At 67.9% G+C, this 54,566-nt stretch carries 58 protein-coding genes, 1 tRNA gene and 1 other RNA gene (2 of these 60 only partly in view); 33 read left to right on the top strand and 27 right to left on the bottom strand.

Annotation, left to right across the window (positions count from 1 at the left end):
* The 3 genes from L593_RS04830 to glmM form a co-directional block, all read right to left on the bottom strand.
* Positions 1-119: the 5' portion of a sugar phosphate nucleotidyltransferase gene (locus tag L593_RS04830; RefSeq protein WP_020445815.1), read on the bottom strand. Its footprint begins 1,054 nt before the window's first position; the window shows 119 of its 1,173 coding nt (coding positions 1-119); the start codon lies at positions 117-119; its stop codon lies beyond the left edge, outside the window.
* Positions 120-236: 117 nt separating this feature from the next.
* The gene (gene glmU / locus L593_RS04825; RefSeq protein ID WP_020445814.1) at positions 237-1,475 is read right to left on the bottom strand and encodes a bifunctional sugar-1-phosphate nucleotidylyltransferase/acetyltransferase; all 1,239 of its coding nucleotides are present in this window, start codon (positions 1,473-1,475) and stop codon (positions 237-239) included.
* An 81-nt stretch (positions 1,476-1,556) separates the two neighbouring features.
* Entirely contained in the window at positions 1,557-2,915 is a 1,359-nt protein-coding gene (glmM, locus tag L593_RS04820; RefSeq protein ID WP_020445813.1) for a phosphoglucosamine mutase, read from the bottom strand.
* 156 nt (positions 2,916-3,071) lie between these two features.
* Here glmM and L593_RS04815 point away from each other — a divergent pair, with 156 nt between their 5' ends.
* The 5 genes from L593_RS04815 to L593_RS04795 all read left to right on the top strand — a co-directional run bounded on the left by L593_RS04815 (position 3,072) and on the right by L593_RS04795 (position 6,818).
* The gene (locus L593_RS04815; protein WP_020445812.1) at positions 3,072-4,055 is read left to right on the top strand and encodes a GDP-mannose 4,6-dehydratase; all 984 of its coding nucleotides are present in this window, start codon (positions 3,072-3,074) and stop codon (positions 4,053-4,055) included.
* A gap of 137 nt (positions 4,056-4,192) precedes the next feature.
* Complete coding sequence (locus tag L593_RS04810) at positions 4,193-4,480, top strand: amphi-Trp domain-containing protein (protein ID WP_020445811.1); 288 nt, start codon at positions 4,193-4,195, stop codon at positions 4,478-4,480.
* Between the two features lie 115 nt (positions 4,481-4,595).
* The gene (locus L593_RS04805) at positions 4,596-5,471 is read left to right on the top strand and encodes a universal stress protein (RefSeq protein WP_020445810.1); all 876 of its coding nucleotides are present in this window, start codon (positions 4,596-4,598) and stop codon (positions 5,469-5,471) included.
* Positions 5,472-5,585: 114 nt separating this feature from the next.
* Positions 5,586-6,005: a DUF2267 domain-containing protein gene (locus tag L593_RS04800; RefSeq protein ID WP_020445809.1), complete on the top strand. Its 420-nt coding sequence runs from the start codon at positions 5,586-5,588 to the stop codon at positions 6,003-6,005.
* Positions 6,006-6,074: 69 nt separating this feature from the next.
* Positions 6,075-6,818: a nucleotidyltransferase family protein gene (locus L593_RS04795; RefSeq protein WP_020445808.1), complete on the top strand. Its 744-nt coding sequence runs from the start codon at positions 6,075-6,077 to the stop codon at positions 6,816-6,818.
* A 9-nt stretch (positions 6,819-6,827) separates the two neighbouring features.
* Here L593_RS04795 and aglM read toward each other — a convergent pair whose 3' ends face one another.
* Positions 6,828-8,156 carry a UDP-glucose 6-dehydrogenase AglM gene (gene aglM / locus L593_RS04790; protein WP_020445807.1) on the bottom strand — a complete coding sequence of 443 codons (1,329 nt, stop codon included), beginning with the start codon at positions 8,154-8,156 and terminating at the stop codon, positions 6,828-6,830.
* Positions 8,157-8,355: 199 nt separating this feature from the next.
* On the opposite strand from aglM, the gene L593_RS04785 reads away from it, so the two are divergent.
* Complete coding sequence (locus L593_RS04785) at positions 8,356-8,625, top strand: hypothetical protein (protein WP_020445806.1); 270 nt, start codon at positions 8,356-8,358, stop codon at positions 8,623-8,625.
* Between the two features lie 88 nt (positions 8,626-8,713).
* On the opposite strand, the gene L593_RS04780 is transcribed toward L593_RS04785, so the two are convergent.
* Both L593_RS04780 and L593_RS04775 read right to left on the bottom strand, forming a co-directional pair.
* Entirely contained in the window at positions 8,714-10,336 is a 1,623-nt protein-coding gene (locus tag L593_RS04780) for a class I adenylate-forming enzyme family protein (RefSeq protein WP_020445805.1), read from the bottom strand.
* Positions 10,337-10,444: 108 nt separating this feature from the next.
* Entirely contained in the window at positions 10,445-10,843 is a 399-nt protein-coding gene (locus L593_RS04775; RefSeq protein ID WP_020445804.1) for a secondary thiamine-phosphate synthase enzyme YjbQ, read from the bottom strand.
* 154 nt (positions 10,844-10,997) lie between these two features.
* Here L593_RS04775 and sdhC point away from each other — a divergent pair, with 154 nt between their 5' ends.
* From sdhC to L593_RS04755, 4 genes are read left to right on the top strand one after another with little or no spacing between them, the layout of a single operon-like run.
* Complete coding sequence (sdhC, locus tag L593_RS04770) at positions 10,998-11,405, top strand: succinate dehydrogenase, cytochrome b556 subunit (protein WP_020445803.1); 408 nt, start codon at positions 10,998-11,000, stop codon at positions 11,403-11,405.
* Positions 11,405-11,776: a succinate dehydrogenase hydrophobic membrane anchor subunit gene (locus L593_RS04765; protein WP_020445802.1), complete on the top strand. Its 372-nt coding sequence runs from the start codon at positions 11,405-11,407 to the stop codon at positions 11,774-11,776. Before sdhC ends, L593_RS04765 begins: the two co-directional genes overlap by 1 nt.
* The gene (locus L593_RS04760; RefSeq protein ID WP_020445801.1) at positions 11,773-12,657 is read left to right on the top strand and encodes a succinate dehydrogenase/fumarate reductase iron-sulfur subunit; all 885 of its coding nucleotides are present in this window, start codon (positions 11,773-11,775) and stop codon (positions 12,655-12,657) included. Before L593_RS04765 ends, L593_RS04760 begins: the two co-directional genes overlap by 4 nt.
* A gap of 4 nt (positions 12,658-12,661) precedes the next feature.
* Positions 12,662-14,500 carry an FAD-binding protein gene (locus tag L593_RS04755; protein WP_020445800.1) on the top strand — a complete coding sequence of 613 codons (1,839 nt, stop codon included), beginning with the start codon at positions 12,662-12,664 and terminating at the stop codon, positions 14,498-14,500.
* Positions 14,501-14,541: 41 nt separating this feature from the next.
* Here the strand turns inward: L593_RS04755 and L593_RS04750 are convergent, their stop codons facing one another.
* A complete protein-coding gene (locus L593_RS04750; protein ID WP_020445799.1) occupies positions 14,542-14,739 on the bottom strand; it encodes a XapX domain-containing protein in 198 nt (65 codons plus the stop codon).
* A 140-nt stretch (positions 14,740-14,879) separates the two neighbouring features.
* Between L593_RS04750 and L593_RS04745 the strand changes: the two genes are divergently transcribed.
* Complete coding sequence (locus L593_RS04745) at positions 14,880-15,413, top strand: hypothetical protein (protein ID WP_020445798.1); 534 nt, start codon at positions 14,880-14,882, stop codon at positions 15,411-15,413.
* Positions 15,414-15,485: 72 nt separating this feature from the next.
* Here L593_RS04745 and L593_RS04740 read toward each other — a convergent pair whose 3' ends face one another.
* Positions 15,486-16,877, bottom strand: coding sequence for a PAS domain-containing sensor histidine kinase (locus tag L593_RS04740; RefSeq protein ID WP_020445797.1), 1,392 nt, complete (start codon positions 16,875-16,877; stop codon positions 15,486-15,488).
* 237 nt (positions 16,878-17,114) lie between these two features.
* Here L593_RS04740 and L593_RS16510 point away from each other — a divergent pair, with 237 nt between their 5' ends.
* From L593_RS16510 to cruF, 3 genes are all read left to right on the top strand, one after another.
* The gene (locus tag L593_RS16510; RefSeq protein WP_020445796.1) at positions 17,115-18,824 is read left to right on the top strand and encodes an NAD(P)/FAD-dependent oxidoreductase; all 1,710 of its coding nucleotides are present in this window, start codon (positions 17,115-17,117) and stop codon (positions 18,822-18,824) included.
* 6 nt (positions 18,825-18,830) lie between these two features.
* On the top strand, positions 18,831-19,772 hold the full coding sequence (locus L593_RS04730) for a prenyltransferase (protein WP_020445795.1): 942 nt from the start codon (positions 18,831-18,833) through the stop codon (positions 19,770-19,772).
* Between the two features lie 88 nt (positions 19,773-19,860).
* Positions 19,861-20,715, top strand: a complete 855-nt coding sequence (gene cruF / locus L593_RS04725; RefSeq protein ID WP_020445794.1) for a bisanhydrobacterioruberin hydratase — start codon at positions 19,861-19,863, stop codon at positions 20,713-20,715.
* 39 nt (positions 20,716-20,754) lie between these two features.
* Here cruF and L593_RS04720 read toward each other — a convergent pair whose 3' ends face one another.
* The gene (locus L593_RS04720; RefSeq protein ID WP_020445793.1) at positions 20,755-21,717 is read right to left on the bottom strand and encodes a phytoene/squalene synthase family protein; all 963 of its coding nucleotides are present in this window, start codon (positions 21,715-21,717) and stop codon (positions 20,755-20,757) included.
* Positions 21,718-22,410: 693 nt separating this feature from the next.
* Here L593_RS04720 and L593_RS04715 point away from each other — a divergent pair.
* Both L593_RS04715 and L593_RS04710 read left to right on the top strand, forming a co-directional pair.
* A complete protein-coding gene (locus L593_RS04715; RefSeq protein WP_020445791.1) occupies positions 22,411-23,082 on the top strand; it encodes a hypothetical protein in 672 nt (223 codons plus the stop codon).
* A 25-nt stretch (positions 23,083-23,107) separates the two neighbouring features.
* Positions 23,108-23,181: transfer RNA gene (locus tag L593_RS04710), tRNA-Lys, on the top strand.
* A gap of 493 nt (positions 23,182-23,674) precedes the next feature.
* On the opposite strand, the gene L593_RS04705 is transcribed toward L593_RS04710, so the two are convergent.
* Complete coding sequence (locus tag L593_RS04705; protein WP_020445790.1) at positions 23,675-24,508, bottom strand: hypothetical protein; 834 nt, start codon at positions 24,506-24,508, stop codon at positions 23,675-23,677.
* A gap of 141 nt (positions 24,509-24,649) precedes the next feature.
* Positions 24,650-25,612 carry a mannonate dehydratase gene (locus L593_RS04700; RefSeq protein ID WP_020445789.1) on the bottom strand — a complete coding sequence of 321 codons (963 nt, stop codon included), beginning with the start codon at positions 25,610-25,612 and terminating at the stop codon, positions 24,650-24,652.
* A 272-nt stretch (positions 25,613-25,884) separates the two neighbouring features.
* On the opposite strand from L593_RS04700, the gene L593_RS04695 reads away from it, so the two are divergent.
* Positions 25,885-26,823 (top strand): hypothetical protein, encoded by a 939-nt coding sequence (locus L593_RS04695; protein ID WP_020445788.1) that lies wholly within the window; start codon positions 25,885-25,887, stop codon positions 26,821-26,823.
* A gap of 126 nt (positions 26,824-26,949) precedes the next feature.
* On the opposite strand, the gene L593_RS04690 is transcribed toward L593_RS04695, so the two are convergent.
* From L593_RS04690 to nadC, 3 genes are all read right to left on the bottom strand, one after another.
* Positions 26,950-27,345 (bottom strand): DUF5811 family protein, encoded by a 396-nt coding sequence (locus L593_RS04690; protein ID WP_020445787.1) that lies wholly within the window; start codon positions 27,343-27,345, stop codon positions 26,950-26,952.
* A gap of 223 nt (positions 27,346-27,568) precedes the next feature.
* Positions 27,569-28,045: a pyruvoyl-dependent arginine decarboxylase gene (locus tag L593_RS04685; protein ID WP_020445786.1), complete on the bottom strand. Its 477-nt coding sequence runs from the start codon at positions 28,043-28,045 to the stop codon at positions 27,569-27,571.
* A gap of 64 nt (positions 28,046-28,109) precedes the next feature.
* On the bottom strand, positions 28,110-28,958 hold the full coding sequence (gene nadC, locus L593_RS04680; protein WP_020445785.1) for a carboxylating nicotinate-nucleotide diphosphorylase: 849 nt from the start codon (positions 28,956-28,958) through the stop codon (positions 28,110-28,112).
* 378 nt (positions 28,959-29,336) lie between these two features.
* On the opposite strand from nadC, the gene L593_RS04675 reads away from it, so the two are divergent.
* A complete protein-coding gene (locus L593_RS04675) occupies positions 29,337-30,449 on the top strand; it encodes a hypothetical protein (protein WP_020445784.1) in 1,113 nt (370 codons plus the stop codon).
* Between the two features lie 26 nt (positions 30,450-30,475).
* Positions 30,476-30,898: a universal stress protein gene (locus L593_RS04670; RefSeq protein WP_020445783.1), complete on the top strand. Its 423-nt coding sequence runs from the start codon at positions 30,476-30,478 to the stop codon at positions 30,896-30,898.
* Positions 30,899-30,972: 74 nt separating this feature from the next.
* On the opposite strand, the gene L593_RS04665 is transcribed toward L593_RS04670, so the two are convergent.
* From L593_RS04665 to mct, 3 genes are all read right to left on the bottom strand, one after another.
* A complete protein-coding gene (locus L593_RS04665; protein ID WP_020445782.1) occupies positions 30,973-32,676 on the bottom strand; it encodes an L-aspartate oxidase in 1,704 nt (567 codons plus the stop codon).
* Between the two features lie 2 nt (positions 32,677-32,678).
* Positions 32,679-33,818 (bottom strand): quinolinate synthase NadA, encoded by a 1,140-nt coding sequence (gene nadA, locus L593_RS04660; RefSeq protein WP_020445781.1) that lies wholly within the window; start codon positions 33,816-33,818, stop codon positions 32,679-32,681.
* 153 nt (positions 33,819-33,971) lie between these two features.
* On the bottom strand, positions 33,972-35,171 hold the full coding sequence (gene mct / locus L593_RS04655; protein WP_020445780.1) for a succinyl-CoA:mesaconate CoA-transferase: 1,200 nt from the start codon (positions 35,169-35,171) through the stop codon (positions 33,972-33,974).
* Positions 35,172-35,331: 160 nt separating this feature from the next.
* Here mct and glmS point away from each other — a divergent pair, with 160 nt between their 5' ends.
* The 5 genes from glmS to citE are packed head-to-tail and all read left to right on the top strand — an operon-like array spanning position 35,332 to position 40,745.
* Positions 35,332-35,772, top strand: a complete 441-nt coding sequence (gene glmS / locus L593_RS04650) for a methylaspartate mutase subunit S (protein ID WP_020445779.1) — start codon at positions 35,332-35,334, stop codon at positions 35,770-35,772.
* A complete protein-coding gene (locus tag L593_RS04645; RefSeq protein WP_020445778.1) occupies positions 35,773-37,206 on the top strand; it encodes a methylaspartate mutase subunit E in 1,434 nt (477 codons plus the stop codon).
* The gene (locus L593_RS04640; protein ID WP_020445777.1) at positions 37,206-38,555 is read left to right on the top strand and encodes a methylaspartate ammonia-lyase; all 1,350 of its coding nucleotides are present in this window, start codon (positions 37,206-37,208) and stop codon (positions 38,553-38,555) included. Before L593_RS04645 ends, L593_RS04640 begins: the two co-directional genes overlap by 1 nt.
* Positions 38,548-39,630, top strand: a complete 1,083-nt coding sequence (mch, locus tag L593_RS04635; RefSeq protein WP_049893856.1) for a 2-methylfumaryl-CoA hydratase — start codon at positions 38,548-38,550, stop codon at positions 39,628-39,630. Before L593_RS04640 ends, mch begins: the two co-directional genes overlap by 8 nt.
* Positions 39,631-39,680: 50 nt before the next feature.
* Positions 39,681-40,745, top strand: coding sequence for an L-malyl-CoA/beta-methylmalyl-CoA lyase (gene citE, locus L593_RS04630; RefSeq protein WP_049894302.1), 1,065 nt, complete (start codon positions 39,681-39,683; stop codon positions 40,743-40,745).
* 66 nt (positions 40,746-40,811) lie between these two features.
* Here citE and L593_RS04625 read toward each other — a convergent pair whose 3' ends face one another.
* Both L593_RS04625 and L593_RS04620 read right to left on the bottom strand, forming a co-directional pair.
* The gene (locus L593_RS04625; protein WP_020445774.1) at positions 40,812-41,264 is read right to left on the bottom strand and encodes a YbhB/YbcL family Raf kinase inhibitor-like protein; all 453 of its coding nucleotides are present in this window, start codon (positions 41,262-41,264) and stop codon (positions 40,812-40,814) included.
* Positions 41,265-41,422: 158 nt separating this feature from the next.
* On the bottom strand, positions 41,423-41,944 hold the full coding sequence (locus tag L593_RS04620; RefSeq protein ID WP_020445773.1) for a universal stress protein: 522 nt from the start codon (positions 41,942-41,944) through the stop codon (positions 41,423-41,425).
* Positions 41,945-42,108: 164 nt separating this feature from the next.
* On the opposite strand from L593_RS04620, the gene L593_RS04615 reads away from it, so the two are divergent.
* Entirely contained in the window at positions 42,109-42,630 is a 522-nt protein-coding gene (locus tag L593_RS04615; protein ID WP_020445772.1) for a GNAT family N-acetyltransferase, read from the top strand.
* A 267-nt stretch (positions 42,631-42,897) separates the two neighbouring features.
* The gene (locus tag L593_RS04610; protein ID WP_020445771.1) at positions 42,898-43,869 is read left to right on the top strand and encodes an aldo/keto reductase; all 972 of its coding nucleotides are present in this window, start codon (positions 42,898-42,900) and stop codon (positions 43,867-43,869) included.
* A gap of 564 nt (positions 43,870-44,433) precedes the next feature.
* Here L593_RS04610 and ffs read toward each other — a convergent pair.
* Positions 44,434-44,745, bottom strand: an RNA gene (ffs, locus tag L593_RS15255) — signal recognition particle sRNA.
* A 112-nt stretch (positions 44,746-44,857) separates the two neighbouring features.
* On the bottom strand, positions 44,858-45,277 hold the full coding sequence (locus L593_RS04605; RefSeq protein ID WP_020445770.1) for a hypothetical protein: 420 nt from the start codon (positions 45,275-45,277) through the stop codon (positions 44,858-44,860).
* 160 nt (positions 45,278-45,437) lie between these two features.
* On the opposite strand from L593_RS04605, the gene L593_RS04600 reads away from it, so the two are divergent.
* Positions 45,438-45,821: a DUF5798 family protein gene (locus tag L593_RS04600; RefSeq protein ID WP_020445769.1), complete on the top strand. Its 384-nt coding sequence runs from the start codon at positions 45,438-45,440 to the stop codon at positions 45,819-45,821.
* A gap of 39 nt (positions 45,822-45,860) precedes the next feature.
* Here L593_RS04600 and L593_RS04595 read toward each other — a convergent pair whose 3' ends face one another.
* From L593_RS04595 to L593_RS04585, 4 genes are all read right to left on the bottom strand, one after another.
* Positions 45,861-46,376: a macro domain-containing protein gene (locus L593_RS04595; RefSeq protein WP_020445768.1), complete on the bottom strand. Its 516-nt coding sequence runs from the start codon at positions 46,374-46,376 to the stop codon at positions 45,861-45,863.
* Positions 46,377-46,496: 120 nt separating this feature from the next.
* Positions 46,497-47,246, bottom strand: a complete 750-nt coding sequence (locus L593_RS04590) for a glutamine amidotransferase (RefSeq protein ID WP_020445767.1) — start codon at positions 47,244-47,246, stop codon at positions 46,497-46,499.
* A 677-nt stretch (positions 47,247-47,923) separates the two neighbouring features.
* Positions 47,924-48,331 (bottom strand): hypothetical protein, encoded by a 408-nt coding sequence (locus L593_RS16260; RefSeq protein WP_236608601.1) that lies wholly within the window; start codon positions 48,329-48,331, stop codon positions 47,924-47,926.
* A 58-nt stretch (positions 48,332-48,389) separates the two neighbouring features.
* Positions 48,390-49,052: a helix-turn-helix domain-containing protein gene (locus tag L593_RS04585; RefSeq protein WP_020445766.1), complete on the bottom strand. Its 663-nt coding sequence runs from the start codon at positions 49,050-49,052 to the stop codon at positions 48,390-48,392.
* Between the two features lie 188 nt (positions 49,053-49,240).
* Between L593_RS04585 and L593_RS04580 the strand changes: the two genes are divergently transcribed.
* The 3 genes from L593_RS04580 (at position 49,241) to L593_RS04570 (ending at position 50,499) form a co-directional block, all read left to right on the top strand.
* Entirely contained in the window at positions 49,241-49,885 is a 645-nt protein-coding gene (locus tag L593_RS04580) for a helix-turn-helix domain-containing protein (RefSeq protein ID WP_049893853.1), read from the top strand.
* 82 nt (positions 49,886-49,967) lie between these two features.
* Entirely contained in the window at positions 49,968-50,324 is a 357-nt protein-coding gene (locus L593_RS04575) for a HalOD1 output domain-containing protein (RefSeq protein WP_020445764.1), read from the top strand.
* Entirely contained in the window at positions 50,314-50,499 is a 186-nt protein-coding gene (locus L593_RS04570) for a hypothetical protein (RefSeq protein WP_020445763.1), read from the top strand. Before L593_RS04575 ends, L593_RS04570 begins: the two co-directional genes overlap by 11 nt.
* A gap of 183 nt (positions 50,500-50,682) precedes the next feature.
* On the opposite strand, the gene carA is transcribed toward L593_RS04570, so the two are convergent.
* Positions 50,683-51,759: a glutamine-hydrolyzing carbamoyl-phosphate synthase small subunit gene (gene carA, locus L593_RS04565; protein ID WP_020445762.1), complete on the bottom strand. Its 1,077-nt coding sequence runs from the start codon at positions 51,757-51,759 to the stop codon at positions 50,683-50,685.
* Positions 51,760-51,864: 105 nt separating this feature from the next.
* Here carA and L593_RS04560 point away from each other — a divergent pair, with 105 nt between their 5' ends.
* On the top strand, positions 51,865-52,278 hold the full coding sequence (locus L593_RS04560; RefSeq protein ID WP_020445761.1) for an Lrp/AsnC family transcriptional regulator: 414 nt from the start codon (positions 51,865-51,867) through the stop codon (positions 52,276-52,278).
* Positions 52,279-52,304: 26 nt separating this feature from the next.
* Here the strand turns inward: L593_RS04560 and L593_RS04555 are convergent, their stop codons facing one another.
* Complete coding sequence (locus tag L593_RS04555; protein WP_020445760.1) at positions 52,305-53,048, bottom strand: PHP domain-containing protein; 744 nt, start codon at positions 53,046-53,048, stop codon at positions 52,305-52,307.
* 52 nt (positions 53,049-53,100) lie between these two features.
* On the opposite strand from L593_RS04555, the gene L593_RS04550 reads away from it, so the two are divergent.
* Entirely contained in the window at positions 53,101-54,120 is a 1,020-nt protein-coding gene (locus L593_RS04550) for a diacylglycerol kinase family protein (RefSeq protein WP_020445759.1), read from the top strand.
* Positions 54,121-54,172: 52 nt separating this feature from the next.
* Positions 54,173-54,566: the 5' portion of an NUDIX domain-containing protein gene (locus L593_RS04545; protein WP_020445758.1), read on the top strand. Its footprint extends 230 nt past the window's final position; 394 of the gene's 624 nt are visible here — the first part of the coding sequence; its start codon is at positions 54,173-54,175; its stop codon lies off the right edge, out of view.

Below are 54,566 nucleotides of genomic sequence, written 5' to 3'. Positions count from 1 at the left end.
TACTCCAGCAGGGGCTGATCGACGATCGGAAGCATTGGCTTCGGCCGGCGGTTCGTGAGCGGTTCGAGCCGGCGGCCCTCCCCCGCCGCAAGGATCACCGCCGTCGTGACCTCGGTCATGGCATCGTATTTTGCCGGGTCGCACTTCAACACACCGTCGCTACTCGCGTGTGTCGATGCGTCGCGATCCCTGTCGAGGACCGAATTGCCGCTCCCAGCGCGGCGGTTTCGGCCTCGTTACTCCCGTCCGCGATCCCGGGTCACCGTCTCTCCGGGTTCCGTCGCCGCCCCCGTCCCGAGCACGACGCCGGCGTTCAGGCTGGTGTCGATCCCGGTCTTCACCTCGTCGCCGAGCACGACGCCGAGCTTCCGACGGCCGGTATCGACGGCCTCGCCCTTGACGCGCATCCGGACGTTGGCGTCGTCGTGGCGGAGGTTCGCGACGACAGTCCCCGCCCCGAAGTTCGAGTGAGCGCCGAGCACGGAGTCGCCGACGTAGGAGAGGTGCGCGGCGTGAGCGTCCTCGAGGAGCACGGAGTTCTTGACCTCGACGCCGTTGCCGATCCGGACGTCCGGCCCGATCACGCTCGCCCCGCGAACGTACGCATTGGGACCGACGTCCGCGCCGGATCGGATCACCACTGGTCCCTCGACGTAGGCGCCGGATCGAACGCGTGCGCCGTCCTCCACCACGACCGGGCCGTGGAGCGTTGCGCCCTCCTCGACGGTCCCATCGAGTGCCGCATCCGCGGAATCTAGCTGTCCGAGCACCGACTCGTTCGCGTCGAGCAGCTCCCAGGGCCGCCCGACGTCGAGCCAGGTGCCGTCGTACTCGACGGCGGCGATCGCCTCGTCATCTTCGAGCAGGAGATCGATCGAGTCCGTGATCTCGTACTCGCCGCGGGGGCTCAGCGAGGTCCGATCGATCGCGTCGAACACCGACGGCTCGAAGGCGTACACGCCGACGTTGCCGAGGTCGGAGGGCGGATCCTCGGGCTTCTCGACGATACCGGTGACTTCGAGGTCGGCATGGGCACCGTCGCCGCTCGCCGAAGCGTCGACGTCCACGACGCCATACTGCGACGGATTCGGCACCGTCGTCACGGTGAGCGCGTGGCCGTCGGTCGCCGCGAGGGCCTCGAACAGCGCGTCGTCGAGCACGAGATCGCCGTTCAGGACGAGGAAGCGGTCGTCGACGACGTCGGCCGCCTGCCCCACTGCGTGGGCGGTGCCCTTGCGCTCGCGCTGTTCGACGTACGCGACCGGTTTGCCATCGAACTCGTCGCCGACCGTCTCGCGAATCTGCTCGCCGCGGTAGCCGACGACGAGCACGTAGCGTTCGACGTGTGGCGCGCACTGGGCCATCGCTCGTTCGAGGAGCGTCGTGGTGCCGACGGGGAGGAGCGGCTTCGGTCGGGTGTCTGTCAGCGGGCGCATCCGGGTTCCCTTGCCCGCGGCGACGATGACGGCGTCCATGGACGTGCGTTTTCGCGGTCGGGTGAAAACGGTTCGGCTCCGTCGCTGGCGATCGTGCACCGACGACTGCCGGGACGGGACTCACTCCACGATCGCGTCGTCCAGCAGGCCGTGGGCCGCCGCGAGCAGCTCGTCGGCTCGCCCCGCCTCACGCGCCTCTGCGGTCACGCGGATCAGCGGCTGCGTGCCGCTCGCGCGAACGAGGAACCAGCCGTCGTCGGTGGTCACCCTGACGCCATCGAGCGTTTCGACGTCGCTGTCGGCTGCGTCGGCGTACTCGTCGGTCGCCGCCGAGCGGATTCGCTCCATCGTCGCCGCCTTCTCGGCGACCTCGCGGCTGTCCCGCCGAATCGGGTACTGCTCGATCTCGCCGACCATCGCGGAGAGCGGGCCGCCGTCGGCGACCATTTTCGCGAGTCGACAGGCGGCGAGCGGACCGTCCGGCGCCAGGGTCTCCCCCGGCCAGATCCAGGCACCGCTGGGCTCGCCGCCGAAGCCCACGTCGGGCTGGCTGGCGCGCTCTGCGACGAACACGTCGCCGACCCGGGTCCTGACGAGATCGGCGCCGACGCCCGCGAGCGCGTCGTCGACGGCGAGGCTGGTATTGACCGGTGCTGCGACCTGACTGCCTGCGGCGGATCCTTCGACCGCGTCGGTCGCGAACAGCGCGAGGAGCGCGTCGCCGCCGACGAACCTCCCCGTCTCGTCGACGGCCATCATCCGGTCCGCGTCGCCGTCGTGGGCGACGCCGAGGTCCGCGTCGGCAGCACCGACGACTGACCCGAGCGCAGCGAGGTTCTCCTCGGTCGGCTCGCTCGGTCGGCTGGGGAAGTGCCCATCAGGGCGTTCGTTCAGCGCCGTGACGGAGCAGCCGAGTTCGCGGAGCGCGCGGACGGTGATCCCGCCGGCGCCGTTGCCGACGTCGACCACAACCTCGAGGTCCGCGAGTCCGCTGTCCGGTTCTGCAGCGATCGCGTCCACGATGGCAGCGACGTGGCGATCCTCGGCACCGTTCCAGGCCGTCCTGCTACCGACGGCCTCCCAGTCTGCTGATCCCGCCTCGCCGTTCTGGACGGTCCTCGCGATTTGCTCGCGGTGGTCCTTTCCGAACGCCTGGCCGCTGGGCTCCCAGAGTTTGAGTCCGTTGTCTTCCGGCGGATTGTGCGAGGCCGTCACGGCAATTCCGGCGTCGGCGTCCTGCCAGCCGACGCTCCGTGCGATCGTCGGCGTCGCAGCGAGGCCGAGGTCGATCACGTCCGCGCCACACTCTCTCGCACCGGCGGCCGCGGCGTCGGCGAGGAGGTCCCCGGTCGTCCGCGGATCCCGGCCGAGAACGATCCGATCCGCGCCGTCGCTCGCGACCGCTCGTCCGATCGAGAGTGCGAGATCGGCCGTCACGTCCGATCCGAAGCGACCGCGGACGCCACTTGTTCCGAACACGGTCCGCGGTTCGAGGGTCGGGTACTAAGCAACACCGGCGTTCGATCGTCGGTGCGGTAACGTCTCCTTTCGGTCGTGGGCGCAGGGCCGCTCCTGGCGGAAGACCGGGCAGCGCGAACCACAATCGCCAAACCGCTCCGCCGAGAGGTCCACGCAATGACAGTCCTCGTCACCGGCGGAGCGGGGTTCATCGGCTCGCACGTCACGCACGCGCTCCTCGAGGAGGGCCACGAGGTCGTCGTGGTCGATCCGCTCGATCCCTACTACGACGTCGGGATCAAGGAGCGGAACCTCGAGATCGCCCGCGAAATCGCCCCGGAGCGCTTCGAGTGGGTCGACGGCTCGATCACGGACCAGTCCCTCGTCGAGGACCTCTTCGCCGAACACGCGTTCGACTTCGTCTACCACGAGGCCGCCCAGGCCGGCGTCCGCACGAGCGTCGAGAACCCCCTGAAGCCTCACGAGATCAACACGACCGGCTTCCTCCACGTCCTCCAGGCTGCCGACGAGGCCGGCACCGAGCGCGTGATCAACGCCTCCTCCTCGTCGGTCTACGGCCGACCGGACTACCTCCCCTACGACGAGGAGCACCCGAACTACCCGAAGAGCCCCTACGGCGTCACCAAACTCGCCGCCGAGCACTACGGCAAGGTCTGGACCGACGTGTTCGACCTCCCCGTCGTCAACCTCCGGTACTTCACCGTCTACGGCCCCCGGATGCGCCCGAACATGGCGATCACGAACTTCGTCTCTCGTTGCCTGAACGGCGAACCGCCGGTCATCTACGGCGACGGCCAGCAGACGCGCGATTTCACCTACGTCGAGGACATCGTTTCGGCGAACCTCGCCCTCCTGGACACCGACGCCGCCGACGGCGAGGACGTCAACGTCGGCTCGACGGACACCATCACCATCGAGGAACTCGCCGAGCACGTCATCGACGTGACCGGCGCCGACGTCGACCTCGTTTTCGACGACGCGAAAGAGGCCGACGCCCGCCACACTCACTCCGACGTCTCGAAGGCCCGCGAACTGTTCGACTACGAGCCGACGACGGACATTCGCGAGGGCGTCGAGAAGTTCGTCGAGTGGTACGAGGCCAACCGCGAGTGGTACGAACCACTCGTCCTGAACTCCTGAGGTCGTTCCCGATCCGCCGGGTCGCGTTTCGACCGATCTGAGCCCCCACGGCAAGCCCTAGCTCAAGCAGGCCCTTCCCGGCCAGCCCACCTGATACGGGGCTCGTACTCTTCCCGGCAGCGAACGTCGGTCGATTCATGGGAGAACTCGAAACAGAGGAGACCCGGACCCGCACCGAGGTCGCGACCTACCTCCGCGATCTCGCGGAGCAACTCGACGCCGACGCCCCCGTCACGCTAACGCTGGGCGATCGGCAGGTCGACCTCGACCCCACCGACCCGATCACGTTCAAACTCGAGGGCGAGTCCGACTGGTCGGAAGGAGACACGGAGGCCAAACAGAGCATCGAGTTCGAACTCGTCTGGCGAACCGCGGCGACGACGGCTGCGGAGGGCGAACTCGACGTCGAACCGGCCGGGCAGTAAGTGGGCCGCAACGAGCGGATCCGTTCGGGCGAACGCACGCCACTCTCGCAGTCACGCGCCGAGAACCGTGCCCCGCCTTTAGGGGCGTCTGTGCCGTAGTTCCAGGTGAGCGACCATGTACGACAGAATCCTCGTTCCGGTGGACGGCAGCCCGGTCGGTGAGACGGCCGCCGCGACCGCGATCGCACTCGCCCGACGATTCGACGCCCAGGTGCACGCGCTCCACGTGCTGGAGGTGGGTGAACTCCCACCCGGCGTCGAGGACGACGAAGCAGGCCCGTTCGAAACGCAGGGGCAACAGGCGCTCGACGAGGTGTCCGAGCAGGCCGTCGAGGCGGGCGTCGAGGTGACGACGTCCATGATCACCGGCGACGCCGACGTCCACCGGGCGATCCTGGGCTACGTCGACGAACACGACGTCGACTGCATCGTCATGGGTACCCACGGCCGGCAGGGACTCGGGCGGTTGATCCTCGGGAGCGTCGCCGAGCAGACGATCCGCGAATCGCCGGTCCCGGTGATGACGGTGCACGAGGACACCGGCGTCCCCACCGAGTTCGCGTCGATCCTCGTACCGACCGACGGGAGCGACTCCTCGAACCGCGCCCTCGAGCAGGCCGTCGGGTTCGCAGCTGCTACTGGCGCTTCGATCACCGGTGCGTACGTCGTCGACGACACGGTCGTACGGAACGGCGCAGGTATGCAGGTGGCGATGGATGCGCTCGAGGATGCTGGCGAGGAGACCCTGGCGTCGCTCGCCGAGCGAGCCGCCGACGCTGGCGCCGAATCGATCGATACGACGATCCTCCACGGCGTGCCGTACCGCGCGATCGTGAACTACGCCGACGAGGAAGACGTCGACTGCATCGTGCTCGGCACCCACGGCCGCACCGGCGTCGACCGCTACCTGCTCGGGAGCGTCACGGAGCGCGTGATCCGTCTGAGCGACGTCCCCGTGCTCACCGTCGGCGGGCCGGAACCCGAGGAGTAGGAACTGCCGAACTGGTGCCCCGTTCTGGCTCCGACGGTGTAGGACCGGCATACCCCTCCAGGACCGCGAGAATCGTCCATTCGCTTTACGGACGTGGCCGTCGTTGAGCGACCTATGAACTTCGACGAGTTCACCGGCGAGGTCCAGCACCGACTCGAACTGCCCGGCACCGGGGAGGCGGTGCGCGCGACCCGGGCGACGATGATGACGCTCGGCCAGCGGATCCCCGCCGACAACGCGGAGGACCTCGCGGCGTCGCTCCCGATGGAGGTCAAGTGGTACCTCACCGACGCGGTCGACGAACACGGCGAACGCTTCGACTGGTCGACCTTCCTCGACCGCGTCGCGGAGATCGAGCAGGCCGATCCCGCGGACGCGGCGTACCACGCTCGCGTGGTCGTCGACCTCGTCCGCGAGTGCGTGCCGGAGTCCGACTTCCAGCAACTGCGCGACCAACTCCCCGAGGACGAGGACCGCGGAAACTGGGGGAAGCTCTTCGAAGTCGTCGACAGTGGCGGCTGGTCAGAACACTGAGCGGCTGCGGCACGCTGCTCGCTACAGCACCACGTCGATTTTCCCGATGGCGCTCCTTTCTCGACCCGAATGGCAGCCGACGAGACCCGCGAGTGGACCGCAATCGTCCCCGCGGCGGGCGAGGGAACGCGGCTCCGACCCCTGACTGCCGAACGACCCAAACCACTCGTCGCGGTCGCGGGGAAGCCGCTGCTCGCCCACGTCTTCGACGCGCTCGCGCCGATCGATCCCGCTTCCTTCGTCGTCGTGGTTGGCTACCGCGGCGAGCAGGTCCGAGCGCACTTCAGCGACTCGTACGGCGGCGTTCCGATCGAGTACGTCCACCAGCCGGAGCCGCGCGGCCTCGCGGACGCCGTCGGACGAGCGGCCCCCGTCGTCGACGGTCCCGCACTCGTCTGCAACGGGGACAACGTTTTCGCGACCGATCTGGAGCCGCTCGCCGCTGCCCACGAAGCGGCAGACGGCGATCCTGTCGCCACGATGCTCGTCGAGGAAGCGTCGGTCGAGACCGCTCGAGAGACTGGCGTCGTGGTGACCGACGAGGCGGGCCGCGTCGAGCGCGTCGTCGAGAAGCCCGACTCCCCGCCAAGTACGCTCGTCAGCGCCGGGGCGATCGCCGTCGAACCGTCGATCTTCGAGGCCATCGACGCGATCGAACCCGCCAACACCGGCGAGTACGAACTCGCCGACTCGCTGACCTGGCTGCTCGATCGTGGCGAGACGGTGCACACGCACCGCTATGTGGGTGAGCGGGTGAACGTGAACGCGCCGGCGGACGTCGAGCTTGCAGAAGCGGTGCTCGCGAATCGGTGAGCCCGTTGCCTACCAGGTCAGTCCTTCGTAGACGAGCCCCTCGACGTCGAGAATTGCGGGATCGATCGCGCGCCGGCCGTCGACGATCACCGGGGTGGCCATCCCTCCGACGGCCGCCGAGTCGAGCGCCTCGATCTCGTCCCAGTCGGTGGTGACGACAGCTGCGTCGGCGCCCTCGATCGCGGCCGCCGCGCTGTCGGCAGCGGTCAGGTCCGGGAAGTGCTCGCGCATGTTCTCGACGGCGACCGGGTCGTAGGCGACGATCTCGGCGCCGCGCGCTTCGAGCCCCTCGATCACCGGGATCGCTCGGGAGTTCCGCACGTCGTCGGTACCGGGCTTGAACGCGAGGCCGAGGACGGCGACCGTCTTGCCCTCCACGTCGAGGTGGCGGTCGAGGAGGTCGAGCAGGCGCTCGGGCTGGCGGTCGTTGAGGTCGACGGCGGCCTGCAGGACTGCGGGGTCGTACCCCTTTGCTTCCGCCGCTGCGATGATCGCCTTCACGTCTTTCGGGAAACAGCTGCCGCCCCAGCCGACGCCCGAGCGGAGGAAGCGCTCGCCGATGCGGTCGTCGAGCCCGATGGCGTCGGCGACCTCGTAGGCGTCGACGTCGAACTCCTTGGCGACGTTGCCGAGGTCGTTGATGAGGCTGACCTTCGCCGCGAGGAACGCGTTGTTGGCGTACTTGATGAACTCCGCCTCCGAGAGCCCCGTCTCGACGATCGGTGGGTCCTGCGCTTCGATCAACGGAGCGTAGACCTCGTAGAGGGCGTCGAGCGCGCGGTCCTCCTCAGCGTCCTCGCCGATGCCGTTCGCGCCGCCTGCCTCCGTACCGAAGACCAGCTTGTCGGGATCGAGGAAGTCAGCGACGGCGGTTCCCTCGCGCTGGAACTCGGGGTTCATCCCGACGCTCACGCGATCGCCGGCCTTCGCCTTGACGAGCGGTGCGAGGACGTTCTCGGTCGTTCCGGGGACGACCGTGCTCTTGACGATCGCGACGTGTTCGTCGACGTCGGCGAGCGCTTCGCCGAGGGCCTCGGCGGCGGCCTCGATGATGCTCGTGTCGATCGAACCGTCCTCGCGGGAGGGCGTCGGCAACGCGAGGAAGGTGATATCGGTCGCGGGAATCTCGTCGTAGTCCGTCGTCGCGCGAAGGCGGTCGCCGCCGTGCTCGGCGACGCGCTCGTCCAGCCCCGGTTCGTGGATCGGCGCCTCGCCGCCGTTGATCGCGTCCACGATGTCCTCGTCGACGTCGACCGCCGTGACCTGGTGTCCCCAGTCCGCGAACACCGCGGCGATCGTCGACCCGACGTAGCCGCTCCCGACGACGCTGACGTGCATTGGTCGTTGGGAGTCGCGGACCGCAAATGAGCGTTTGGGAACTGGTCGGACCTGGATCCCGGTCTGGGCGAGGCAGACCGGACGGCGGAGGGCAGGAAACAAGCGATCGGTCACTCGCACGGCCCGTCCCGACTGTGTCCGATTCCGGCATCGGAGACAGGTATTTCAAGTGAGACAACGAGTGGCACACTGCATCGCCATGCAACCGTGCCACAACTGCCAGACGGTCATCGACGAGTATCTCCTCGACAAACAGCTCGAACCCCTTCGCGAGCTCACGGTCGACGACTTCAACGTCTGTGCGGACTGTGCGACCATCGTCGCGGACGCCTGCGTGACGTGCGGCGGCGCGGTGTACGTTCCCCGAAGCGAGTCCGATACTCCCGATTACTGCCCGGCCTGTCGGGCCGACCACATCGACTGCACCGGCCAGGACCCGGGCTGGTCGCGTAGTCAGGCGTCTACCTGACTGTCGCTCGCTCCGGATTCCCGGGCCCGGGCAGGTGCGCCTGCTGGCATCGGTTCGGGACGCCATCGATGCCCGTCGGCGTCCTTCTTCAGAATTCGATCCCGTCCGCCCGCAGCCGCTCCCGGACGGCGTCCCGGTCGACGGTTCCGGACGCCGTTCGCGGGAGTTCGTCGGCCAGCGCGACCGTCTTCGGGCGTTTGTACCCTGCGAGCCGATCCGCGCCGGTGTCGCGGAGGTCCCCTGGAGACACCTCGGCGTCGGTCGGGACCAAAAGCGCGGCGACGCGCTCGCCCCACTCCGGGTCGTCGAGGCCGACGACGGCCGCCGCGTCGATCGTGGGGTGGGCTTCGAGCGCCTCGACGACCTCGGCGGGGTGGACGAGTTCCCCGCCGGTGGATATCGCGTCGTCCGCGCGGCCGAGCACCCAGAGTCGCCCGGCGTCGTCCCGGCGGCCGAGGTCGCCGGTGTGGTAGCCGAGGTCGGAGCGGCTCTCGGCGGTGGCCGTCTCGTCGCCGTAGTATCCCGGCGAGACGGTCGGACCGTCGACGACGATCTCGCCGGATTCTCCTGCAGGCAGCGGTTCGCCAGGGCCCTCATCGACACCGTCGTCGCCGAGAATCGTGACGGTCGTCGGGTACAGCGGTCGGCCGACGGTCCCCTCGTGGTCGCGCGCTTCCGCCGGCAACGCGGTCGCGACCTGCGAGCAGGTCTCGGTGATGCCGTAGGTCGGGCACAGCGCGACGTCGAGGTCGGCACACCGCTCGACGAGCGCGGGCGGCGTCGCCGCGCCGCCGGAGAGGACGAACCGGAGGTCGGCGAGCGGGTCGGCGGCCGGACCAGTACCGGCGCCGTTCGCGGATCCTGCCCCGGTGCCGTTCGCAGATGCTCCATCCGCCTCGTCCGCGGCGTCGAGCATCCGCTGGAGCATCGTCGGGACGACGGAGAGGCAGGTCGAGTCGGTGCGGTCGATGGCGGCGAGGGTGGCCGCCGCGTCGAACTCGCGCTGGAGGATCGCCGTCGTGCCGTAGCAGATCGAGCGGTAGATCGGCGCGAACCCGCCCATGTGGTAGACGGCGAGCGGGTCGAACCAGTGATCGTCCGGGTCGATTCCGAGCCGAAGGGCCGAGGCGACGGCACTGGAACGGAGGTTCTCGGCGGTGAGTTCGACGGCCTTTGGACGCCCGGTCGTGCCCGAGGTGAAGAGCAGGAGCCGGACGTCGTCTGGATCGGGCACCGTCGTCTCGAATCCGTCGGCGGACTGCGCACCGAGGCGAACCGCCTCGTCGGCGTCAGTATCGTCGCCGTCGAGCGTCGCGATCGTCGTCGGGGGCTCGCGAGGCGCCTCCTTCGCGGCCGCGACGCCCAGGGCCCCCGTCCCCCGCTCGCAGACGAGGACCTCGACGTCCGCCGTGTCGAGTTGCGGACCGAGTTCGTCCGCGGTGAGACGGGTGTTGAGTGGCACCGGCACCGCCCCGAGTCGGAGCGCGCCGTAGATCGTGCGGACGGCGGGAACGCCAGTCTCTGCGAGCAGGCCGACGTGATCGCCCCGCTCGACGTCGAGTGTGGCGAGCTTGCCGGCGGTCCGCTCGACGGCCTCGTCGAGGTGGCCGTAGGTCCAGCTGCTGCCGTCGGCGGCGCGGACGAGCGCGGTTTCGTCGGCGCTCACCCGTGCTCGCTCGGCGACGGGATCGCTCCCTTGCGGGGTTCGCATCGTCGGTGACGTGGACTGGACTGTACAAAGGCGGTCCGGTTGCACCGGAGCGCGCCCGGCCGCTCCTCCCTTCGGGCTTCCGTCACTGCTTCGCGAGTCGAACCGTCGCTACTCCGCTTCCGTCACGGTGACGACGAGTTCGCGCTCTCGCGGGCCGTCGCACTCCACTAGCAGGATCGACTGCCAGGTACCCAGGGCGAGGTCGCCGTCGGTGATCGGGATCGTCACGTCTGGGCCGAGCAAGGACGCGCGGAGGTGGCTGTCGGCGTTGCCGTCCAGCTCGTCGTGATGGTACCCGTCCGTGGGAACGAGGTCCACTAGCAGCTCCTCTACGTCCGCACGAAGCCGCGACTCGTTCTCGTTGAGCAGCACGCCAGTCGTCGTGTGCCTGGCGTAGACGTGGCAAGTGCCCGCGTCGAGGTCGTCGGGGATCCACGACGCGACGCGGTCGGTGATCGGCACCGCCTCCAGGCGGTCGTCCGTGGAGACGCGAATCGTTTCTTGCATGGTCCGAGTAGTGACAACCGGGCTACTTCAGCGTACGGCATCGTCGCGCTCCAGCGTGCGTACCACAGCGACCCGAACCAGTTCGCCTCACAACGAAATTGCGCCCCGGTGTAGTAACTACTATACGCACGCCGGCAAAGTCCCGCATGGGAAAATGAGCCAGTCGTACGATCGGGGGCTGATCGAGGACTTCGGGCGCTGGCGGGAGTTCTCCGCCGGCATGTGGGCCTGGATCCTCCACAAGTTCACCGGCTGGATCCTCATCGGCTACCTGTTCACACACATCGCCGTGTTGTCCACGGCGATTCAGGCGGCCGGGGGCGATCCGGCAGCATACACGGACACGCTCCAGGGCCTCGAATCGGTCCTGGTGATCCGCATCCTCGAGATCGGCCTGCTGGCGACCGCCGTCTTCCACATTCTCAACGGCGTTCGCCTGCTGATGGTCGATCTCGGGATCGGACTCGAGGCACAGGACAAGAGCTTCTACGCGGCACTCGTGGTGACGGGCGCGGTCGTCGTCGCCAGCGTGCCGACCTTCCTCGGAGGAGGTGTCGTCTGATGGCGGAGCGCTACTCGTCGTTCGAACCGAACGGCACGTCGTGGCTGCTCCAGCGCATCACCGCTGCGCTACTGGTCGTGCTGCTGGCGTTCCACTTCTTCCAGTTGCACTTCCTCAACCACGCCTACGAGGTGACGTTCGCGGGAACCCGGGCGCGGATGGAGGATCCGGCGTACTTCGCCACGATGGTCCTCTTCCTCGTCACCGCGGCGTTCCACGGCGTCAACGGGATCTACAACGCGCTGGTGAACCAGGGGATCCAGGGCGCGCGAAAACGGGTCGCGAAGTACGGCCTCATCCTGGCGGGCCTGGTGCTCGTCGGGCAGGGGATTCGCGTCGCGATGGCGATGGCGGGGGTGACCTTCGCATGAGCACTGAACAGGAAGAGGCGGCCGACGGCGCGGCAGACGCACAGCAGACCGAGATCGAATCGGTCCAATCGCCCGGCGACCGCCGGCGCGCGGAGAAGCACGCGCGGATGCAGGTGACCGAGGAGGAACGTGCGGCGACGGAGGCCGCGGCCGAGGAGACGACGCACCTCAAGGTCTTCCGGTTCGACCCGGAGGTCCCCGAGAAGGAAGAGCCGCGCTTCGACGACTTCCACGTTCCCTACGTCCAGGGGATGACCGCGCTCGACGCGCTCATCTACGCCCGCGACGAGTTCGACTCCTCGCTCACTTTCCGGCACTCCTGCCGGCAGGCTGTCTGTGGCTCCGACGCCCTCTTCATCAACGGTTCACAGCGACTGGCCTGCAAGACGCAGCTCTCCGCGCTCGACGAACCGGTCCGGATCGAGCCCCTGCCACACCAGGACGTCGTCAAGGACCTCGTGGTGGACATGGAGCACTTCTACGACCAGATGGAGGCCGTCGAGCCCTACATGCAAAGCGAGGAGTTCCCGGAGGGCGAACTGGAGGAGCAGCGACAGTCCCCCGAGAACCGCGAGAAGATCAAGATGGCCACCCGCTGCATCTGGTGTGGCGCCTGTATGTCTTCCTGTAACATTGCCGCCGGGGACAACGAGTATCTCGGCCCTGCGGCGATCAACAAGGCCTACCGCTTCGCGATGGACGAACGCGAAGAGGAGGAGATCAAGGAGCACCGCTTGCGGATCATGGAGCAGGAACATGGCGTCTGGCGCTGCCAGACCCAGTTCTCCTGCACCGAGGTCTGCCCGAAGGACATCCCGCTGACCGAGCACATTCAGGAGCTCAAGCGGGAGGCAGTGAAGTCGAACCTGAAGTTCTGGTGATCGAATGACAGTACACGAACACGACGTGATCGTGGTCGGGGCCGGTGGCGCCGGTCTCCGCGCCGCGATCGCCGCACACGAGGAGGGCGCCGACGTCGCGATGGTCTCGAAGCTCCACCCGGTCCGGAGCCACACAGGCGCGGCGGAGGGTGGAATCAACGCCGCGTTGCGAGAGGGCGACGACTGGGAACTCCACGCCTACGACACGATGAAGGGGTCGGACTACCTCGGGGACGCCCCCGCGGTCGAGACCCTCGCCCAGGACGCCCCACAGGAAGTCATCGACCTCGAACACTGGGGCATGCCCTTCTCCCGCGAGGAGGACGGCACCGTCTCCCAGCGACCCTTCGGCGGCCTGAGTTTCGCTCGCACCACCTACGCCGGCGCGGAGACCGGCCACCACATGCTCCACACGATGTACGAGCAGGTGGTCAAGCGAGGCATCCCGGTCTACGACGAGTGGTACGTGACCCGCCTCGCCGTCACCGACGAACCGGACCCCGCGGATCGGACCTGCACCGGCGTCGTCGGCTACGAGATTCGGACCGGCGAGGTCGCTGGCTTCCGCGCCCGGAACGGCGTCGTCCTCGCGACGGGCGGCCCCGGCCAGGCGTTCGACCACACCACCAACGCCGTCTCCTGCACCGGCGACGGGCAGGCGATGGCCTACCGAGCAGGCGTCCCGCTCGAAGACATGGAGTTCGTCCAGTTCCACCCGACGACGCTGCCCTCGACGGGCGTGCTGATCTCCGAGGGCGTCCGCGGTGAAGGGGGCATCCTCTACAACAGCGAGGGCGAGCGCTTCATGTTCGAGTACGGCTACGCGAACAACGAGGGCGAACTCGCCTCCCGCGACGTGGTCTCCCGCGCCGAACTCACCGAGGTCAACGAGGGCCGCGGCGTGGAGGACGAGTACGTCTACCTCGACATGCGCCACCTCGGCGAGGAGCGCATCTCCGACCGCCTCGAGAACATCGTCCACCTCGCGGAAGACTTCGAGGGCGTGAACGCCTACGAGGAGCCGATGCCGGTCAAGCCCGGCCAGCACTACGAGATGGGCGGCATCGAGACCAACGAGAACGGCGCGACCGTCGTCGACGGTCTCTACGCGGCGGGCGAGTGCGCCTGCGCCTCCGTCCACGGCGCCAACCGCCTCGGCGGAAACGCGCTGCCGGAACTGCTCGTCTTCGGCGCTCGCGCTGGCCGCCACGCGGCGAACCCCGAGCGGGCCGACGCCAAACTCGAGACCGGTCGCACCGACGAGGCCGAGCCAGAGGAGGACCTCGGCGCGCCCGTCGAGCCCGGTGCCGTCGACGCGCCGAGCGAGGACGTCTCCGCCGACGGCGGCGCCGTCGAGTCCGAGGACGTGCTGGTCGACGCCATCCACCAGGAGCGCGAGCGGATCGACGGCCTCCTCGAACGCGACGACGGCGTCAACCACGCCGAGATCCGCGCCGAGGTGCAGCAGACGATGACCGAGAACGTCAACGTGTTCCGCGAGAAGGAGAGCATCAAGCAGGCCCTGCGGGACATCCGCGACGCGCGCAAGCGCTACCAGGACGTGGCGGTCTCGGATCCGAGCCGCACCTACAACACCGACCTCATCCACACGATCGAGACGCGCAACATCATCGACGCCGCGGAGACGATCGCGCTGGGTGCGCTCGCCCGCGACGAGTTCCGGGGCGCCCACTGGCGCGCCGAGCACCAGGAGCGCAAGGACGACGAGTGGCTCAAGCACACGCTGGTCAGCTGGGACGACGGTCGACCGGACCTCTGGTACAAGCCGGTCGACCTGCAGGGTCAGAACAAGGTCTACGAGCCGAAAGAACGCAGCTACTGAGCGATCTCGCCGTCGCGGTCCGCTTTCTCTTGCCGCCGCGCTCAGCCGAGCCCTAGCCTGCCGAGCAGATCGATCCCGACGCCCGCCCAGTCGACGACCGTGTACCCGAGGTAGATCCCGACGATCCCGAGTAGTCCCGGAAGCTCCGGCGGTGCGGGGATCGGGACCTGGACGAACGCGAAGAGCGCACCGGTGAGGAACCCTGTCAGGAGCGCCAGCGCGACGAGCGGGAGGTCCATGTCGTGTCTCCGGCAGCCCGGGGCAAAAGCTGCTGGCCGATTTCGGTCGTGAGGGACAACTGCTATGATCGTGGCATGCGTCGTGGTCGCCACGTCGATTCCCGGCGGGAGCGTCTCCCGAGGCCGTCGAGATCTCATCCATGCCCACACCGACGAACGCATCGGCTCGTTGGCTCCCCCGACTCGGACTGTTCTCGGCCGCCTTCGGCATTCTGTACCTGCTCGTCTACGTGGCGTGGCGCTACACCGACGCGCCCGAGGCGGTCGTCCTGATCGCACCGCTCGTCGTCGTTGCAACCCTCGTCTGGAGTGGAGCGGGTATCACGTGGTACTGCACGGCCTGTCAGCGTCGCGTGTTCGGCGTCCACTGCAGGTCGTGTGGCCGCCGGCAGTGGACGCGGACGGATCTACGCTATCACCTCGTCCTCTTCGTGCTGCTCGTCCCCGTCGGCGCGGGACTGGTGCAGTTCTTCCTGTTCGGATTGCTCAGTCCCGTGCTCGAACTCCTCGTGGAACGGTCCTACCTCACACCACCGCCGGCGTCGTCCCTGTTCGTCGCACCGGTGGGGAGCGTCGTCTACACGATCGTAACGATGCCGCCGGCATTTCTCGCCGCGGTGGGTATCGACGGGTTGCGGGCTGGCCTTCCGTGGATCGTTCCAGCCGGGGACTGACGGCCCGTCCCCCGGTGTACACGCACCTGGATCGGCCGTCGATTCGACGCGGCCGGGAACGCGACGGTTCCCTCACTCGATCGCGACGCCACTGAACTCGAAGCGCGCACCGCCGTCCGCGGCGTCGACGACGTCCACCGTCCAGCCGTGCGCTTCCGCGATCCGCTCGACGATCGTGAGCCCGATCCCCGAGCCGTCTGCCGCCGAGGAGGTACCCCACTCGAACACCGTGTCCTTGCGGTCGTCGGGGATGCCAGGGCCGTCGTCCTCGACGTAGAACTCCGTGTCGTCGATCCGGCCCACGCGGATCGTGCAGTCCGCGTCGCCGTGTTCGATCGCGTTGCGAAACAGGTTCTCGAAGACGTGCTGGAGCCGGTTCGCGTCGCCAGAGATCGTGCCGCCCGCGACGATCTCGAGGGTCGCGTCTTCCGTCGCGACGCTCTGCCAGCTCGACCCGACGACGTCCACCAGTTCGACCGGTTCCGGATCGGCGACGACCTGGCCCTGTCGCGAGAGGGTCAACGTGTCCTCGATGAGCGACTCCATCCGGTCGAGCGCGCCCAGTAGCGGCTCCACGTGCTCGCTGTCGAACTCCTCTCCCAGCAGTGCGGCCCGCCCCTGTGCGACGTTCAGCGGATTGCGGAGGTCGTGGGCCACCACGCTGGCAAACTGATCGAGCTGTTTGGTCTTGGCGCGGAGCTGTCGCTCTCGCTCGACGCGGTCGGTGACGTTGCGCGTGATCCCGACGATGCGCGTTACCTCGCCGTTGGTGAGCACCGGTGCGAGGTTGGTCTGCCAGAAGCGCGCGCCCTCCTCGACGTACAGTTCCTCCTGGTAGGAGATCGGTTCGCGAGCCTCCACGCAACGCTCGTAGTTCGCGGCGAGCTCCGCGCCGGCCTCATCGCCGAACACCTCGACGGGCGTCTTCCCCCGCGTCTCGCTGGTCGTCAACCCCGTCTGCGCCTCGTAGGAGGGGCTCAGCCGCTCGAATCGGAAGGCCACCTCGGATCCGTCGGTATCCACGCTCAGGAAGAATATCGCGTCCTCCGCGTTGTCCAGCAGGGTCCTGTACTCCTCGGCGAGCTCCCGGTACTGTTCCTCTCGTCGTTTCCGTCGGGAGATCTCGCGCGAGTTTATGAGGATCCCGTCGATCACGTCGTCGTCCAGCCGATTCTGCAGGCTCGCCTCGATCCAGCACCAGGTTCCGTCCGCGTGCCGCCACCGCGTCTCGACGGTCTCGACTGTGTCCGGCGATTCCAGCAGACGCTCGAAGGCCGCCGCGACCGCCTCGCGGTCGTCGGGGTGCTGGAACTCGTAGCCGACTTCCCCGAGGAGTTCGTCGGGCTCGTAGCCGAGGGTCCGCTCGACGGTGGGACTCACGTAGGTGATCCTCCCGTCGGGGTCGGCGATCGTCGCGATGTCGGGAAGTTCCTCGACGAGAACCCGGTAGGTCCCTTCGTCCATACGGTCACTTCTCGGCCGAGGAGAAAAGCGATCTGGCAGGGATCGCTCGCCGTCTGGGGACGCCGGTACGCTGGTTCGTCCCGGCCCGTGGTGGCGTCGCTGCCTCGCGTCGTCGGAGACTGCACAGCGTCCGCACGCACTGGAACTGCGATCGCACGGGGACCCGGTGATCGCACGGTGAGTGACGATCCCGCCGGAGGTGGAGGGTTTACCACCCACGCCGTCCAATCACTGCCCATGACCGACCTCGGAGACCGCTCCGTCGCGGTGATTGGCAGCGGCTTCGGCGGGCTCTCGACGGCCTGCTTCCTCGCGGACGCGGGCGCGGACGTCACCGTCTACGAGCGCAACGAACAGCTCGGCGGGCGGGCGAGCCGCCTCTATCGCGACGGGTTCCGCTTCGACATGGGGCCGTCGTGGTACCTGATGCCGGACGTCTTCGAGCGCTTCTTCGCGTACTTCGATCGCGAGCCGACAGACTACTACGACCTCACACGGCTGGATCCCCACTACGGCATCTACTTCAAGGACGGCGACAGCATCGACGTCCCGGCGGACCACCGGGCCGCGATTCCCCTGTTCGAGGAGTACGAGGAGGGCGCCGGTGCGGCCTTCGAGGACTACCTCGCCGAAGCCCAGCGCACCTACGAGGTCGGGATGGAGCACTTCGTCTACCACGACCGATCGCGGCCGGCGGACTGGCTCGATCCCGGCCTCGCGAAGCACGGCCGCGGCCTCTCCTTCCTCGGGTCGATGGAGGACCACGTCGCGGACTACTTCGAGCACCCGAAACTCCGCCAGATCGTCCAGTACTCGCTCGTCTTCCTCGGTGGATCGCCCTCGAACACCCCAGCGCTCTACAACCTGATGAGCCACGTCGACTTCGGCCTCGGCGTCTGGTACCCCGAGGGCGGCCTGGGCGGCGTCGTGGACGCGATCGTCGAACTCGGAACCGAACTCGGCGTCGAGTACCGGGTGAACTGCGACGTCACGGCGATCCGCGGCCGCGAGGGCGGGTTCAGTCTCGACGTGGAGCGGACAGCGGGGGCGGAACGGTTCGATCCAGTCGCGGACGTCCCCGGCGAGGTTCCGCCGGCGATCGCGATTCCCGAGGACGGCCCGCCCGCAGGGAATCGACGATTGGTCCCCCGCAGCGACGCTGCTGGTCGTACTCCTGTCGCCAACGGCGGGACTGCTTCGGCCACCGATGGTTCCGCTTCGGCCAACGGCGGAACCGCTTCGGCCACCGGCGGCGCCACGTCCGCGGCCGTCCCCGCCGACCTCGTCGTCTCCGACGCCGACCTCGCCCACGTCGAGACCGAACTGCTCGACGACGACCGCCGGGACCGCGAACCGGCGTACTGGGACGATCGCACCTACGCGCCCTCCGCCTTCCTCCTCTACCTCGGCGTCGAGGGCGACGTGCCGAACCTCGACCACCACACGCTGGTCCTCCCGCCGGAGTGGGACGGCCACTTCGATCAGATCTTCAAGGAGCCCGCCTGGCCCGACGATCCGGCGTACTACGTCTGTGCCCCGTCCGTGACGGACGACTCTGTCGCACCCGAGGGGCACTCGAACCTCTTCGTCCTCGTCCCGATCGCGCCGGGTCTCGATGACGACGAGGCGACGCGACAGGCCTACCGCGATCAGGTGCTCGCCGACCTCGCCGAGCACAGCGGCGAGGACGTCCGCGATCGGATCGTCGTCGAGGAGTCCTTCTGCGTCTCCGACTTCGGCGAGCGCTACAACGCCGCGAAGGGCACCGCACTCGGCATGGCGCACACGCTGACCCAGACGGCGGTGCTCCGGCCCTCGCATCGGTCTTCCGCCGTCGACGGACTCTACTTCACCGGCTCGTACACGACGCCGGGCATCGGCGTCCCGATGTGCCTGATCAGCGGCGAGCACGCGGCCGACAAGGTCCTCGAGGATCACGCGCACTGACAGCCGATGAGCGAGGAGCACTCGGAACGCGAGGGCGATTCCACCGAGACGGCAGCGGTTCGATCTGACCCGGAGCGCCCGGACGCGAGCCAGTCGTCCCTCTCCGACGTCGCCGTCTACCTGTTCGCGCTCTCGCGTCCCCGTTTCTGGCTCTACCTCGCCGGCCCGGTGCTGGTCGGCGTGGTCTACGCCGCCGACGCACGGGCCGACCTCCTCACGCCAGCGACCCTCGCCCTGTTCGCGTACTTCCTCGTCCCAGCGAACGTCTACCTCTACGGCGTCAACGACGTCTTCGACGCCGACGTCGACGCGGAGAATCCGAAGAAGGACGAGCGGGAGGTCCGCTACCGTGGACAGCGGTTCGTCCCGGTCGCCGTCGCCGCGTCCGGCCTGGGCCTCTTCGGCGTCGTCTCGCTCACCGACCCGATCGCGTGGCCGTGGCTGGCCGCCTGGGGCCTGCTCGCGACGGCCTACAGCGCGCCGCCGGTCCGGTTCAAGACCAGACCCGTCCTCGACTCGCTGTCGAACGGGCTCTACGTCTTGCCCGGCGCTGCCGCCTACGCGACCGTTGCGGGCGCGCAGCCGCCGGTCTGGCCGCTGACGGGCGGTATCCTGTGGACGATGGCGATGCACACCTTCTCCGCGATTCCGGACGTCGAACCGGATCGCGAGGCGGGCATCGCGACGACGGCGACCTGGCTCGGCGAGCGACGGACGCTCGCGTACTGCTTCACGACCTGGGCGCTCGCGGCCGCGGCGTTCGGGATGGCCGATCTCCGCGCGGGCGCCGCACTCTCGCTGTACCCGCTGCTCGTCCTCGGCATCGCCTGGTCGGACGTTCCCGTCGATCGCGCCTACTGGTGGTACCCGGCGATCAACGGGGTCGTTGGCGCGGGACTGACGATGTGGGGCCTCGCGCAGATCGTGCCGCCGTCGTCGCTGGTCTGAGCGGCTGCTCGTGGGCCGAACTCGCCCCGACGCGCTCTTCCCCGCCGCGAACGCTCCCTTCTTGGGTAAGCGCGTCCCAGCATCGGTAATGGATCGCCTCGGCGGCGAGACGGGACGTGAGCGCGTCGAGTCCCGGCTCGATTCGATCGTCCACGACAACCGGGTCACGATCGCGGTCACGTTCCCGCTGGTGGGCGTCGTGCTCTTGCTCGCTGGCGAGGCGGGGTACGTGCCGGACGCGCTGGCGTTCAACCCGTACCTGATGGTGGCCGCCGTGACGATCATGGCGCTCCCGCTCGCTTCGGGGATCGCACCGATCGTCGATCGGCGGGCAGCGGTGGGCTTGCTCGCGCTCGCGGCGTTCACGTGGGCGATCGAACTGGTCGGCGTCCAGACCGGGTTGCCCTACGGTGAGTTCACCTACGAACGCGAACTCGGGCCGATGGTCTTCGGCGACGTGCCGCTCGCGCTGCCCATCTTCTTCGTCCCGATCCTGCTCAACTCCTACCTGCTCGGGATCCTCGTGCTGGGCGATCGCGCCGACCGGCTCGCGATTCGCTTCCCGACGGTCGTCGCGCTCGTGGTCGTCCTGGACCTCGTGCTCGACCCGGGCGCCGTCGCGCTCGACTTCTGGGGCTGGACCGATCCGGGCGTCTACTACGGCGTCCCGGTGATCAACTTCCTCGGCTGGATCCTCGCGGCGACGGTCGCCGTCGGCATCCTCACGGTCGCGTTCGACCACGACGCCATCGTCTCGCGGCTCGAAACCTGCCCGTACCTGCTCGACGACCTGATCAACTTCGGGATCTTCTGGGGGCTGGTCAACGTCGCCGCGTTCAACCTCGTGCCGGCGCTCGTCGCGACAGGCATTCTCCTCGTGCTCGTTAGGGCACCGTGGTTCGATTTCGCCGGACTACCCTTCGGTTCGCGCACGCTCGAGTAGTGCCCGGAGCGTCGACCCGGACGCTCGGCTGGACGCCGGTCAGGGCGTGGGCAGCGTCAGCGGCTCGCCCGTCGGGTCGCGATCCTCTCTCGCGGGCATCGAGATCGGGCTGACGGCGTCGAAGACGGCGGCGGGATCCTTGTTGAACTGCCACCGGGCTCTGGTTCTGGCGAACAGGGAGAGCGTCCGTCGACGCGAGAGGGTGGGCGGCGACGTGATCACGTCGCAGTCATCGGCCCGGATCGAGCGGTGGTAGTCCGCGTACAGCACCGCCGCGAGGAGGACGGGGAACTGGCAGTCGTCCGGAAGCGTCTCGATCCCGGCGACGCCGTGGCGATAGAAGCGTTCGGTGCGGTGGAGTTCCTCCCGGATCGCGGCCGCGATCCCCGCGTCGAACTCGAGGGCGGCGATCTGGTCGGGGTCGACGCCGTGCCGTTCGAGCGTTCGCAGCGGGAGGTAGATGCGGTCGCGGTCGACGACGTCCTCGCGAACGTCCCGGAGGAAGTTCGTCAACTGGAACGCCTCGCCCAGCGCCTTGGCGTGGGGCATCGCCCGGTCGCGATCGGCGGGCTCCATGATCGCGGTCATCATCGCCCCGACGGCGGCCGCGGAGCCACGCATGTACTCGCGGAGTTCGGTGACGTCGGCGTACCGTTTCTTCTCGACGTCCGTCTCCATCGCGTCGACGAAGGCGTTGACCTCCTCGTCGGGGATGTCGTGGGCGTCCTTGACCTCCCGGAACGCCTCGAGGACCGGATCGGAGGGCTCGGTCTCGCCGAGTGCCTCGGCGCGGAACGATTCGAGCGCCTGCCGCTTGTCCTCGGCAGGACGGTCGATCACCTCGGCGTCGTCGACCACCTCGTCGGCGATCCGGAAGAAGGCATAGAGGACGTGCGTCGGCTCCCGGACCCGTTCGGGGAGGAACTTCGTCGCGAAGTAGAAGGTAGGTCCTGTTCGGCGCTGGATCGCCCGGCTCCGTTCGACCTGGCGATCCTCAAGCATCGCTCGGGGGCCCCGCCCGTTCGCCCCCTCGAATTCCTCGCACTGGCATGTGGTACAATACTGGGCGGCGATCCGCTTAATCGTTGGCCAAGGCGCACTGTGGCCCGGAAACAGGATACTATTGCCGCGAATTGACGACGTTCTCTCGACAGGTCGCGTCGCTCGACGGCCGCCCGAGCGGCCGCCTCGCCCGCCGCCGCCGGCGTAGCCTGCCCTTTATACGTGTCCTCGGATCGAGATACCGCCGTGTCCGGGGTTCGAATGCGTCGACAACCAATTTCGGTGAACCGGATCGCCCGCTGTCGATTTTGGGGAATAGTAGTGACACAGATACCAGCAATAGTATCCTGTTACGGCTAGCGCGGGCCATGCTTGTTGGCGCACGGTCCTTTAAGCCCCATGCCGGTGTACGACGGAGCGATGAGTACGTACGCAGTGCTGGCCGAGGATCTGCCGGGTAGCACGCCCACGGAGGGATCGCGATGACCGAGGGGGCGACGAAGCAAGAGGAAGAGCGCGCCGACGACCACCTCGCGGACGTCGAGGAGGGCGCCGGATGTACCGAGATTTGGGAGCATCTCTCCGAGCGCCGCGAGGAGTGACGAGCGCCGACGCGCGAGCATTCGCTGCCGCCCCAGCGGCGATCCGCTCGAGGCAGACCGTTTTTATTCACACGCTGCCAACGACTGTCAGATGACTGGCGAGCGAGGGGCCGACGACATTCCTGCCGACCGCGAGTCTCCCGTCGGGGAACCCGTCATCCGCGGCGACGAGGAGATTGCGGGCCAGCGAGCGGCGGAAGCAGTCCAGTTCGACCCCGACGATCCCGAAAGCCTCGCGAGCGCCGCGGAGGTCGTCCTCGCGTTCGCGACCGATACCGTCGGTGCCGAGGACAACATCTACATGCTCCGTGGCGCCGCCGCCTGCGCAGCGCTCGTCCGCGGCGAGGGGTCCTACAAGGCCGCCGCCGAGCGCGCGGGCGACCCGGTCACCGTCGCGTTCATCCGGAAGTGGGCCCGGGTCCACGATCTGCCCCGTGCCGTCCGACGCCACGTCGCGATGGGCGAAATCGCGCCCACCGCCGCCAAGCACATCGCCCGCGTCAGCGGTCCCGCCCGCTACGACCTCGCCTGGGCGACCCTCGATCACGATCTCACCGTCCGAGACGTGCGCGCGATCGCCAGCGAGATCAACGACGGCGCCACGCCCGCCGCGGCGCTGCTCGCCCACGGCGTCGAACCCGGCGCGCTCCGCCTCCAGCTGCCGATGGACACCTACCGCGACCTCCGCCGCGAGGCTGCGACGTCGGGCCGATCGCCTGGCGAGGTCGTCGACGACGCGCTGTCGGAGTGGGAAGCGTTTTAATCGCCGGCCGGCGAGTGCTCGCGTAGGGCCGGTAGCTCAGTCAGGCAGAGCGTCTGGCTTTTAACCAGATGGTCGGGGGTTCAACTCCCTCCCGGCCCGTTTCTGCGACGGCGTCGCGAACCCGTGAGCGACGCCTCGGAGCGGCTTGCCGCTCCGGTGAACGGACGTGAGGAGCGAAGCGGCCACGGAGGGAGTTGAATCCTGGAAGACGCAGCCTGCGCAGGCGAGCGGAGCGAGCCGAGCAGGACCGTCTTCCTCCGGTTCAACTCCCGAAAGACTCGCGGAGCGAGTCTTTCGACCTTCGCGATTCCGAAGGGGTCGCTCAGTCCCTCCCGGCCCGCGTTCCCACTTTTTACTCCCTCGGGTCTCCTCGCGCCTACGGCGCTGCGGGGACCTCTCGGTCGCAAAAACTTGGGGAAAAACTCCCCGGCTGCTCGCTCCGCTCGCAGCCGGTGAACCGCGCTCGCTGGCGCTCGCGCGGACGCTTGCAGACAGCACCGCAGGCTGTGGATTCCCGGGACTCTGTTTGCTGTTGGCTGTACTGTCGAACCGCGGAAACCAAACGGAGAATACCTGCAGAGATCGATCCGCCCTACTCCTTCCGCGGCAGGAACGCCATCCCGACCAGCAGGACGAACGAGACGAGACTCAGCACGGCGGACATCTTGAGGCCGTCCATGCGCTCCTGGAAGTGCGTTCGATCCTCGTGTTGTTCGAGGTAGTCGTCGATCGGCTCCTCGCTCGTCGCCATCTCCAGCGAGCCGTCGCCGGGTACGTGAACCGTGACGTTGGTGCCCTCCAACTCCTTGACGCTCGTCTGTCGGAGGGTGATCTCGGTCTCGGCGGGCTCGTTCCAGCTGACGGTCACGCTCTCGTTGGTGACCTGATCGACGCGGACGTCGCGGGTGTCGTTGCCGGTGCCGATCGCGAGTGTGGAGCCGTTCTCGACCTCGACGCGCTCGAACCCGTCGTACTCCTCGAGGGCGGTGTAGTTGGTGCCTTCCTCGACGACCCAGTTGCCGTTGCTGTCGGTGACGACGGTGACGTTACTGCCCTCGGCGGGCGTCTCGAGCAGCGTAAACGATCCCGTGGCTTCGTCCTGGGGGATGCGGACCCAGTAGGTCACGTTCTCGGCGGTCGTGACGGTCGTTCCACCGGGCTCGGCCGCGTGGGTCCAACTTTCGGTCGAACGGGCGTCTTCGTCGGTCCAGACGAGCGTCGCCGTGGGCTGTCCGCGCTGACTGCCGAAGCCGTCGAGCCGGTACGTCCGCTCCCCGATCGTCTGGTTCTCACCGGTCTCGGCGAACGTGACGTCGGGGTTGTCCATCGACGGCTCCGGGGCTTCGGCCACCGTGACGAATCCGTACGCGCCGGCGGCGACCAGCAGAAAGACCAGCCCGTAGACCGCCGCTGCACGACCTTGCATACCTGGCGGATTGCTTACCCCCGGGTAAAACGATTGCCTTTCGGGCGTCCGCCGGGCGAAAAGCCTGGTTCGAGCGGACCCGTCATTTCGGGGGGCTCTCGGTGCGACGGGCGGCGCGCCCGCTGGAGTAACTCGGGCTGTTCAGTTCGACTCGACGGACTCCAGCAACCCGCGCATGTATCCGATCGCCCAGAGCCGGCCCTTGGTGTGGTAGCCGGGGTTGGAGTTGTCCTCGCCGGCCATCGTCGGCACGTGATCGGGGCGGATCGGGCCGTCGAAGCCGACCTCGTCGTAGGCCTCCATCACGGCGAGCATGTCCGTCGGCCCCTCGTCGTGCCAGGTCTCGACGAAGGCGTCCTCGTCGCCGCGGACGTCGCGGAAGTGCGCGAAGTTGATGCGGTCGCCGAAGTGCCGGATCGTCTCGGGAACGTCCACGCCCATCGCCGCGAAGTTGCCCTGGCAGAACGTGACACCGTTGTACTCCGAGTCGACGACGTCGAGCACGCGATCGTAGGCTTCGACCGAGTTCACGATCCGCGGGATCCCCTTGACCTCCTCGCGTGGCGGGTCGTCGGGGTGGAGCCCGAGCTTCACGCCCGCCTCCTCGGCGACCGGGACGACCTCCTCGAGGAAGTACTCCAGATTCTCCCAGAGTTCCTCGTGGGTGACGTCGGCGGCCTCGTGGGGCGAGGTGCCCGGCATGTCGGCCGCGTCGTACTCGCTCGTCAGCGAGCCGCCGCGGGCCTCGACGTGGACGTTCGTCCGCGCCCAGCGGATGCCGGCCATCCAGTCGTAGCAGATCGTGTCGATGCCGAGGTCGCCGCAATCCCGGAGGAACTGTTTGAACTCGGCGATCTCGGCATCGCGCCCCTCGAGGCCGAGGCGGGTCGTGTCGGTGACCGGCACCGACCCCTCGATCACGCCGATCTCGATGCCGTCGTTCTCGAACCAGTTCTGCATCCCCTGGAGCGTGTCGTGGTTCCACGCCGTCGAGTCGTCGCCGATCTCGAGGGCGTGGACGACGGCGGTGTCGACGCCGACTTGCTTGGCGAGCTCCCAGCGTTCGTCGGGCTCTGGCGGCAGCACGAGGGCGAGTTCGACCATATACGGCATCGCCCTCGCCGGACAATGAGTGCTGCGGAGGCCGAACGTTCTGGTGGTGGCGGCTGAGCGTCCACGCTGCGGAGGCTGAACTACCATGCTGCGTCGGCCGAACGTCCATGCTGCGTCGGCCGAACGTCCATGCTGCGTCGGCCGAACGTCCATGCTTCGGCGGCCATACGTCCGTGCCGCTGCCGCTCCAGCGTTGATCGACGCTCCGGCGCGGCGCCCTGCCGGGGTGTACCTTCTTCCATCCCGCGATCGTAGGGTCGCTCATGGCCGCTCCCGAGCAGATCGAGTGGCTGCTTGCGGGCGATCCGGCGATCCGCTGGCAGGTCCTCCGCGATCTGCTCGACGCGCCCGCCGAGGAAGTCGCGGCCGAACGAGCGCGCGTCGTCGATATCGGCTGGGGGAGCAGGCTCCTCTCCCTGCAGGGCGAGGACGGGCGCTGGGCCGCCGATCGGGGGCCGAAGGGCTACCGCGGCATCTACAGCCCGAAGTGGACCTCCACGACGTACACGCTGTTGCTCCTGCGCCGCCTCGGCGTCCCACCCGGGAACGATGGTGCGCTCGCCGGCTGTGACGCGCTCGTGCGGCACGCGGACTGGACGGACGCCGCCGGCGTTCGGCTGTGGAACGCCGACACCTCGGACACCTGCGTGAGCGCGCTGGTCTGTAGCGTCCTCGAGTACTTCGACGCCGAGGCGACTCGGGAGCGCGAGCGCCTGCTCGAGTACCTGCTCGCCGAGCAGACCGACGACGGCAGCTGGTCCGCCGACAAAGGCCCGATGCACGCCACGATCGCGGCCCTCGAAGCGCTCGCGATCCGCCGGGAGCGGGTCCCGAGTGGCTACGTCGACGCGGCCATCGAGCGCGGTCGCGAGTATCTGCTCGAGCGCCAGTTCTTCCGTTCGCCAGAAACTGGCGAGGTCCTGGATCCGGCGTTCCGGCGGCTCTCCTTCCCGCCGCGCTGGCACTACGACGTCCTCCGGGGCCTCGATCACTTCCAGGCGACGGACGCTCCGGCGGACGACCGCGCGGCCGCAGCGATTGCCCTCCTGGAACGGAAGGTCGACGAGGACGGTCGGTGGCCACTCGAGGACCACCACTCCGGCGAGGAGCACTTCGTCGTTGAGGAGCCCGGCGAGCCGAGTCGCTGGAACACGCTCCGGGCGCTTCGCGTCCTCGAGTGGTGGCGCGAGGCGTCGGGATAGTGACGGCGGCCGTTCGCCGACGCCGGAACCGGCCCGTCGGCGAAAGACGCCCTGCCAGTACCGACCAGCGGCTCCTGGGGGATTGCTGCAGTGAAACGAAACGGACGGCAGTCGGCGTCGATGGCCTTACCGAGCGGTCGGCGTCACGTTGTTCGCGACGGCCTGCTTGACCTGGAGCGCCGCGGATGCCGCCAGCCCACGGGCGACCTCGCCGACGTCCTCGTCGTCGACGACGTTCTCGGCGTCGAAGTCCTCCTCGTTCGGGGTGAAGCCCGCGGTCACGGGATGGCCGACGGGCGGCTGGACCGCGACGCGGCCCTGCGGACCGCCAGCGCTGTGGCTGATGTCGGCGTCGATGGCGTACTCGTCGGGGAGGAACTCCCGGGTGCGGGTGGCGATGCGGGTCACGTCCTGACGGAATCGCCGCTTCTCGTCACTGGAGAGATCGACGAGATCGTCGTTGGCACGCTTGCCGGCCTGGGTGGTGCCCGGCTGTCCGGCGTACGGCGTGTTTCCGTTCATCTGGGTTCTGGGAAACGGATAGGGAAGGACTGCAGTTAAAGGGTTCGGCTGGGGCAACGGCGCGGATCCCGTCGAAATTCGGGTCCGTCGTCCGTCTCGCGTCGATACGACGCCTGCCGGTCCTCGCAGTCGACTACTTAGAGGAGCGTTCGCCCGTCGAGCGGCCGACCCAATCGGGGAGCGGGACGGTTCGCTCGATCAGGGAGCGAAGCGATTCGTTCGATTAGAGCAGGGGTTCGCTCTCGCCGTAGGCCGCGATGGCGACGGCGGCGGCGTACCCCTCCGCGCTGTCGGCGTCGATCGACACCGTCCGGAACTGTGGCTCGCCGTACTCCCGGTCCCGGAGGTCGAGCCCGGATTCGATGCCGGCCTTCGCCTCGGCCTGGACGACGTCGGCGGGTTCGGACGCGCCGGCCTCGTAGAAGACGCCCGGGCCCTCCGGCGAACGCGCCCAGGCCAGCACCGCGCTCTGCGGGCCGGAGTCCCCCCGCGCACTCGCCTCGACGACGTGGAGGCCCTCGCCGGCGGGGCCGAGGTCCGGCGCCTCGCCGACCTCCTCGATCGCCGGACCGTCGGGGATCACCGAGGAGAGGCGCACGAGGTTGTAGTCGTGCACGCTGGCTTCGGCGAGGGCGGCGTCGTAGGCCGCAAGCGCGGTGGGCCCCCGCCCGGTACCCCAGACGATCCGGATCGGCTGCATGGCCGTGTGAAGTGACGCGGCGACGGAAGGGGTTTCGATTCGAATTGCCGATTCGAAAGCGGTGCTAGCCAGTCCGGAAGGAGAAGTCGAGGCTCGACGCCGAGTGGGTCAGCGAGCCAAGCGAGAGCACGTCCACGCCGGTCGTCGCGTAGTCGGGGACGGTCTCGACGGTGATCCCGCCGCTGGCCTCGAGCAGCGCGTCGGCGTCGGACTCGTCGACCAGCTCGACTGCCCGCTCGACCGCCGCCGGCTCCATGTTGTCGAGCAGCACGATGTCGGCGCCGGCCTCCGCAGCCCGCGGCGCGTCTTCCGGGGATTCGACCTCGACCTCGATCTTCGTCGCGAACGACGCTTTCTCCTCGAAGTGCTCGATGGCCGACTCCATCCCCATCTCCGCGACGTGGTTGTCCTTCACCATCACCATGTGGGAGAGGTCGAGGCGGTGCGTGTCGCCGCCGCCCGCGACGATGGCCCGCTTCTCCACGCCGCGGAGTCCCGGCGTCGTCTTGCGAGTGCCCGCGATCGCGGGCGTGTCGCCGGCGGCCCCGGCGTCGAGATCGAAGCCGAGACCGGCGGTCTGTGCGGCTTCCACGGCCGCTGCCGTCTTCGTCGCGATGCCGGAGGCGTGGCCGGCGATATTCACCGCCGTCCGCTCGGCTCGGAGGACGTCCTGCGCGCTCCCCTCGACGCGGAGCGCCACGTCGCCGGCGTCGAGCTCCGTTCCCTCGTCGACGCGTTCGGTCACCTCGACGTCGAGATACGAAAAGACGGCTTCCGCGGCGTCGATCCCGGCTGCGACGCCCGTTTCCTTCGCGACGAGCCGGCCGGTCGTCTCACCCGGCACGTCGTTGGTCACGTCGTGGTGACCGAGGTCCTCGCGCAGCCAGCCTTCGATCGTCGTGCGGTCGAGCATGTGGTCGATCAGCCGTGGTTCGGTGCGGCACCGACAAAACGTCGGGGGTCTCCGAGAGCGGTCGCGATCGGCGAGAGCTGCCGTTCGGCGATGCTAGTGCCCGCCACACCGGCTCCGATCGTGCGTTTCGCACCGTCTACTGAAACGCCGTCCCGCCGAACTACGGGCCGCACCTGCACCCACGCACCCTCGCCTGCGCCCGCTGATCGGTCCGTGCCAGTGTTATCCCAGCGCGACGATCCGGCCCCTCTAACGGCAACCTGGCACCGAACTGCGGCCTTCCGGACTGGCGGCCGCTCCGGCATGACACTGCGGCGGGCGAACACGGAGACCCCGCGGCCGACGCCACGCCGATCGTACTGGCCTGCTCCCACCACGATGACTGACTCGGACGAACTGACGGAGGCGTCGACGACGCGACGCAGGAACCGCTTACTCGCGATCGGTCCGCTCTGGCTCGGTGCGATCACGTCGATCCTGCTCTTCCTCTTCGGTATCCAGCTCCTGGGCGCGGCCACGGAAGCGGCCAGTCCCACGATCGCCCGGATCCACGACCAGATCGTCGTCGGCGGCGGATCGGCGCTCGGGATCAGCTGGCTCGTCACCTACGGCCTGACGAGCGGCTCGGTCGTCGCGGCACTCGCGGTGTCGTTGCTCTCCTCGGGCATCGTCTCCACGTCGGGGGCGTTCATGATGATCGTCGGCTCCCGCATCGGCGCTGGCGCGATCGTGGTTCTCATCGGCGGACTCGACTACGCGCAGGAGGGACAGATCCGGTCGATGCGCGAGAGCATGAGCCTGGGGCTGCTCACCTTCCTGATCGCGTTGACCGTCTACGTTCCGACGGCGATCGTCGGGATCGTCGTCCTGGCGACGTTCCGGTCGGAGCTGTTCGAGGCGACGCGGGGACTCGACCTGCCACTCGGCGCGCTGGAGTTCTTCGGCCCTGCCGTCGACGCCGTGACGCGAGCGATCGGCCCCCGGAGCGCGCTGGTCGTCGCGATCGCGTCGCTGTTCGCGGGGCTCTGGCTGTTCGACACCGTGCTGGAGCGCGTGGACACCGAGACCGTTCGACGGCACGTGTTCCGTCACTTCGGTCACGTCTGGACTGCCTTCGTCGTCGGGCTGGTCATCACCGCGGTCACCACGAGCGTCGCCTTCTCGCTCGGGGTCGTCGTCCCGCTGTACAACCGCGAGTTCGTCAAACGTGAGGAGATCACGCCCTACGTCCTCGGAGCGAACGTCGGTACGCTGCTCGACACGCTCGCCGTCGCGTTCGTCCTCGAGACGCCTGCCGGCGTCGCGGTCGTCCTGCTGGTCATGGGTATCGCCACCGCGCTCACTGCCCTGCTCCTCGTCGCCTACGATCCCTACGTGTCCGCCATCCACGCCGTCCAGAACAGGCTTCTCACTGATCGTCGGTTCTTCGTCGGTTTCCTACTCGTCCTCGTCGTCGTCCCCGTCACGCTGGTGGTGCTCCCGCATCTCTAACCAGGTACGACGCGTCCGTCCCACCCATGCCCGTACACCTCCTCGTGCCGATGGCCGGTTCGCCCCTGTCGAAGCGAGCGCTCGAACACGCCTGCTCGATGCACCCCGGTGCGCGAATCACGGTCCTCTACGTCGTCGAAGACGTCGAGGAGAGCTACGCCGCCCGGGCGCTGGTCGGTGCAGACGAACTGGAAGAGCGCGGGAGAGAGCGAGCGGAGGCCGTGTTCGAGGACGCGCGAGCGATCGCCGAGGACCACCACGTGCCGATCGACACCGAGATCGTCGTCGGCAAACCGGCTCGCGAGATCGTCGCGTTCGCCGTGGACCACGACGTCGACCAGATCGTCGTCGGCAGTCACGGTCGATCGCCGATGTCCCGGGTCCTGCTCGGGAGCGTCGCCCAGTCCGTCGTTCGACGCGCGCCGGTTCCGGTGACCGTCGTTCGGTAGCGGCATGCTCAGAAACTGGAACGGTGCGCCGCTGCTCGTCGTCGATCGAACTACCAGCGGATTTCGATCGCTGGCTAGGACTTCGAGACGGACTGGCCGCTCGACTGTGCCTCTGCCTCCTCGTCGACGAGGTAGTGCGTCCCGACGGACTCCTCGCGCTCGGTCGCGGCCCGGGAGATCAACAGCGCGGTCACGCTCGCGTTCCGCAGTTCGTAGAGATCCCGGCTGGTCCGGGTTCGCACGTAGGCGTCGACCTCGCCCTTGAGCCGCCGGAGGACGGCAGCGGCGCGGCGGAGACCCTCCGGATCGCGCCGCAGCCCGACGTGTTCGTCCATCACGCGGCGCAGGCGGACGAACTTCTCGGCGGCGAAGCGCTCTGGGAGATCGGGGTCGCGGTTGAGCAGTTCGGCCGCCTCGACGACCTCGGGATCGCCGGCCTCCCCGGCATCCTCCACGGTCGCCACTGCGTCTTCGCCGGCGCGAAGGCCCCAGACGAGCCCTTCGAGCAGACTCGTCGAGGCGAGGCGGTTCGCGCCGTGGACGCCGGTCCGGGAGCACTCGCCAACGGCGTAGAGCCGATCCAGCGAAGTGCGTCCGCGGTCGTCGACGGCGACGCCGCCACAGAGGAAGTGCTCGCACGGAGCGACGGGGATGCCCTCGGCCCAGTCGACGCCGTTGTCCTCACAGAGTTCGACGAGGTCGGGGAACTCGCCCTCGAAGTCGACGGGGGAGACGTCGAGGCGGACCTCGCCGGTAGCGCTCCGCTCGCGGTCGACGGCTCGCGCGACGACGTCACGCGGTGCGAGTTCTGCGTCGTCGTGGTAGTCGGGCATGAAGCGCTCGCCGTCGCCGTTGCGGAGGATTGCGCCCTCGCCGCGGAGGGCCTCGCTGAGCAGGAAGATGTTCGAGCCCCGCTCGTCCTCGCCCCCGGCGCCATCGGCGCCGGCAGTCGCATCCTCAGTGCCTGCGTCGGGATCGAACGCCGTCGGATGGAACTGCACGAACTCCATGTCCTCGACGTCCGCGCCCGCGAGCGCCGCCATCGCGATCCCGTCGCCGGTCGCGTCCGGGGGGTTCGTCGAGCGGGGGTAGCAGGCGCCGATGCCGCCGGTCGCGAGGACCGTGGTGCCGGCGTAGACTGGCTCGCCCTCGGGTTCGGAGTCGAGTAGCGCGCCGTGGACCCGGCCCTCGTGCGTGATCAGTTCGAGCGCGGCAGTGTCTTCGCGGATCCGCACGTCGTCGCGCGAATCGAGGTGGTTGAGGAACGGCCGGAGAATGTGGGTTCCGGTCGATGCGTCGACGTGGAGAATCCGCCGGTCGGAGTGGGCGGCCTCGCGGGTGTAGTCGAACTCGCTGTCGGCGTCCGTCGCGCCAGCCGCGTCTTCGCCGTCGGCGTCTGCAGGTACTTCGTCCGCGTCCGCAGTATCGAACGGCACTTCCAGCGTGTCCAGCAGTACATCCTCGACCGCCTCGTTTGCGTCCTCGACTAGGACGTCGACGGCGTCGGGGTCGGCGGTGCCGTCGCTGGCTGCGATGACGTCCTCCTTGAGCGCGGCCGGATCGTCCCGGCTCGTCGCGATACCCCCCTGCGCCCAGTCCGTCGAGGCGTCCTCTGGCCGCTCCGCCTTCGTGACGAGCAGGACGTCTGCGCCGTCGCGGGCGGCGGCGAGGGCAGCGGCACAGCCGGCGATACCGGAGCCGACGACGAGGACGTCGGCCGTTTCCGGATCCTGGGGGCGCTGCTCCTCGCGCTCGTCGGCGGTGTGTGACTCGACCATCGTTACTCTGCGAGGTCGAGCATCCGCTGGACGGAGAGCTCGGCGAGCTCCGCTTCGCGCTCCGGCACTTCGATCACGTTGCGCTCGCGCCCCTCGACAAGCTCCTCGAGCACCCACGCGAGGTAGTTCGGGTCGATCTGGCGCATCGCGTTGCAGTCCATACAGGCGTCACCGCACAGCGGCAACACCTCGACCTCGGGGTACCAGCGGTCGAGGTGGTTCGCGAGGTGGATCTCCGTGCCGATGGCCCACTTCTCGCCGGGCTCGGCGTTCGCGACGGTCTCGGTGATCGTGCTCGTCGAGCCGACGACGTCGGCGGCCTCGACGACCTCGCGGCGGCATTCGGGGTGGACGACGACGTTGACGTCCTCGTGCTCCTCGCGGATCTCCTCGATGTGGGAGGCGCGGAAGCGCTCGTGGACCTGGCAGTAGCCCTCCCAGAGGATGATCTCCGCGTCGGCGGCCTCCTCGGCGTCGGTGCCCTCGGGGTCCCACGGGTCCCACGCCACGGCGGAATCCTCGAGGCCGAGGTCGTAGGCGGTGTTGATGCCGAGGTACTTGTCGGGCATGAACAGGACGGCGTCGCCCTTGTCCAGTGCCCACTCGAAAACGTCGGAGGCGTTCGAAGAGGTACAGATAGCGCCACCGTGCTCGGCGGTGAACGCCTTCAGATCCGCATACGAGTTCATGTAGGTGACCGGGACGATGTCCTTGTCCGGCGCGGCGGCCGTGATCTCGGCCCACGCGGCGTCGACCTGGAGCGCCTCGGCCATGCCCGCCATCGGACAGGAGGCCTCCATGCTCGGGAGGATCACCGTCTGGTCGTCGTCGGTGATGACGTCCGCAGTCTCGGCCATGAACGTCACGCCGCCAAAGATCACGTACTCGGCGTCGGAGTTGGCCGCCTCCTTGGAGAGCTGGTAGGAGTCGCCGATGAAGTCGGCGTGCTCGACGATCTCCTTGCGCTGGTAGTTGTGACCGAGTACGACGACATCGTCGCCGAGTTCCTCGAGCGCCGACTCGATGCGAGCCGTCCGCTCCTCGGCCTCGAGCTCCCGGTACGCGGCCGGGAGCTGTTCGAGATTGTCGTACTTGAACAGGCTCAGGTCCGTCTCGATGTCGGCTGTTTCCATCCGTGGCACTGCGAAGTCACCTGGGTAGGTCTACTTCGGAAACCTGTATTGAAAAGATTTCTCTTTCAAAGAGTGCCTTCGGTGGAGAATCTGCCTCTTTCCCGGCAACACTGGCCGGCGAACCTGTCGACGCCGGCCGCGACCGAGGCCTTCCGACCGGATTCAGTCGTTCCCCGCGGTCGCGCCGGACGTGGCTGCGTCGGTTCGTTCCGCGAGCTCCCCGAGCAACTCGTCGCGATGTTCGTCCAGCAGCGGCGCGCGACCACCGGGTTCGGGCATCGTCGCCGAGAGCTTGATCGGCGAGCCGGCGATCGTCACCGAGCGATCCGCGCCGGGCTGGTCGACTTCCACGAGCATTTCCCGTGCGTGGACGTGCTCGTCGGCGAAGATGTCGGCGGTGTCCTGCACCGGCGCAGCGGGCACGTCCCCCTCCAGCAGGTCGACGATCGCCGCCGTGTGCCGTTCGGCGGTCCACTCTGCGATCGCCGCTCGCAGTGCCTCCCGGTTCGCCAGCCTGGCCGCCCCGCTGTCGTACTCGGCGGCCAGGTCCGGCTGCTCCATCGCACGGCACAGCGCGGTCCAGTGCCCGTCGCCGAACGCGGCGATCACGACGTGACCGTCCGCCGTCTCGAAGGCGTCGTAGGGGAACAGCGTCGGGTGGCTGTTGCCCCGTCGTCCGGGGATCTCACCGGTGTAGGAGTGCTGGTAGATGGCGCGCTCGCACATGGAGATCATGGCGTCGTACATCCCCGTGTCGACGTGCTGGCCCTCGCCGGTGCGCTCGCGGTGGTGGACTGCGGCGAGGATGCCGGCACAGTTCAGGACCGCGGTGAAGAGGTCGCCGATGCCCGGCCCGACCTTCGTCGGCGGTCCGTCGGGCTGGCCGGTGATCGACATCACGCCGCCCAGCGCCTGCGCGATCAGGTCGAAGGAGGGCTGGCCCTGCCGCGGGCTCTCGCCGGTGCGTGGATCGCCGAAGCCGCGGATCGAGCTGTAGATCAGCTGTGGATTCCGTTCGCGGAGCGTCTCGTACCCCAGATCGAATTTCTCCATCGTGCCCGCACGGTAGTTCTCGACGACGACGTCGGCAGTCTCGACGAGGTGGAGGAAGTCCCCGCGGTCGTCCTCGTCGCCGAGGTCGAGTTCGAGCGATCGCTTCCCGCGATTCACGCTCTGGAAGTAGCCGCCGTAGGCCTCGGCCTCGGGGTCCTCTGCGAACGGCGGATTCCGCCGGATCAGGTCGCCGCCGGGCCGCTCGACCTTCACCACGTCCGCGCCCATGTCCGCGAGGAGCATCGTGCAGTACGGGCCGGCGAGCACCTGGGTGAGGTCGAGGACCCGGAGGTCCGACAGCGCGCTCATGGGACGTTGCACCGTCGCCCGGGGCAAGTAATTTACCTAAAAGATCATTATAGATGGGTCGTTGCGGGTGTGGTATGCAACCACACTAAATCACCTAGAAGAATATTATCATTATCGTTCGTTACATTTATTGTGCGCTCCGTTGATTTCCCGTTACCGCATGACGACGACAGTCATCCTCGGCGTGATCGGGTCCGACGCGCACGCCGTCGGCATCACGATCCTCGAACAGGCGCTGGACGCGGCGGGCTTCGACGTTCGGAACCTGGGCGTACAGACCGGCCAGGACGAGTTCGTCGAGGCCGCAGCAACGTCCGACGCCGAGGCGGTGCTGGTGTCCTCGCTGTACGGACACGCCGAGCGTGACTGTGACGGACTCCACGAGGCGCTCGCAGAGCGCGGGATCGACCCCGCGACCTACGTCGGCGGCAACCTCGCCGTCGGCCAGGCCGACCACGAGTCGATCCGCGAGCGCTTCGAGCGGATGGGGTTCGACCGGGTCTTCGACGCCGAGACCGATCCCGAGGACGCGATCGTCGCATTGAGACGGGACCTCGGGCTCGCGGAGACCGACGCGGAACGCAGCAGGGTGTCCACGTAGATGGTCACCGACGAACGGCTCGCCGACGCCGAGCTTCGGCGCATCGACGAGCAGGTCCGCAGCGACTGGCACACCGGCGCGGACGTCGACTTCGAGGAGGCCATCGAGTTCCACGAATCCCTGCCCGACTCCAAGCGCTTCGCGGACGTCCTCGAGAGCGCGGAGACGCCACTTCTCCAGCCACGCGCCGGGGTTCCGAGACTCGACGACCAGATCGAACTCCTCCGCCACCTGCAAAACGAGGGCGGCGCCGACCTCCTCCCCACGACGATCGACTCCTACACGCGCGACAACGAGTACGGGAAGGCGGGCGATGGGCTCGAGGACGCCCGCGAGACCGCCGAGGACACGCTCAACGGCTTCCCCGCGGTCAACCACGGCGTCGAGGGCTGCCGCGACCTGATCTGCGCGCTCGACGCGCCGATCGAGGTCCGCCACGGCACACCCGACGCCCGCCTGCTCGCCGCAGTCACCTACGCCGGCGGGTTCCAGAGCTTCGAGGGCGGCCCGATCTCCTACAACATCCCCTACACGAAGGAGCGGGACCTCGCGACGACGATCGAGCAGTGGCAGTACGTCGACCGCCTCGCCGGCGCCTACACCGAGCGGGGTGTCCGGATCAACCGCGAGCCCTTCGGCCCGCTGACCGGCACGCTCGTCCCGCCCTGTATCGCAATCGCCGTGATGGTCGTCGAGGGGATGCTCGCCGCGACGCAGGGCGTCCGCTCGATCACGCTGGGCTACGGACAGGTCGGCAACTTCGTCCAGGACGTCGCCGCGCTCCACGCCCTCCGATCGCTCGGCGAGGAGTACCTCCCCGATCCCGTCCGGGTCACCATCGTCTTCCACGAGTGGATGGGCGGCTTCCCGCCGGACGAGGCTCGCGCGAACGCGGTCATCAGTCTCGGCGCTGCGACGGCCGCGATCGCCGAACCGGACAAGGTCATCACCAAGTCGCCCCAGGAGTTCGCGGGCGTCCCGACGATGGAGGCCAACGCCGCGGGCCTGCGCACGACGCGCCAGTTGATCGACATGCTGCTCGAACAGAACGTCCAGCTCGAGGGCGTCGACCGGGAACTGAACCTGATCCAGAAGGCCTCCCGCGAACTGATCGAGGCCGCGATCGACGCCGGCGACGGCGACGTCGCGCAGGGCACGATCCAGGCCTTCGAGACCGGCGCGCTGGACGTCCCGTTCGCGCCCTCGGAAAGCGCGCAGGGCGCGGTGCTTCCGGCCCGCGACGACGACGGCCGGGTCCGGATCCTCGAGTTCGGCGACCTCGCGCTCTCCGCGGACGTCCAGGAGATCCACGAGAACCGGCTGGAAGCCAGAGCGAGCACGGAGGGCCGCGATCGCTCCTTCAAGATGGTCGCCGACGACGTGGACGCGATCAGCGACGGCCGCCTGATCGGGCGGCCCACGGAGGGGGACTAATGGCGGGGAATCGCATCGTCGCGATCCGAGCGATTCCCGCGGTTTCGGGCTTCTACGCAGACGACCAGCGCGCGATCAAGCGAGGCGCCACCCAGGACGGCTTCGCCTACGACGGCGAGCCCGTGACCGAGGGCTTCAAGCGAATCCGCGAGGCCGGCGAGGCGCTGACCGTCGAACTCGAACTCGCCGACGGGACGTACGCGACCGGCGACTGCGCGGCGGTGCAGTACTCCGGCGCGGGCGGCCGGGATCCGTTCTTCCGCGCCGAGGAGTATCGGCCAGTCGTCGAGGGACCGGTCGCGGACGCTCTCGTCGGGTCGAACCCTGCCGAGTTCACTCCACTGGCGGACGAAATCGAATCGCTCCCCGCGGAACGTTCCGGCGGCGATCGCCTCCACACGGCCGTCCGCTACGGCGTCTCGCAGGCGTTGCTCGACGCGGCGGCGAAGACGCGCGGCGTCACGAAGACCGACGTGATCGCGGACGCTGTGGGAACTGAACCAGCCACGCAGCCGATCCCAGTTTTCGGCCAGTCCGGCGACGACCGGCGGACGAACGCCGAGAAGATGCTGCTCAAGCGCGTCGGCGTCCTGCCTCACGGGCTGTTCAACAGCGTCGAGAAGGTTGGCGCAGAGGGCGAGCGGCTGATCGAGTACCTCGAGTGGCTCGCCGTGCGGACCGACGAACTCGGAAGCGGCGCGAGCGGCGACGAGAACACCCAGTCCGGTGTTCCGGAATACCGCCCGCGCTTCCACGTCGACGTCTACGGGATCCTCGGCGAGGTGTTCGGCCCGCCGTACGACCGCCGCGAGGTCGTCGAGTACTTCCACCGCCTCGCGGATGCCACCGCGCCGTACCCGCTCCAGGTCGAAGGGCCGATGGACGCCGGGAGCCTCAGCGGCCAAATCGAGCAGATGGCCACCCTCCGGGACGCGCTCGCCGCCGCAGACGTCCCGGTCGACCTTGTCGCCGACGAGTGGTGCAACACGCTCGACGACGTCCGGGCGTTCGTCGACGCCGGCGCCGCCGACGTCGTGCAGGTCAAGACGCCCGACCTCGGCGGCGTCCAGCGCTCGGCCGAAGCGGTCCGCTACTGCGATGGGACGGACGTCCGTGCCTACCTCGGCGGGACCTGCAACGAGACGGCGACCTCCGCCAGAGCCTGCGCCCACGTCGCGCTGGCGACCGACGCCGCGCAGGTCCTCGCGAAGCCCGGGATGGGGTTCGACGAGGGCTACATGCTCGTGACCAACGAGATGCGCCGCGCGCTCGCCCGCCGCGAGCACTCGGATTCGGTCGCCAGACCGACGCCCGAAACCGCAGCGCCCACAGGTGATTCCGATGACTGACTGGACCGATCCCGAGACGTTCGCGACGGCCCTCGACCGTGCGGCGACCCGCGAGAAGGGCAGCTACTTCGAGGATTTCGCCGAGGGCGAGACGATCGAGCACGATCCCGGCCTCCGGCTCACCCGTTCGGGCGCCGAGCAGTGGACGAGTCAGACCCTGAACCACGATCCGGCGTACTGGCGCTCCGACGCCGCGGAGGCGCGGGGCTTCGACGAGCCGCCGATCCACCCGGACTACCTGCTCGCGGCGACGATGGGCCCAAGCGTCGAGGACCTCTCGGAGAAGGGCGGGTACTTCCTGGGGCGCGACGACGTCCGATTCACCCAGGACGCGGTGTACCCCGGCACCGAACTCCACGTCGAGTCGACGGTGCTCGCGACGCGGACCTCCGGTTCGCGACCGAACTATGGGATCGTGACCTGGGAGACCCGCGGCCTCGACGCGCCGGGCGGCGAGACGCTCTGCACGTACGAGCGGACGAACATGATCCCCCGGCGCGAGCCGATCGAGACAGATGGTGGGGAACTTGAGGACACGTCGGCCACGGATCCGGAAGACGACCCCGCGCCAGACCTTCCGGAGGACCTCCTCGCGCCTGATGGCGAGCATTTCGAGGACTTCGAAACCGCGCTGGAAGCGGCCGAAGAGCGCGCCGATGCTGCGGTCGCCTACCGACACGAACGAGGACGGACGATGGACGCCGTCACCGTCGCCGAACTGCCGCTCTCGACCCTGAACACGGCGCGCCAGCACCACAACGAAGCCGCGATGGCCCACTCGCCGTCGGGGGAGATCGTCGCGTACGGCGACGTCACCCGCTCGACGGCGCTGGGTCACGCGCGCTCCGACGAGGCGACCTGGCGCGAGGTCGGGGCAAGCGAGGAGCGCTTTCACGACTTCGTCACCGTCGGCGACACCATCTACGGATTCACCAGGGTGCTCGAGGCCGACGGCGGTCCCGGGCCGAGCCACGTCGGCGAGGTGAGCTTCGAGCACGTCGCCTTCGACCAGGACGAGCGGCCGGTCTACTCCGGTACGCGGACGGCGCTGATCGAGCGGAGGACCGAGCGATGACCGACGAGACGCCGACCACTGCGCCGACGGACGACAGCGACACCGATTCCATGACACAGCGACTCTGCCGAACGTTCCAGACCGCACCGGTAGCGGTGGCGGGCGACGACACCGCGAAGTACCTCCGCTCGGGCCTGACCGCCTCGGGATTCCAGGCGCCCGACTGGCTCGTGCCCGACCTCGAGGACGGCACCGCGCCGGCGAAAAAGGAGGAGGGGCTCGAGAACCTCCTCGACCTCCTGCCGGAGTACGCGCCCGATTTTCCGGGTGAGATCTTCCCCCGCGTGGAGTGGGCGTACGACGACCCGGCGACGGCCGAGCGCGGTCGCGAGCAGATCGATCGGATCGTCGCCGACGCTGGCGAGCACGTCGACGGCATCGTCGTGCCGAAGGTCGGTCGCCTGGCCGACGTCGAGGCCGCACTCCGGGCGGTCGCGGAGGCCGAGGCGCTGTACGGGTACGACGAGGGATCGATCGAGGTCGCGCTGATCGTCGAGACGGCGCGAGCGCGGTCGGACCTCCGGGAGATCGCGGCCCTGGGGAGTGGGAACAGAGACGAGGCGAGCGACGCACCTGCTCGACTCGCCGGCCTCGTATTCGGTCCCGTCGACTACACCGCCGAACTCGGCGGGCGCTCCCGCGACGGCGAGCGCTCGACGTGGCCGGCCTTGCTGGAGGCGCTCTCGAACGAGGCGTCCGCGAACGGGATCGTGTCGGTCGGCGGGCCCTTCGATCGCCTGTTCGCCGAGCGAGCGGGGATCACCTACTACAACGCGCCGGGCTACGCCGACCAGGTCGAGCGCGAGGCGGCGGTCGGCCTCGACGGCTCGTGGTCGCTCCATCCAAAGCAGACGACGCAAGCGAACAGGATCCACATGCCGACGCCGGCGGAACTGGAACGGGACGTCGAGAAGATCGAACGGTTCGCCGAGGCGAAGACCGCCGGGACCGGCGCGGTCAGCATCGACGGTCAGATGGTCGACGAGGCGACGCTCAAGAACTTCCAGAACACGGTGCGGACGGTCCGTGCGATCGCTGACCGCCAGCCCGAGCAGGCCAAATCGGTCTACGAGACGGCGCTGCTGGAGCGGGCCCAGTCCGTGGAACTGGTGTAGCGATTCGTCAAGAGAGAGAGAGAGTGAGTGACGATTCCTCGGCTGCGTTCGTGGTTTCGGCTCGAATCAGGGCGCGTAGGTCCCGGTGAGCGTGTCCTGTGCGAGGACGTGGCCGTCCATCGCCGCCTCGACGGCGTCCTTGGTCTCGACGCCGGCGGTGTCCAGGGACCGATCGAGCGCGTAGACGCGGAAGCGGTAGGTGTGCTCGCCGTCCGGCGGGTTCGGGCCGCCGTAGCCGACCTCGCCGTAGTCGTTGCGGCCTTCCGTTCCCTCGACGTCCCAGTCCTCGGGGATCTCGGTCAGTTCGGGATCGAGGTCGAAGACCGTCCAGTGGTCCCAGACCTTGCCCGCAGGCTCGACGGCGTCGGGGTCGTCCATCAGGAGGACGATCGACTCCGCCGCGTCGGGCGCGCCCTCGATGCGCAAGGGTGGGTTGACGTTCCGTGCTTCGTAGCCGTACTCGTCGGGAATCGGCTCCCCGTCCGCGAACGCCGGACTTGTGAGTGTGAGTTCGGACATGGCGTGGGTTCCTCCCAGGTTGATCGTTGGGCGGGGAGTGTGAAAAATCGAACTGCAAGTCAGTCGTGGCAACGCGGTTTCGACGTTCGTACAGGATTTCCGTCCAGGAGTTGCGAGCACCGCGGGCCGTGCGATCGGCCGCCGGGTCGCGTACTCGCTCAGTCGCGGACGAAGGTGACGGGACAGTCCGCGTTGAGGAGGACGTGCTGGGCGGTGCTCCCGAACACGGCCTTGCCCGCGGGCGACCGTTTCCGGCCGCCGACGAGCACGCGGTCCGCCTCGACGTCGGTCGCGAGGTCGACGATCGCTTCGCCGGCGTCCTCGTTCACGGTCCCGTGGACCTCGATCCGGGTGGCGTCCTCGGCCGTCGCGGTCTCCAGGCGGTCGACGAGGTCGCGGACCGCTTTCGTGCGCCGTGCGACCTCGTCCGGCTCCGGTGGCGCGTCGTCGGGGAAATTGAGTCGATCGGTGGTCTCGTCGAACTGCTCGGGCGTGTAGGCGTGCACGACGTGTACGTTGGCGAGCGCCGGTCCGGCGAGGTCCGCGACCGCGTCCGCGAGGCCGTCGACGCGCTGGACGTCCCGCCCGCCCACCGCGACGACGATCGCGAGCCCGCCGGCGCCGTCGGCCAGCCAGCGATCTGCTCGCTGGCGCCTCTCGTGGGGGTCTGTCGGTGGCATCGTCCCTTGTTGGTGCGTCCGGGTGATAAAGATTGGTGACGCTTGACTACTGGTGTAGTCATCTAGTTCGACCTTCTGGCGTCGTCGCCCGACGTATCGTCGCCGGTCGACACTGCCGATCACGGACCGAAACCGCCATCAGAACCTCCGTCCAACCGGGCTCCATGGAGATTCGCCAGCCGGCCGGTCTCGACGACTTCCGCGCCGCGATCGACGCCCACAACCGGGCCTGGCGAGTCGGGTACCGGGGGATCGTTTCGGCCGACGTGATCGACGCGCAGGTCCGACCGACCGAGGAGGAGTACCTCGAGGAACTCGACGAGGACGTCGCCGCGGAGCCCGGTCCGTTCCTCGTCGCGGAGACGGACGACGGCGACGTGGTCGGGTTCGTCCGAGCGCGCTACACCGGGACCTCGGCGTTCGTCGCCGGACTGGGCGGCGAGATTCGGGACCTCTACGTCGATCCCGCGCACTGGCGCGAGGGCGTCGGCTCCGCCTTGCTCGCCTCGGCAGTCGAGTGGCTCCCGGACATGATCGACGGGATTTCCGTCGCGGTGCTCGTCGACAACGAACGGGCGCGATCCTTCCTCGAGGCCAACGACCTCGTGTTCGAGGAGACGACGGACATCGACCTCGCCGGCGACCCGCACGAGCATGCCGTCTACCGGATCGGTTTCGAAGACTGACTGGCGTCCCGTGGCGCGGAGGCGGCGAGGAGTCGTGATGCGATCGTTCGTCGTGTGACCGTCCCTGGTGCGATCGTTCCTCGGTGTCCTTTCCTGGTGTGATCCTTCGTTGCTGTCCGTACCTGGTGCGACTGTTCGTCGTGTGCCCGTTACTGGTGCGACCGGCAACGGTGCGATCGTCGTGGATCGGAGTCGGCGTCGACCACGAGCCGGCAGCCCACGTGGGTGGGCGCGAGGTATTTGAGGCGGGGTTGGGACACGTCTGGTATGGAGTACACGACTCTCGGTTCGACCGGAATGGAAGTCTCGAAGATCTGTCTGGGCTGTATGAGCTTCGGCAGCCAGGACGAGTGGATGCTCGACGAGGACGAGTCCCGCGAGATTATCGAGCGCGCGCTCGACCTCGGGATCACCTTCTTCGACACCGCCAACGTCTACAGCAGCGGCGAGAGCGAGGAGATCCTCGGCGATGTCCTCTCCGAGTACGATCGCGACCGGCTCACCATCGCGACGAAGGTCCGCTGGCCGGGCGCCAAGGAACACCGCAACGCGGAGGGCCTCTCCCGGAAGACCATCGAGCAGGAACTCGACCACAGCCTCGACCGGCTCGGGATGGACACCGTCGACCTCTACCAGATCCACCGCTGGGACTACGAGACGCCCATCGAGACCACGCTCCGCGCGCTCGACGACGCCGTCCGTCGCGGCAAGGTCCGCCACATCGGCGCTTCGTCGATGTACGCCCACCAGTTTGCAGAGGCGCTGCACACCAGCGACCGGGAGGACCTCGCGCGCTTCGAGACGATGCAGAACCTCTACCACCTGACCTACCGCGAGGAGGAACGCGAGATGCTGCCGCTCTGTGACCGCGAGAATATTGGCGTCATGCCCTGGAGCCCGCTCGGCGGCGGCTACCTGACTCGGCCCCACGAGGAGTTCGACGAGACGACCCGGGGCGACCACGAGAAGAACAACATCGGCCTGCCGTACCACGAAGGTGCAGGGCGGGAGATCAACAGCCGCGTGCAGGAACTCGCCGAGGAGAAGGGCGTGACGATGGCCCAGCTCGCGCTCGCCTGGCACTTCCACAAGGAGTGGGTCACCGCGCCGATCCTGGGGACCACGAGCGTCGAGCACCTCGAACAGGCCGTCGAGGCCGTCGAGATCGACCTGTCCGACTCCGATCTCGAGTACCTCGAGGAGCCCTACGAGCCCGTCGAAATCTACGGCCACGAGTAGCTGTTCGGAATTTCGTTTTGGAGTTTTGCTGCGAGACGGCGGCAGCTTCTACAGCAACCTTGGAAGCCCCTCCCGCTCGCGCCACCTCACTCGTTGCGCGCTTCCTTCGCTCGCTGCCGCTCGCTCAGTCCAGTGCTTGCTTCGTGACGTGGCGCGAGCGGTCGGCCCCTTCCAGTCCCACCCAAATGAGTTTGTTCAACACCGCGAAACCCCGGTGGTCCACGTCGGCGGGCGCTGGCGCGGTCGCGAGCCCCGACGCGGGCGAGCGGCCGTCGCCAGCAAGCGTGCGAGGGCCGAGCGATGCTGGATCGGAAATCCAGCAAGTCTGAGGCTTCGCCTCAGGCACCGCAGCGGAGCGAGGAGCGCAGAAGGTTGGGGAGGAGTGAGGCGGGTGGGGCATCGAAAGGGGCCGATCGCTCGACGGTGCGAGGCGAAGTAAGCACCGCAGGGAGCACAGCGACTGAGGAGCGCAGCGAGCCGCAGCCCTCGAGCGATCGGGGGCTTTCGGAGGAAACTGCAACTCCAGAACCATAGCTCAAGCGTTTTGATGATAGCCGAGATGAATGGTGGACGGCCCGAGTTGCCCGATCGTTCCCGTCCGGGTCAGCCCGGTCGCCTCCTCCACCCCGCGACCCGGCGAGCGACGACTGTCCGGTGGTCCGCTGCTCGCTTCCGCGCCTGACGGCTGCCACCGGTTAACCACGACGGGTCGCCCCTGCAGGCGATCGCCGTGGACCGTCGTCCCCGACGGACGAGGCTTCGACGTCGGCTTCCGGGGCCCGGTCGGGTTTGACCGGACGCCCCGGGCGTTCGGCCCCCGCTCAAGACCATTTCGCGGGCGAGGAGCAGGGCCTAGCTGCCCGGCCTAGTCCGACCGATAATATCGGTCCGTTGGGGAAGTACCTTTCGGAGCGAGCGGACGAAAATCGACACACGTAACCGGGGTGATCGAGCCAGCGTCGTGGCTCGCGTCGCCACCGAAGCGCACTCACCAGAACAGCCGGAGCACGTAGGCGTACCACAGCCCGCAGACCACCATCGCGACCGAACTGCCGACGACGGCCCAGCGGTGGTACTCGAACCAGGACTCGGTCGTCAACTGGACGACGACGTCGTAGGGCACCGCCAGTGCCCAACTCGCCGCGAGCAGCGTCGCGACGAACCCGAGGCCGAGGGCTGCGCCGGCGGCGGTCGCCGGATCCGAGCGGCCGCGCCAGCCCGAGGCGAACACGACGAGGGTGACGAGCGCGACCATGAGCACCGTCAGCCCCGTGACGAGCCCGAAGTCGTAGTAGGTCGCGATCGTGTCGGCGCCGGCGTCGGCGAGGACGTACGGCACCAGCACCGCCACCGCGGTGAGGAGGGAGACGACGGTCCCGGCGAGTGCGGGGAGCCGCAGTCGATCCATACTCCGGAATCTGGGTGGCGGGCGCTTAAGGACGGCGTTCGGCGGACGGAGCACCTGAGCGCTTGCAATCCCGCCGTGCTCGCCGCTCGGGCCAGCGCGGGTGCCGCCAAATCCCGTCGGGACCGGAAGACCCACAGCGTTCGAAACCGGACGGCTGCCCATGGGACTTGGCGGCACCGCAAAGAAGGTACAGAAGCTCGCAGACACGGCGGAGACGCTCTACGAGCAGATCAAGGACCTCCAGCGGCGGATGGTCAACCTCGAGGAGTCCGTCGACGAGTCCACCGCACGCCTCGATCGGCTGGAGAAAGAGAACGAGAAGCAGCGGCTCATCCTCGAAGCGATCGCGACCGAGCACGACGTCGACGTCGAGTCGCTGCTCGCCGAGTCCGCGATCGACGAGGCCGAGCCCGTCGAGGAGGAAGCGGCTGCGGAGTCGGCGGCCGACGCCGACGGAACGGCCGCCGCTGCCGACGCCGATAGCGGCTCCCCGGACGCTGGCGAGCCCACGGTCGTCGACGAGCAGGGCAACACTGTCGAGTAATCGTCGGCGCCAGACCGCACCAATTTCGCTGCCGGCTCGTTACTCCCGGTACCCGTCGTACGCTCCAGCGACGCGTCGCATCGCCTCGTACTCCTCGTCGGCGTAGGCGATCAGCCGGACGTCGTCGAGCGTCTCCGACTCCCAGCTATCGAGGACCTCCGCGATAATTCCGACGCCCTCCTCGTACTCGAACCCGGCCACGCCACAGCCAAGCGCAGGCATGACGAGCGATTCGACGCCCAGGGACTCCGCCGTCGCGAGCGCGTTCCGGGTCGCGCTCCGGATGCTCCGCGCGGTCGCCTCTCCGTCGCCGTAGTGTGGCATCGCCGCCGCGTGGATCACGTACTCGGCGTCGAGGTCGAACGCGTCCGTGACCGCGACCTCGCCGAGGTCCACCGGGCCCTCCGCGACCGCCGCCTCGTTCAGCGCCTCGCCGCCACCACGGCGCAACGCACCCGCGACGCCACTCCCCATCTGGAGACTCGTGCCCGCGGCGTTGACGAGCGCGTCCGCCGACTTGGCGGCGATGTCTCCCTGCACGACGCGAAACTCCATGTTTATCGCTCCGGCAATGAACCGGATAAATGTGCCGGCGGAGTGTCTGGAACGCCGAGCGGCAGCGCGGCTCCGTGATCGGACACGACCGGCCGATTCAGGCCGGTGCGACTGGCCGATTCAGACCCGCGCGCTCTCGGCCTCCGCGCGGACCAGCCGATCCAGCAGTGCGTCCCACATGTCCGGCAGGTGCTCCCACTCGAGGAACTCCATCGGCGCCCAGTGTGGTGCGCAGTCCGTCGCGTAGGCCAGCGTCGTGCCCTCGCCGTGCTCGCCGATCACGACCAGCGGGTCGTCGCGCACTCGCGCGAGCACCTCGGCGTCTGGATCGGCGGTCAGCTTGTTGTAGCCGAGCACGTGGGGCCACTCCTCGGGGAGCTCCGACAGGCCGACGTTCTGGGGCACCGCGCCCTCCGGCGTCTCCACGCGGTCGTCGTGGTGGGCGATCTCGACGGGCAGCACGTCCGCGAGTTCCGTCCGGGCGTAGCCCGCGGCGCCGCCCTCGCCGGCGAAGCTGGTGTAGCCCCCGAGCATCCCGAGCGCGCCGCCCTCGGCGACCCACTCGCCGAGGAGCCGGCAGCGGTTGACGTCCGTCTGGCCCGCGGAAACCTGCGGCGTCAGGAGCAGCGACTGCGCGCCGATGTCCGAGAGCAGGACGAGGTCGTACTCGTCGAGGGCTTCTTTGCTCCGCGGGAAGTCCCGTACGACGACGTCCCCGGGCATGTGCGTCACCGACGCGCCGACGGACTCCAGCGCCTCGATCAGGTGATCGGCGGCCTCGGTGTACTCCGTCGCGGTCGCGACGTCCCGTCCTTTGACCAGCAGCGACGTCGACGACCACGATTCACCGGCGAGGAGAACATCTGTCATTGAATAGTGATGGTGTGTGCGCCCCCGCCCTTGAGTCCCCCGGCCATCGCCGTTCCCTGCCGCGATTCCGCGAGGATTTACTCTCGACCGTGTGAGAATATATGGAGTGGGTGGCGGTGCAGACTGAGTGATCTGGAGCGGATTCGTTGCCCCCGTTCCGTCGACCGCTTTCGAGACGACTAACGCCGCTACCGTGATCTCGAAAGCCCTCACCCGCTCGCGGCCGCTGTCGTTCGAGAGAGCGAAGCTCTCTCGTGATGACGAAAGACGCCTCCGGCGTCTTTCGAACCAAGCGACATATCCTCGCTGCTCGCGGCTGCGCCGCTCGCTTCTCCCGTGGCCTCCCGCCGGAAGACTCGCTGTGCTCGTCTTCCGAGCCTTGCCTCGCTACGCTCGGCAAGACTTCGGTCGGCCACGAAACGCTCGGAGAGGGGTCGTTCAGCGACGCGCGAGCCCGGTTCGCCCTTTCAGTCCACCAGGTAGCCAGTTGGTCGGTGGGCTTTCGCGACCATCTCGCCTCGCGGCCTGCGGAAGTCGACGATCGTCGGGCGGCCAGAAGACGCGCCTTCTGGCAAACTGACTGAGCGAGGTGGCGCTGTCGAACTCCTCGAAGAAGTACGGGGAACCGAGGGGAACGTCCCGCCCGATTCGGGCGGGGACGAATCCGACACGACCGTTCAGCCGTGGACTTCGTGCGGCGCAACCAGCGTGAGGAGTTGCTGTTCCAGTTCACCGCCGACGAACTGGACCCGCCCCGTTTCAGCCTCGTAGTCGATCATCCGAGCCTCCTCCAGTTTTGGAAGGTGTGTATGGTGCAGTTCGATTCGGACGCGTTGTCGGTGTTCGTCTGATTCCAGTCTCGGGTCTTCGTTCCGAACCCGATCCGCAACGCGATCGACGAGGTCATCGTACGCTAGTGTCTCCCCGGAGGCGCCGTCCAGGGCGTGGAGCGTAGCGCGTCGGTGCTCGTTCGCTACTGCCGACAGAATCGTATCGGGGGCGATCGATCTCTCACGCCCCGAAGAACCGGTACCCTCATCAATTGACTGTGTATCTGGTGTCCCCAGCTCTCGAGGTTCTTCCATACGCACATAGCGTCGTCCACTCTGCCTGGTTCTGTCCCATGGTGTATAATGCCAACAGTCACTCACCTTCTCCGGACGCTGGGGGAATGAGTGCGTATCTCCCGAACGTACCGATAGAACGACGCAGTCGCTCCGTCACCGCCTGATCGGAAATCCCGAGTTCGTCAGCTAACTCCGCGGTCGTACAGCCGCGTGGAATGTCGTAGTATCCCTTTCGAACGGCGAGCGTGAGCGCTTCTCGTTGGGGCTCACTCAGGCCGTACCACGGACCGGCCTCAGGGTCCGTCGGATTGTATATTCGGGTTAGCTCCAGCGTGATGTGCGCGGCCTCACAGCAGTCCTGGCACTGACTCAATGCCTCGCGGTTTGCGAATCGCAGCTCGAAATTCCAACCGTCTGGCGATCCAGTCGCACCCAGTATCTGCCCGTCGTGTTCCAAGATACACTGAAACAGGTGGTCCTGGCTCGCATCCCAGTCGAGCCTGATGAGCGTCCTGTCGTCGAACACGTCCACTTCGGTAATGCTGTTGACAGTCGGATAGCGTTCGACGGTCTCGCGAAAGCCGTTTTCGACCGGTTCGTAGACCCAGAAGAGTGGCACGGTCACGTTCCCACTCGGGACGAGCGTTTCCAGTTCGATAGCCGAGGCTTGCTCCAGACTGAGGATTTGTCCGAGTTCGAAATCGTCGGATGGGATGCGAACCTCTGCGATCACGCTCATACTGGCATGAGCGACTAGATTGGTCGGTCCTACAAAAGCAGATGACATGGTGTATCATGGTACCCTGCGCTCGGACGAGCACCGTCGATTACCATCGGCTGCACGGTACCGAGGAATTACAGCGTGAGACTTTTGAGCCATGGTACATCACCCTTTCCGATTATCCGAACGCTACACGTAGGGTTGCCATGGCGACTGTGATGGAGTTCACGAGTCCGGTAGCAGAGTTTCCGCTGGGCAGTGTCTTCGAGAACTTGCCGGGAGTGACGGTCGAACTGGAGCGGCTGATTCCACACGAGACGCTGATCATTCCGTACTTCTGGGTACGCGGTGCGGACACGGACGACATGGAAGCCGCCTTCGAACCACACGCCGGGGTGAGCAATATTCGACTGATCGATAGTATCGAGGACGAGTATCTCATGCGCGCCGAGTGGGAGCAGGAGTACTTCGGTATCTTGAGTGCGCTTGCAGAGGCCAACGTCGTCGTCCTCTCCGGGACTGGAACGAAAGAGGAATGGCGGTTCGAGGTGCGCGGCGAGAGCCAGGAGACGCTCGCCGCGTTTCGAGAGTACTGCCAGGAAAACGACATTCCGATCGCGATCACCGCCGTCCACGCGATGCTTCCGATCCAGGGAGAGGGCTACGAGTTGACCGAGACACAGCGCGAGGCGCTGGTGTTGGCCTACGAGCGGGGCTACTTCGACTCTCCACGCGAGGCGTCGCTCCAAGAGATCGCTGACGAGATCGGCATCACCCAGCAGTCGCTTTCCTCACGTCTTCGACGCGGACATCACCGCCTTATCGGGGCAACGCTCAGCAGCACGTCGTGATCGTTCGGAGCAATCTCACTTATAAATATACTGTATAAACAGCATCCCTGCTGAACCGACGCAGACGGCTAGAATCGGGCAGATGGCCGTAACTGCATCGGGGATTGAAGTCGAAGCCGTCGAGTACTCTCAGGACTCCGTAACTGTTCGCACCCAGTTCGATCACGAGAAGACACCTGCGAGCATGGCCGTTATCGCAACGCTGGCGGACGTACTGGACACTGATCCGGCAGCACTGGAACCGCTCCACTCGACTGTGGACACCGACGCGTTAGATGCGCTCGTTCGCGTTCGCCCCGAGTCGAACGGGGACACGCAGGTTGCACTCTCCCACGAGGGGTATTCGATCACCGTACACAGCCACGGTGTGATCACAATCACACCGGAACACGAACGCACGGCTGCATATCACGGCGGGGGACGGGACAATGACGACTGAGGAACCCTCGGTAACGTCGAAGGACGCATTGAACGAGGAGTTGAAAGCACTCCTTCGCACGGCCTACGAGAACGGCGTCGACGTGGAAGGCGGATTCGAATGTCGGAATGGCGTCGAACATCCCGACTGGGACGTGATCGTCACGGAAGTCGAAAAGAACGAGCATCCGGAGTGATCGACGAGGAGGGTACCGGTCGTCGCTAACGACGGATCCGTGTACCACACGCCGTCACCACGATCGCAGTGATCGGGTGCTCTCAGCACGACGGTGGCTGTATTCCTTGCGGTAGCGGACCAGCGTCCCATCGCTGCCGCTGTCGATGCGTCTGAATTACGACGAAACACGCTACCCCGCGTTTCAGTCGTCCGCGACTGCAGCCGAGTCAGCCGGCGCGCCGTCGGTCATCGCCAGCACGTCGTCGAAGAAGGACAGCGAGTCGTGGGGCCCCGGATGGGCCTCGGGGTGGTACTGGCGGGTGATGATCTCGTGCTCGTCGGACTCCAGGCCCTCCGGCGTGTCGTCGTTGACGTTGATCTGCGTGACCTCGAGGACGTCGCCGGGCTCGGCGACGGAGTAGCCGTGGTTCTGGGTCGTCATGACGACCTGGTCCGTGCGGAGGTCCATGACGGGCTGGTTCACGCCGCGGTGGCCGAAGGCCATCTTCTCGGTCTCGCCGCCGAGAGCCTCGGCGACGATCTGCTGGCCGAGGCAGATGCCGGCGAGGGGGTACTCGTCCAGGGCGTCCTCGACGAGTTCGATGGCGGCCTCGAAGTTCGCGGGGTCGCCGGGGCCGTTCGAGATGAACAGCAGGTCCGGGTCGATGGCGTCGACGTCCTCGATCGTCGCGTCGTAGGGGAGGACGTGGACGGTCGCGCCGCGCTCGACGAGCGAGTTCGTGATCGAGCCCTTGGCGCCGCAGTCGACGAGCGCAACCTCCGCGCCGTCGCCCTCGGCGTTGAACGTCGTGAGTTCGTCGACGGTGACCTGCGCGCCGATGTCGGTGTGGTCGCTCATCGGGACGCAGTCCTCGAGTTCCGCGAGCGCGTCCTCGGGCGTGACGTCCTCGCCGACGGCGATGCCACACTCCATCGCACCCTCCTCGCGGATGTCCACGACGAGGTCGCGGGTGTCGATGTGGTCGACGGCGGGCACGTCCTCCTCGGCGAGCCAGTCGGCGACGTCGTCGGTGAGTTCGCGGGAAACGACGGCCCGGGGGTGGACCCGGTCGGACTCGAAGCGTTCCTCTCGGACGCCGTAGTTCCCGATCAGCGGGTAGGAGAAGGTCAGGATCTGCTCCTCGTAGGAGGGATCGGTCAGACTCTCTTCGTACCCAGTGTAGGCGGTCGTGAACACCAGTTCACCGTTCGTGCGTCCTGGGGAGCGACCACGTGCCTCGAGCACCTGGCCACCTTCCACCGCGACGTAGGCGTCCATCGTTACGAGATGCGAATGTCTCCGCCGGTGTTAATGCTTGCGTTCGAAGATTCGTTACGAATTTCGTAATCACCAAGTGCCCCCGCTCGAAAGGGTCCAATCTCGATGGACGATCTGGACCGCGAGATCCTGTCGATCCTGCGTCGGGATTCGCGAACGCCCTACACCGAAATCGCCGACGAGGTGGACACCTCCGAGGGCACCGTCCGCAACCGCGTCGAGCGCATGCTCGAGGACGGCGTGATCGAACGCTTCACCGTCGCTACCCACACCGGGAACATCAAGGCGATGATCGAAGTCGAGGTGGACGTCGACGTCGACACCCAGGCCGTCTCGGAGTCGATGGCCGACTGGGCCCAGGTCGACTTCGTCTGGATGGTCTCCGGCGAGCAGGACATCGTCCTCGTCGTCGACGCGCCCGACACCCAGGGCGTCAACGACCTGATCACGCAGGCCCGGGAGCTCTCCGAGGTCGTCAACACGAAGACGCGGCTCATTCTCGACGAGCAACTCGGCTGAGAACGATCCCTGCCGATTCGATCCAGCTAGCTCGACGTGTCTCCCTTCAGCCGGTGGATCGCGCTGTAGACCGGTGTGAGCACCCGGTCGAGCCGGTACTCCCGCACCGCCGGTTCCACGCGACCGTCACGGATCGCGTCGACGACGCTCTCCGGCGTGAGTTCCTCGGCGTCCACACGCGTGTACGAACGACCGACTTCCACCGGGTAGTGAGCGTCGCTCCCGCCGACGATCGGACAGTCTCGCTCCTCGGCCAGCAGTGCCACCCGCTCCTTGTGGTGGGTGTGCTTGCCGTTGACCTCGACGGCGTCGGCCGTCGCGTCGGTCTCTCGGACGGTGCTCGCCCGGAACGGATGCGGGATGATCGCGGCGCAACCCCGTTCGTGTGCCAGGTCGATCGCCTCGTCGGGCGCGAGCGTACCGGGCTCCGTGAACGCCGGCGGATCGGGGCCGACGACGAGCAGGTGCCCCCGGGTCGTCGAGATCTCGATCCCGGGGAGCGTGAGGAACTCGTCCGGCTGATCCGGCCCCCTGGCCGCGGTGCCGCCGTCGAGTCGGACGTCGCTGCCCTGGTGGGCACCCGCTCGCCGGGCGTGGGGATGACCCGTGGGGAGCCACGAGTAGTCGTGGTTCGTCACCGCCAGGGCGTCGAGCCCCCGTCGCTTCGCCAGCGCCGTCAGCAATCGGGCGCCCACGGGATCGAACGCCGTCGATCGTGCCTCGAAGCCGTGGAAGAACCGGGTGTGCGTGTGGAGGTCGACGGCGTACACGAACCAAGGGAGGCCGCGCAAGCACTTTTTACTGTCGTCGCGAAGGGGACACATGTCCCCGCCAGCGCCTCTAGCCGGCAGTGACGGCGATCGCGTCCTCGTCCTCAACCCCGCCGCCGGCGACGGCGAGCACGCGGCCACGATCTACGACCTCGCCGGCCAGTACGACTTCGAGATCCGTGAGACAGATTCCGCCGAGGACGTCGTCGAGACGGCGGCCGACGCAGCGCCGGACGCGTCGATGCTCGCCGCTGCGGGCGGCGACGGCACGCTGACCCGTGCAGTCCGGGGGATCGACCGGGCGGACGCCTTCGACGATACGACGTTCGGCGTGGTCCCCGCCGGCACCGGCAACAGCTTCGCGGGGAATCTCGGTATTACCGGCCTGGAACACGCCTTCGAGGTGCTGACCGAGGGCGAGATCCGGACGATCGACGTCGGAACGATCGACGACACCCCGTTCCTGAACTCCGTCGTCGCCGGCCTGACCGCCGAATCCAGCGCCGACACAGCATCGGCGTCGAAAGAGCGCTGGGGCGTGCTCGCCTACGCGATGACGACCGCGAGCACGGCGGCGGCCTTCGACGGCCTCCACCTGACGATCGATCCGGTCGACAGCGACCCCTGGGAGACCGAGGCCGGCATCGTCATGATCGGCAACGGTCGACGATTTCCCCGTCCCGGTGGCAGCCAGGCGCACCTCGAAGACGGTCTGCTCGACGTGGCGGTGGTCGAGCAGGCGTCGACGCTGGAACTCGCGGGCCAGTCGCTGCGCCACGCGGTCAGCGAGGCCGACGGCGTCGCGGAGTTCCGCACGCAGTCCGTGACCGTCGAGATCCACGGCGATCGCGATCGGATCAGCGTCGACGGCGAAATCGAGACCGCGGAGTCGTTCAGCGCCGGCGTCCGCCCGGGCGTCCTCGAACTCGCGGTCGGCGAGAGCTACGATCCCGACCCCGACGGCTACGAATCCGACCCCGACGGCGACGACCCCGAACCTGAGCGCGACGACCCCGAACCGGACGGGTCCGCGGACGCAGATTCGGTCCCCACGGGCCTCGAGGAGCAGTGACCGGACGGTTCGAGTCGAAGCCGCTATCAATGGCGTTGCCGTGCATCGCCACATGGGTACCACGGAGAACGACGCCGGATCTGCCGAAGCGGCCGACGTCGGGGGCAGCGAGGAGGGCGCCGACGCCGAGGAGCCACTCGAACACCCCAACGCGGGCCAGGACGTCATCGCCGTCGACGAGCAGGACGAGACGGAGGGGACCGTCAACCGACTCGACGCCCACACGGGCGAGGGCATCCGCCACCGCGCCTTCACCTGCCTGCTGTTCGACGAGGACGGCCGAATCCTCCTCGCCCAGCGCAGCCCCGACAAGCGCCTCTGGGACACCCACTGGGACGGCACCGTCGCCTCCCATCCGGTCGAGGGCCAGACCCAGGAAGAGGCCACCGAGGAGCGCCTCGAAGAGGAACTCGGCATCACGCCCGACCAGTACACCGACCTCCGCG

The sequence above is a fragment of the Salinarchaeum sp. Harcht-Bsk1 genome, from assembly GCF_000403645.1.
Lineage (GTDB): Archaea > Halobacteriota > Halobacteria > Halobacteriales > Salinarchaeaceae > Salinarchaeum.
Note: the sequence above shows the minus strand (reverse complement) of the source record. Positions and strands in the feature narration are given on the sequence as shown.

Excerpts from the sequence above, each read along its gene's own strand:
- glmU (WP_020445814.1), bottom strand. The coding sequence starts at position 1,475 with ATGGACGCCGTCATCGTCGCCGCGGGCAAGGGAACCCGGATGCGCCCG.
- L593_RS04815 (WP_020445812.1), top strand. The coding sequence starts at position 3,072 with ATGACAGTCCTCGTCACCGGCGGAGCGGGGTTCATCGGCTCGCACGTC.
- L593_RS04810 (WP_020445811.1), top strand. The coding sequence starts at position 4,193 with ATGGGAGAACTCGAAACAGAGGAGACCCGGACCCGCACCGAGGTCGCG.
- L593_RS04805 (WP_020445810.1), top strand. The coding sequence starts at position 4,596 with ATGTACGACAGAATCCTCGTTCCGGTGGACGGCAGCCCGGTCGGTGAG.
- L593_RS04800 (WP_020445809.1), top strand. The coding sequence starts at position 5,586 with ATGAACTTCGACGAGTTCACCGGCGAGGTCCAGCACCGACTCGAACTG.
- L593_RS04795 (WP_020445808.1), top strand. The coding sequence starts at position 6,075 with ATGGCAGCCGACGAGACCCGCGAGTGGACCGCAATCGTCCCCGCGGCG.
- aglM (WP_020445807.1), bottom strand. The coding sequence starts at position 8,156 with ATGCACGTCAGCGTCGTCGGGAGCGGCTACGTCGGGTCGACGATCGCC.
- L593_RS04785 (WP_020445806.1), top strand. The coding sequence starts at position 8,356 with ATGCAACCGTGCCACAACTGCCAGACGGTCATCGACGAGTATCTCCTC.
- L593_RS04780 (WP_020445805.1), bottom strand. The coding sequence starts at position 10,336 with ATGCGAACCCCGCAAGGGAGCGATCCCGTCGCCGAGCGAGCACGGGTG.
- L593_RS04775 (WP_020445804.1), bottom strand. The coding sequence starts at position 10,843 with ATGCAAGAAACGATTCGCGTCTCCACGGACGACCGCCTGGAGGCGGTG.
- sdhC (WP_020445803.1), top strand. The coding sequence starts at position 10,998 with ATGAGCCAGTCGTACGATCGGGGGCTGATCGAGGACTTCGGGCGCTGG.
- L593_RS04765 (WP_020445802.1), top strand. The coding sequence starts at position 11,405 with ATGGCGGAGCGCTACTCGTCGTTCGAACCGAACGGCACGTCGTGGCTG.
- L593_RS04760 (WP_020445801.1), top strand. The coding sequence starts at position 11,773 with ATGAGCACTGAACAGGAAGAGGCGGCCGACGGCGCGGCAGACGCACAG.
- L593_RS04755 (WP_020445800.1), top strand. The coding sequence starts at position 12,662 with ATGACAGTACACGAACACGACGTGATCGTGGTCGGGGCCGGTGGCGCC.
- L593_RS04750 (WP_020445799.1), bottom strand. The coding sequence starts at position 14,739 with ATGGACCTCCCGCTCGTCGCGCTGGCGCTCCTGACAGGGTTCCTCACC.
- L593_RS04745 (WP_020445798.1), top strand. The coding sequence starts at position 14,880 with ATGCCCACACCGACGAACGCATCGGCTCGTTGGCTCCCCCGACTCGGA.
- L593_RS04740 (WP_020445797.1), bottom strand. The coding sequence starts at position 16,877 with ATGGACGAAGGGACCTACCGGGTTCTCGTCGAGGAACTTCCCGACATC.
- L593_RS16510 (WP_020445796.1), top strand. The coding sequence starts at position 17,115 with ATGACCGACCTCGGAGACCGCTCCGTCGCGGTGATTGGCAGCGGCTTC.
- L593_RS04730 (WP_020445795.1), top strand. The coding sequence starts at position 18,831 with ATGAGCGAGGAGCACTCGGAACGCGAGGGCGATTCCACCGAGACGGCA.
- cruF (WP_020445794.1), top strand. The coding sequence starts at position 19,861 with ATGGATCGCCTCGGCGGCGAGACGGGACGTGAGCGCGTCGAGTCCCGG.
- L593_RS04720 (WP_020445793.1), bottom strand. The coding sequence starts at position 21,717 with ATGCTTGAGGATCGCCAGGTCGAACGGAGCCGGGCGATCCAGCGCCGA.
- L593_RS04715 (WP_020445791.1), top strand. The coding sequence starts at position 22,411 with ATGACTGGCGAGCGAGGGGCCGACGACATTCCTGCCGACCGCGAGTCT.
- L593_RS04705 (WP_020445790.1), bottom strand. The coding sequence starts at position 24,508 with ATGCAAGGTCGTGCAGCGGCGGTCTACGGGCTGGTCTTTCTGCTGGTC.
- L593_RS04700 (WP_020445789.1), bottom strand. The coding sequence starts at position 25,612 with ATGGTCGAACTCGCCCTCGTGCTGCCGCCAGAGCCCGACGAACGCTGG.
- L593_RS04695 (WP_020445788.1), top strand. The coding sequence starts at position 25,885 with ATGGCCGCTCCCGAGCAGATCGAGTGGCTGCTTGCGGGCGATCCGGCG.
- L593_RS04690 (WP_020445787.1), bottom strand. The coding sequence starts at position 27,345 with ATGAACGGAAACACGCCGTACGCCGGACAGCCGGGCACCACCCAGGCC.
- L593_RS04685 (WP_020445786.1), bottom strand. The coding sequence starts at position 28,045 with ATGCAGCCGATCCGGATCGTCTGGGGTACCGGGCGGGGGCCCACCGCG.
- nadC (WP_020445785.1), bottom strand. The coding sequence starts at position 28,958 with ATGCTCGACCGCACGACGATCGAAGGCTGGCTGCGCGAGGACCTCGGT.
- L593_RS04675 (WP_020445784.1), top strand. The coding sequence starts at position 29,337 with ATGACTGACTCGGACGAACTGACGGAGGCGTCGACGACGCGACGCAGG.
- L593_RS04670 (WP_020445783.1), top strand. The coding sequence starts at position 30,476 with ATGCCCGTACACCTCCTCGTGCCGATGGCCGGTTCGCCCCTGTCGAAG.
- L593_RS04665 (WP_020445782.1), bottom strand. The coding sequence starts at position 32,676 with ATGGTCGAGTCACACACCGCCGACGAGCGCGAGGAGCAGCGCCCCCAG.
- mct (WP_020445780.1), bottom strand. The coding sequence starts at position 35,171 with ATGAGCGCGCTGTCGGACCTCCGGGTCCTCGACCTCACCCAGGTGCTC.
- glmS (WP_020445779.1), top strand. The coding sequence starts at position 35,332 with ATGACGACGACAGTCATCCTCGGCGTGATCGGGTCCGACGCGCACGCC.
- L593_RS04645 (WP_020445778.1), top strand. The coding sequence starts at position 35,773 with ATGGTCACCGACGAACGGCTCGCCGACGCCGAGCTTCGGCGCATCGAC.
- L593_RS04640 (WP_020445777.1), top strand. The coding sequence starts at position 37,206 with ATGGCGGGGAATCGCATCGTCGCGATCCGAGCGATTCCCGCGGTTTCG.
- mch (WP_049893856.1), top strand. The coding sequence starts at position 38,548 with ATGACTGACTGGACCGATCCCGAGACGTTCGCGACGGCCCTCGACCGT.
- citE (WP_049894302.1), top strand. The coding sequence starts at position 39,681 with ATGACACAGCGACTCTGCCGAACGTTCCAGACCGCACCGGTAGCGGTG.
- L593_RS04625 (WP_020445774.1), bottom strand. The coding sequence starts at position 41,264 with ATGTCCGAACTCACACTCACAAGTCCGGCGTTCGCGGACGGGGAGCCG.
- L593_RS04620 (WP_020445773.1), bottom strand. The coding sequence starts at position 41,944 with ATGCCACCGACAGACCCCCACGAGAGGCGCCAGCGAGCAGATCGCTGG.
- L593_RS04615 (WP_020445772.1), top strand. The coding sequence starts at position 42,109 with ATGGAGATTCGCCAGCCGGCCGGTCTCGACGACTTCCGCGCCGCGATC.
- L593_RS04610 (WP_020445771.1), top strand. The coding sequence starts at position 42,898 with ATGGAGTACACGACTCTCGGTTCGACCGGAATGGAAGTCTCGAAGATC.
- L593_RS04605 (WP_020445770.1), bottom strand. The coding sequence starts at position 45,277 with ATGGATCGACTGCGGCTCCCCGCACTCGCCGGGACCGTCGTCTCCCTC.
- L593_RS04600 (WP_020445769.1), top strand. The coding sequence starts at position 45,438 with ATGGGACTTGGCGGCACCGCAAAGAAGGTACAGAAGCTCGCAGACACG.
- L593_RS04595 (WP_020445768.1), bottom strand. The coding sequence starts at position 46,376 with ATGGAGTTTCGCGTCGTGCAGGGAGACATCGCCGCCAAGTCGGCGGAC.
- L593_RS04590 (WP_020445767.1), bottom strand. The coding sequence starts at position 47,246 with ATGACAGATGTTCTCCTCGCCGGTGAATCGTGGTCGTCGACGTCGCTG.
- L593_RS16260 (WP_236608601.1), bottom strand. The coding sequence starts at position 48,331 with ATGGAAGAACCTCGAGAGCTGGGGACACCAGATACACAGTCAATTGAT.
- L593_RS04585 (WP_020445766.1), bottom strand. The coding sequence starts at position 49,052 with ATGAGCGTGATCGCAGAGGTTCGCATCCCATCCGACGATTTCGAACTC.
- L593_RS04580 (WP_049893853.1), top strand. The coding sequence starts at position 49,241 with ATGGCGACTGTGATGGAGTTCACGAGTCCGGTAGCAGAGTTTCCGCTG.
- L593_RS04575 (WP_020445764.1), top strand. The coding sequence starts at position 49,968 with ATGGCCGTAACTGCATCGGGGATTGAAGTCGAAGCCGTCGAGTACTCT.
- L593_RS04570 (WP_020445763.1), top strand. The coding sequence starts at position 50,314 with ATGACGACTGAGGAACCCTCGGTAACGTCGAAGGACGCATTGAACGAG.
- carA (WP_020445762.1), bottom strand. The coding sequence starts at position 51,759 with ATGGACGCCTACGTCGCGGTGGAAGGTGGCCAGGTGCTCGAGGCACGT.
- L593_RS04560 (WP_020445761.1), top strand. The coding sequence starts at position 51,865 with ATGGACGATCTGGACCGCGAGATCCTGTCGATCCTGCGTCGGGATTCG.
- L593_RS04550 (WP_020445759.1), top strand. The coding sequence starts at position 53,101 with ATGTCCCCGCCAGCGCCTCTAGCCGGCAGTGACGGCGATCGCGTCCTC.